This window comes from Marinobacter sp. DY40_1A1 (assembly GCF_016597815.1).
GTDB lineage: Bacteria > Pseudomonadota > Gammaproteobacteria > Pseudomonadales > Oleiphilaceae > Marinobacter > Marinobacter xiaoshiensis.
Window position 1 is genome coordinate 344,224 of record NZ_VCHA01000003.1, and the last position, 57,671, is coordinate 401,894.

Genomic DNA, 57,671 nt, shown 5'->3' on the forward strand with positions numbered 1-57,671 from the left:
GATCAAACAGCGCCAGTCCCCAGGGTAGTCCTTCCAGATCCAGTGACATGGAGGCAAGCAGGTCCTGCGCCTGAGTCTTCATATCCTTTTCAATGGTGCGCCTTTCCCGGTTGAAGGTGTCCAGCTCACGGGCAAGTCGCCGTGCTTCATCCGGGTTGTCAGCCAACAGGCAAGCTATGCCAACGCTCATATCATCCAGCCGGCCCGCAGCATTCAAACGCGGGCCAACTACAAATCCCAAATCGGTTGAACTGATGTTCCCGTGCTCACGGCCTGCTACTTCCAGCAAGGCAAGAATTCCCGGACGAGCTTCACCCTGACGGATTCGGCGCAAACCCTGCTCTACAAAGATACGGTTGTTATGATCCAACGGCACAACGTCGGCCACAGTGCCCAAGGCAACCAAATCCAACAAAGAACCCAGATTGGGTTCAGGCTGCGGCAAGCGGCCAGCATCCCGAAGTTTTTTGCGCAGAGCAGTGAGAACGTAGAACATCACGCCCACACCAGCAGCGTTTTTACTCAGAAAAGCACATCCAGGCTGGTTGGGGTTAACAATAGCGTCTGCATCCGGAAGCGTTTCACCTGCAAGGTGGTGATCCGTAACCACCACCTTGATGCCCAGTCTCCTGGCCGCACTTACCCCTTCAACAGCAGAGATTCCGTTATCGACCGTCACCAGAAGATCTGGCAGCTCGCCTTCTTCCCTTAGTCGCTCAATAATCCCCGGAGTCAGGCCGTAACCGTCGGAAAAGCGACTGGGCACCCGGAAATCTATGCTCTGTAGTCCAAGCATGGAAAGGCCAAGCATGGCGACAGCAGTGCTGGTGGCGCCGTCGGCATCAAAATCCCCGAGCACAAGTACTCGCTGGTTCTGCGCAATGGCATCTGCCAACAGTTCAACTGCTCGATCAATACCACGCAACTCAAAAGGTGAGGCCAGATGTTTAAGGGTATAGCTTAGCTGCGCATCGGAGGTTACACCCCGGGCAGAGTACAAACGGCGGAGTATGGGAGGGAGATCTTGCCCCCAGCCTGGAGTATTGTCCGGCTGGGGGCGACGCAGGATCTTTTTTGGTGTCATACCGTATCAGGCATTCTTCCAGTGTTTTGCTATGAAATCCTGCACGCCAGCGCGGTCATTATCAAGCACCGTGTAGCGCTCTTCCCGCTCAAACAGATCGGCCATATGGGCAGGCAGTTCAGGCTTAACCGTTAGACCGGATTCAGTAATGGCATCCGGGAACTTGGCCGGGTGGGCAGTACCAAGGGTAATCATTGGTATCTCAACATCCCGACGACAGGTTCTGGCTGCGCGTACGCCAATGGCGGTGTGTGGGTCCAGAAGGTATTCATTCTGTTCGTACACTTCACGAATGGTGGCGCACGTAGCCTTATCATCAACCGCGGCGCTATCGAACAGCTTGCGAGCCTGCTTCCAGCGGTAGTCTTCGATGCTGACAGGGCCTTTGGATGCGTTTTCCAGCAGCTCTTTCACTGCCAACCCATCGCGACCATGAAGATCAAACAGCAAGCGCTCAAAGTTGCTGGACACCATAATATCCATACTTGGCGACAGCGTGTGCTCAAGCTGGTGCTGTTCGTATTTATTGCCACTCATGAAGCGATGGAGAATGTCATTTCGGTTGGTAGCAATAACCAACTGCGAAATCGGCAGGCCCATTTTCTTCGCAAGATAACCGGCGAAGATATCGCCGAAGTTTCCGGTAGGCACAGAAAACGCCATGCTGCGATCCGGACCACCAAGGGCCAGGGATGCATGGAAGTAATAAACAATCTGAGCCATGATCCGGGCCCAGTTGATAGAGTTAACCGCGGCCAACCTGGCCTTGCCACCAAGGAAAGACTGGTCGCCGAAGCTCTCTTTCACCATGCGCTGACAGTCATCAAAATTGCCCTTGATGGCAATATTGTGAACGTTGTCACCCAGGACCGTTGTCATCTGACGGCGCTGCACTTCCGACACTCGCTGGTATGGGTGCAGGATAAAGATATCCACGTGCTCGCAGTGGCGGCAACCTTCAATAGCGGCAGACCCGGTATCGCCAGAGGTCGCGCCCATAATCACGGCGTGTTCCTGACGCTTTTCCAGTACGTAGTCCAGCAAGCGGCCCAGCAATTGAAGTGCGAAATCCTTGAATGCCAAGGTTGGCCCGCGGAACAACTCCATTACCCACTCGTTGGTATCAAGCTGCACCAGCGGGGCAACCGCCTTATGGGCAAACGCCGCGTAGGTTTCATCCAACATGTGTCGGAAATCGGCCTCAGGAATGGCCTCTTCCACAAACGGATACATAATGTTGAATGCGAGCTGGGTGTAGGGAAGCCCCCGCCAACTACGGATTTCTTCCAGACTAAAGTGCGGAAGTGATTCCGGCACGTACAGCCCGCCATCGGGAGCCAATCCTGTTAGCAGGACATCTTCAAAGCCCAGTGCGGGTGCTTCTCCCCGCGTACTGATGTATCTCACGTGAGTACCTGTTGGTTAGGGTGTTCTCAGTTAAAGTTTTCAGCGCGAATACGGACAACCGGGCCATCTGTATCAGCCAGGGCTTCCAGTTCTGCAATAGCGCGGTTTACCTGTCGCTCCTGCACCGTATGGGTCAGGATAATGACCGGTATGCGACCATCCTGTACCTCAGATTCTTTCTGCATGATCGACTCGATGTTAATGCCATGCTCACTCAGAATCGACGCAATCTTGGCCAAAACACCCGGGCGATCAAGAGCCGTTATGCGCAGGTAATAAGCAGACTGGATGTCTTCCATGGACAGCACATCAAGCTTTTCCAGGGCATCCGGAGCAAACCCGAGATGGGGCACGCGAAGCGAGCTTCCGCTCGCCACAATCCGGGCAACGTCCACAATATCTGCAATCACAGCGGAAGCCGTTGCTTCGTCGCCGGCACCTGGCCCGTAATACATGGTCTGACCAACAGCATCACCATCCACAAGAACAGCGTTCAGCACGCCATCTACCTGAGCAATCAGGTGACTTTGAGGAACCAGGGTCGGATGCACGCGAAGTTCAATGCCTTCATCACGGCGGCGGGCAATGCCCAGATGCTTGATGCGATAGCCTAGCTGCTCGGCGTGGGCGATATCGTAGGGCGTGATCGAAGAGATGCCTTCGGTGAAAGCTTTCTCGAACTGAAGCGGAACGCCAAAGCCAGCGGAAGCCAGAATGGTCAGTTTGTGAGCTGCATCAATGCCTTCCACATCGAACGTGGGGTCGGCTTCTGCGTAACCAAGATCCTGGGCCTCTTTGAGCACATCGGCAAACGCACGGCCAGCGCGCATTTCGGTAAGAATGTAGTTACCCGTGCCGTTGATGATGCCGGCAATCCAGTCGATACGGTTCCCCGCCAAACCTTCGCGAATAGCCTTCATTACAGGGATACCACCTGCTACACCCGCTTCGTAGGCAACAACAACACCCGCCTTTTCTGCTGCAGCAAAAATTTCGTTTCCGTGCACCGCAATCAGGGCCTTATTGGCTGTAACCACGTGCTTGCCATTAGCGATAGCCGTCAGCACAAGCTCCCGCGCAGTGTCGTACCCACCAATCAGTTCAACCACCACATCAACCGCGGGATCATTCACCACGTCAAAAATTTCGGTACTGAAGGCAACGCCACCAAGATCTATATCATCACGATTGCGCCGGCTGGCGACCCGGGTAATCCGGATGTTACAGCCTGCACGGCCCGCAATAAGTGCGGCGTTGCGAGTCAATACATTGAATGTACCGCCGCCAACGGTTCCCAATCCGCAGATTCCGACACTGACGTCTTTCAAGCTCTCACCTCTGATCCCGAAGGGGTCCTGATGTATTGTAATAGTGCAGCATAATGATTCCGCGACACTAAAAGGTCGCATAGTATACCGGTTCAGGGCCGGTTGAATAAGCCCTGAACCAAAAGCCTGTCACATAACCAGGCCCACCCGGAGGAAGCAGTGGCCTGTAAAGGATTTAAAGCAGCCCCAGCCCCTCGGCAAGGTTTCTGGCCGGCACAAAACCAGGCACGATATTACCGTCTTCCAGCACAATCGCCGGAGTGCCCGTTACGCCAACACGCTGCCCAAGCTCATACTGCTCCAACACTGGATTATCACAGGTTGCCGCAGGAACAGTATGACCAGCTTTAGCTGCATTCATTGCAGACTGCTGGTCTTCAGCGCACCAAACAGAAACGTATTTTACAAAAGATGGCGAACCGGGCTTGGAGCGCGGGTAAGCGTAATAATTCACCGTGATACCGTAGTCATTGAGTTTTGGAACCTCGTCATGGAGCTTGCGGCAATACGGGCAATCAATGTCGGTGAACACATCAATCACCGCCTTTTCATCACTGGCCTTGTAACTGATAAGGCCGTCCCTTCCAAAGTCGGTCATAGCCTTGTGCCGCGCATTTGCTTTAGTCTCTTTGGTGACGTTGGCAATGCCCATACTGGTAACTTTCAACAAATCACCGGTAAACAGGTACTGGCCATCCTGGGTGGCATACACGGTCTCACCACCCCCACTCTGAATCTCATAGAGCCCCTTCGCCTCAGATTCGCGAACCGACACTATTTCCAGCCCGGGTATGGCACTGGATAGGCGCTCACTAATTTTGTCTTCAACATCACCAGCAACGCTGAAGGCTGATCCCAGAACCCCGACCGCCATTAGCACCAACATAAACCACTGTTTTACATTCATTCTGGAAAACACACCTATTCAGCAGAGTAATTAAGGGGCTTGCGAAACTGTGTTCACAAACCATGAAATGGTTCTTTTAGCCAAAACCGTCCGACAGCAGCTTGTAAAGAAAGTTCAGAGCGCCACCTTACCTAAAAACCGCAATATCAGCCACGGGGGTGATGAGCCTTATGCAACGATTGTAAACGCTGGCGCGCGACATGGGTGTATATCTGGGTCGTGGAAAGGTCAGAGTGCCCCAACAGCATCTGAACCACACGCAAATCTGCACCATGATTAAGCAGATGTGTTGCAAAGGCATGACGGAGCGTGTGGGGCGACAAGTGCTTACGAATACCTGTTCGGGTGGCGTAGTGGCGAACCCTGTACCAGAAAGTTTGGCGCGTCATGGCCGCAGCGCGATTTCCCGGAAAAAGCGCATCACAGGCCCGCCCCTTCAGAAGCTCCGGGCGACCTTCTTTCATATACAGGACAAGCCAATCTATCGCCTCCTCACCCAGCGGAACCAGGCGCTCTTTGTCGCCCTTTCCGGTCACACGTATGACCCCCTGCCGCAGGTTTACCTGATCCACCCGCAGGCCGGTGAGCTCAGATACTCGCAGACCACAGCCATACAGTATCTCCAGCATGGCCTTATCACGCTGTTCAATGGGCAAACCCGGATCTGGCTCAGCCAAAAGCGCGTCCACTTCGTCTTCTGTCAACGAGTCCGGCAGGCGACGCGGCAAACGGGGGCTGTCGATGCGCAAGGTGGGGTCTTCAGAGATCAGCCGCTCGCGAAGAAGAAAGCGGTAAAACCGACGAATACCCGAGAGGCGACGAGCAGCGGTAGACGTTTTTAGACCCCGGGTGAATCCGTTGGCCATCCACGCAAGCAAATCCGTTCGCCGCACCTCAGTTAGCAATAACCGCCCCGGCTGCTCCTCCAGCCACGCGGCCAGACGCTGCAAATCGCTGCGGTAGGCTTCGCGGGTTTGCTCACCCAGCCCGTCTTCCAGCCAGACTGCATCAACAAACCGGGCAATTGCCGCTTCATTTTCTGGTCTCATACCCCAACCCCTAACAGCCTCGCCAGGTACAATGAGCATTCTGGCTTGCCAGAAACGAAAAAGGCAGCCCTCAGGCTGCCTTTTTCACTGCAAGGTTGCTCAGCAAAAAGCTGATCAGCCCAGCTTTTCCTTGATACGTGCTGCCTTGCCCGAAAGCTCGCGCAGGTAGTAAAGCTTGGCTTGACGTACTTCACCACGACGCTTCACATCAACACTGTCGATCAGCTTGGAGAAAGTCTGGAAAGTACGCTCAACGCCTACGCCGTAGGAAATCTTCCGTACGGTGAATGACGAGTTCATGCCACGGTTACGCTTACCGATAACAACGCCCTCAAACGCCTGCAGACGCTCACGGTTGCCTTCAGTTACACGAACCTGAACAACCACGGTATCACCCGGCGCAAACGCGGGTACTTCCTTGGTCATCTGCTCTGTTTCAAGTTGATTGATGATGTTGTTCTTGCCGCTCATCGTAATGCTCCTGATACCCAATCTTTTAATGCCCTGATTATTCAGAGGCACACGGTTCGTTTAAAATCTCACCCAGCAACTCACGCTCTTCATCCGTAAGCACCCGCTTTTCAAGCAGGTCGGGGCGTCGTTCCCGGGTTCGCCTCAGCGACTGTTTAAGTCGCCAACGCCGGATCTGATCATGGTGACCGCCCAACAAAATATCCGGCACCGCCTGACCTTCGTATACTTCGGGCCGGGTGTAGTGCGGACAATCCAGCAAACCGTCAGCAAAAGAATCCTGCTCTGCTGACTGCGCATGACCCAGCGCTCCGGGGATGAGGCGTGTAACCGCATCAATAACAGTCATCGCTGCCAGTTCACCACCAGAGAGTACAAAATCTCCCAGTGATATTTCCCGGTCGACTTCTGTCGCTAGCAGGCGCTCATCAACACCTTCATAACGCCCCGCTACCAGAATCAACCGCTCTTCTGCAGCAAGTGACTCAACAACCGCCTGGTTCAGTGTTTCACCCTGAGGTGAAAGATAAACCACACAGGCCTTGCCTGGCGCCGCTTTCCGCGCTGCGTGGATGGCATCCCTGAGCGGCTGAATTTTCATCAGCATCCCGGGGCCACCCCCGTAGGGACGGTCATCAACGGTGCGGTGACGATCCTGGGTAAAGTCGCGAGGATTCCAGCTCTCGAAGGTCAACAGACCATCGCGCACTGCCCTGCTCGTTATCCCGTATTCCGTTACCGCCTGGAACATCTCCGGAAACAGACTGACTGCGCCAATCCACACCCGTCAGAACTCCGGATCCCAGTCTGCGATCAGTTTGTGCTCTGCCAGATTCACTTCCCGAACAACTTGCTCAGGAAGGTATGGAATCAGGCGCTCACGTTGATCGATGGAGCCCGCAGTTGCATGCACCACCAGAACATCATTAGAGCCGGTTTCTATGAGGTGATCCACTCGCCCAAGGCATTCGCCCTCAACCGTGAACACATCAAGCCCCTGCAACTGACGCCAATAAAATTCCCCTTCAGGAAGTTCAGGCAGCTCAGAAGTGGGCACCCTGACCTCGGCACCACAGTATGTCCGGGCCTGATCACGATCATTAATACCTTTAAGCCTTACAACGATCGCCTTGCCTTGCCGGCGACCCTCTTCAAGCTTTGCCGGAATACGCTTACCGTCCAGATCGAGAACCCAGTTGGTATAGCCAAGTACTCCGTCAATGGGGTCGGTGAAGGAATAAACCTTTAACCACCCCTTAACCCCAAACACCGAGGTAATCCGACCGATCACAGTTTCCTGCGAATTCTGCGTCATACAACAACCTCGGTAGTCAGTAAAAGCTTACTCAGCAGCCTTGAGCAGCTGCGCAACGCGATCGCTGGTCTGTGCACCCTGGCCAACCCAGTAATTCACACGGTCGCGATCAATACGGAGACGCTCTTCCTGACCGCGTGCGATCGGGTTGAAAAAGCCTACGCGCTCAATGAAAGCGCCGTCACGTGCATTGCGGCTGTCAGTGACTGTCAGATGATAGAACGGGCGCTTCTTGGAGCCGCCGCGAGCCAAACGGATTGTTACCATTTAACCAATATCCTGTTCTGTTATACGAACTTTGTACGTTTCACGCCTGCCACTATAGTGACTGACGCGGAGACCCATACTCGAAAGGGGCGCTATTCTATGCTAAATGAGCGCCAAAGAAAACAGGCAAACTAACTGTTTGCAGGTTTTCCATGTAAGGCTTTTTACATACGGCCAAATGGAGGCATTCCACCGCCGCCACCGCCCGGCGGCATCATACCACCAAGACCGCGCATCATATTCGCCATTCCACCTTTTTTGCTAAACTTTTTCATCATTTTTTGCATCTGCTTATGCTGCTTGAGCAGACGATTCACATCTTGTATCTGCGTTCCGGAACCTGCGGCAATGCGGCGTTTACGGGAATTATTGATTACATCCGGGTAGCGACGCTCTTTTGGCGTCATCGAACAAATGATCGCCTCCAATTGCCCCATCGACTTATCGTTAACCTGCTGCTGCGCCGCCTGAGCCATCTGCCCCATTCCGGGAAGCTTATCCATCAAGCCACCGATACCGCCCATATTCTTCATTTGCTGAAGCTGGTCGCGGAAATCTTCCAGATCAAAGCTTTTGCCTTTTTTGATTTTTTTGGTGAGTTTCTGAGCCTTCTTCTGGTCCAGCTTGCGCTCGGCTTCCTCGATAAGGGACAGAACATCGCCCATACCCAATATCCGGGAAGCAACCCGATCCGGGTGGAACGGTTCCAGGGCATCCGACTTCTCGCCAACACCCAGAAACTTGATGGGCTTACCCGTAATATGCCTGACCGAAAGCGCAGCACCACCGCGGGCATCGCCGTCAGTTTTCGTTAAAATCACACCGGTCAGCGGCAAGGCATCGTTGAATGCCTTGGCAGTATTGGCAGCATCCTGCCCGGTCATGGCATCAACCACGAACAGGGTTTCTATCGGATTGACCGCCTTATGCAACCGACCAATCTCGCCCATCATCTGCTCATCGACATGCAAGCGACCGGCGGTATCGAGGATAACCACATCGATATGCTTCTTGCGGGCAGCAGCTACAGCACCTTCCGCGATGACAACAGGATCCTGATCAGCGGTACTGGGAAAAAACTCAACACCCACCTCGCCTGCCAAAGTCTCCAACTGCTTGATCGCAGCCGGCCGATAAACATCGGCACTCACGACCATTACTGATTTCTTGTGCCGCTCCTTGAGAAAACGCGACAACTTCGCAACCGTGGTGGTTTTACCCGCACCCTGAAGACCTGCCATCATGATTACGGCGGGAGGCTGAACGGCAAGATTGAGGGTTTCATTCCCCTCACCCATGACCCGTTCCAGCTCCTGCTGAACAACCTTGATAAAGACCTGGCCCGGGGAAAGGCTGCGCTGAACTTCCTGCCCGATAGCGCGCTGACGGACACCCTCTACAAAGTCTTTCACCACTGGCAGGGCGACGTCCGCCTCCAGCAGTGCCATGCGCACTTCCCGGAGAGTGTCCTTTATATTATCTTCGGTGAGCCGCGCCTGACCGGAAATCTTGCGCAGGCTACCGGAAAGTCGGTCTTGGAGATTCTCAAACATGTTGCTCTTCCGTTCCCCGGGTAAATTGAGTGCACAAACCTCAGAGCCAGCTTCGGCTCCTTGATTCCTGTTGCATAATCGCGACATTATAACCAGACTATCGTCCTGAAACGACCAACCCGGTCAAATCGACAGCTATATCTGTCGATCTCCAGCCAGCACAGTGGTTAATAAAGGAAGTTATGGGAACGCTGATTCTCGCGGTCACCTCTCTTTTTCTGTACAGCGTCGGCACCGCTTTGCAGGCGCTCCACTTCCGTGGTCGCGTGCACAGCAATATTGCGATAACCACCCTTATCGGCATGCTGGCGCTCACGTCTCACGGGCTTTTGATCTCGCAGACCATCTACCACGATGGAGGTGTCGATCTGGGTTTTTTCAAAAGCTCGGTTCTGATCTCCTGGTTAATCGTGTTTTTACTGCTGGGCCTGAACCTGAGAAAACCGGTTCAAAGCCTGTTCCTCGGCGTTTACCCGCTTGCAGCGCTGACCATCATAATGACACTGATTACTCATACGCCATCGCGACTGGTATCTGACGAAAGCTATGGAGTACTGTCTCACATCGCACTGTCTGTCACAGCCTACAGCCTGTTCTCTCTTGCGGCTATACAAGCAATCCTGCTTTATTTTCAGAACCGGCAGCTCAAACAAAATTATAACAGCCCGCTGATACGTAATTTGCCGCCGCTCCAAACCATGGAATCACTGCTCTTCGAAATGGTCTGGGCTGGCGTTGTCATGTTAACCCTGGCCATCATTACCGGCGCTGTATTCATAGAAAATCTTTTCGCCCAGAACCTGGCCCATAAAACCGTATTTTCCATACTGTCGCTGCTGGTCTTTATAGCCCTGCTTGTGGGCCGCTATACCAAGGGCTGGCGAGGCATGACGGCAAGCCGCTGGACACTGGCCGGCTGCGCCCTTCTCATGGTGGCCTTTTACGGCAGCAAATTCGCACTTGAACTGGTATTCCAGAGGGGCGGCTGATATCTGGCCCACAATCTCTTGACACCAGGCACAATCACAACCTATTTTCGCTACTTGTCAGCAACATAAGGACACCTCTGGTTTGGACGGTACATCGCTTACTGCGCTGTCGATTATTCTCGTCGGGCTGATCATGCTGTCGGCATTCTTTTCCAGCTCTGAAACCGGAATGATGTCTCTTAACCGGTATCGCCTCAAACATATGGCCAAGACCGGCCATAAAGGCGCCAAACGGGCACAGGGGCTGCTGAAACGCACCGATCAGCTCATCGGCATCATTCTGATCGGCAACAACTTCGTCAACATTCTGGCATCATCTATAGCCACTGTTATAGCAATAAGGCTTTGGGGCGACGCCGGTATCGCCATCGCCACGCTGCTGCTGACCATCGTCATCCTGATTTTTGCGGAGGTCACCCCCAAGACTCTGGCCGCCCTGTTCCCTGAAAAAATTGCTTTTCCAGCAAGCTATATTCTTGGGCCCCTGCTGAAAATCCTTTATCCGATTGTATGGGCGGTCAACCTGTTTACCGGCGCCATTCTCTGGGTCCTCCGGATTTCTCCAAATGACTCAGCCAGCGACCATCTGAGCCGCGAAGAGCTGAGGACTCTGGTAAACGAGGCAGGCGCCCTGATCCCGACCAAACACAAGGATATGCTGGTCAGTATCCTCGATCTCGAAAAGGTCACCGTTAACGACATCATGGTGCCCCGCAATGAGGTTTCCGGCATCGATCTGGACGACGACACTGACACCATTTTGCGCCAATTAAGAAATAGCCAGCACACTCGCCTGCCGGTATTCAAAGGTGACATCAATAACATTCAGGGCATCCTGCACCTGCGCAGCGCAACAAAACTGCTGCAGCAAGATGAGATAAGCAAACCCATGATCATGCAGCTATGCCAGGAGCCCTACTTCGTTCCCGAAAGCACACCACTGAACACGCAACTCATTAACTTCCAGAAGGGAAAACGCCGGTTTGGTATTGTCGTGGATGAGTATGGCGATGTACTTGGGCTCGCAACTCTTGAGGATATTCTGGAAGAGATCGTTGGCGAATTCACAACAGACTACGCTGCAGCCAGCCCCGACATCATCCCCCAGGAAGACGGTACGTTTATTGTTGATGGCACCGCATCCGTGCGCTCAATCAACAAATCCCTTGGTTGGAAACTGCCCACAGACGGCCCCAAGACCCTCAACGGCTTAATCACCGAAACCCTTGAGAATATACCGGACACCAACGTATGCCTGAGGGTCGATGGGCACCGGGTAGAGGTACTCCAAATCAAAGACAACGTTGTGAAAGCCGCAATTGTGCACCCCAAGAAGCGCAAAAAACGCGCACTCTCCATCGTTTAAGCCATCCTGTCCTCACTTCGCTATAGACGTTCCAGTTATAGCGAAGCCCTTTCTTGAAAGATCAAAATGTAACCAGCTCCTTGACGCATATCAATCTACCGCTAACACTCAATGGGAACACTGAAAAACAATAATGCTAAGGAGTTTATCCATGAGCTTGTCGCACACTTTTGGTCTTCTGACCCACCCTGATCAGCAATGGAAAGCCATTCGGAAAGATTCCGAGTCCACCACCCAACTCTACCTTGGACACGTACTGCTTCTCGCTCTTATCCCCGCCCTGGCCGGTTTCTTCGGAACCACCCAGGTAGGCTGGCAGATTGGTGACGGACAAGTCACACGCCTTTCCGTAAACAGCGCGTTAAGCCTGTCCGTGCTGTTCTATGCTGCCATGCTGGCAGGCATTTTCATTCTTGGTAAATTCATTGATTTCTTTGCAGCAACCTACGATGCGGTAGACAACGCGCCCAGGGGCGTAGCAATGGCGGCCTATACCGCCACACCCATGTTCCTTATCGGAGTTATCGCAGCCTACCCTAATATATGGGTAAACATGCTGGCAGGGCTCATTGCCATTGCGTATGCGGTGTATCTTCTTTATGAAGGCCTCCCCATCCTCATGAAAATCCCCGAGGAGCGAGGATTCATGTTTGCCACAGCGGTGCTGACAGTTGGGTTGATCATGTTTGTCGCACTTCTTGCTATCAGTGTCGTTATCTGGAGCGTTGGAATTGGCCCGGTCTATGTAAGCTAGGAGGCAACCCCAGCCACTACACCTTCACACCATTAAATCAATCAAGGGTGCTCCGCTGGGTCACCCTTTTTTGCGGATAAGAGCACTGGTTAGATTTTATTCATGTTATCCCGGCAGAAAATGCGGTAAATTTAGCCTATAACTAAAAAACAGAAAGTCTAACTCGGTCATGTACCCGGTTGAGCCGTAAACAGGAGTCGGCCATGAACAAGCAGTCCGGCATACATTACCTCCGTGAGCACAGGGAAGCGGGAAGCAGCGAGCCGGTTCCTGTGGAGGTCACCCGCATCCGCGACACAGTCGTCGCCGGGCTCGGAGATCTATTGCAGGGCGCGTTTGATGCCGTTGATGATTCGCTGTTCGAACTGGCAAACAATGCCCGCAGCAACAACGAGCAGAACCGCTATTTTGAAGCCATGCGGGAAATCCGTATCAAGCGCAAAGGCGTGGAGCGCCACTTCCAGAATACCGTTGCACAATTTTTTGCAAATCCCCCCCATACGGTTCAACTGCACGAAGACACCTTGGGGCGGCAAGCAAACGCAGACAACCTGGCACTCGTTGGCAACGATGATCTTGAGGAGCAAGTAGCTCTTAATGCCATGATCACCAAAGCAAAAGCGCATTTCCAGGGGCCGCTCATTCAGCTTCAAACTCGCTTTAGCCATGTCTATGATGGTGCCTCTGAGGAGTCACCGGTCAACCCTATGGCGCCGGAGCATCTTTGCAGCGCGTTCACCGAAGCGATTCAGGCTCTGGAAATTCAAATCCGGGAACGATTGATTCTGCTCAAGCAGTTTGATCGCTATGTTGTTTCCAATCTGGGCATGCTTCTGGATGAAGCCAACAGGATTCTCGTTCAAGCAGGAGTTATTCCCAACTTCCGCTATCACGGGAAAACCGGGCCGCAGCACAGCAGCGCTACGGAGAGCCAGGAATCTTCCGAAAGCTCCGCCGCTCATGAAAGCCAGTCAAGTGGTGACCAGGGCAGCAACGCCGTCTTCGAACAGATACATCAGCTGCTGGCTCGCCAGAGGGCCAATGCCGGCATACCATCGCGTCAATACAGCTCAGACATACGCGTTATCGGCGGCAACGAATTGGTCAGCCTGCTGGCTGCGCTGCCTTTAAATACCCAGCCAGACGCCCAACTTAACCTCAGCGAGGGCGATCCGCTTACTATCGATCTCCTCAGCGTCGTACAACAGATTCTGGCCCAGGCCCAAACAAACGACGGCAAGAAGCCTGCGCTGAAGGAGATGGATGAGGATCTGATCAACCTCGTATCCATGTTATTTGAGTTCATCCTTGACGATTACAACTTGTCAGCACCGGTTCAGGTTTTGATCAGTCGGCTGCAGATACCCATCCTTAAAGTTGTTATCAAAGACAAAAGCTTTTTCAGCAAGACTGCCCATCCCGCGCGCAAACTGCTTAATGCTCTTGCCCGCGCAGGTATTGGTTGGAGCAACAGCGACGAAAAAGCGCGAGATAAGCTGTATGAAAAAATTCACAGCATTGTGCAGCGAATCCTTAGTGAATTTGATGGTGATATAACTCTTTTCGAAACCCTGAATGAAGAGTTTGAAGAGTTTCTTGCCAGAGAAAACCGGAAATCGTCTCTTGTAGAGCAGCGCACTCGTGAATCTGAGCGTGGCCGCATCAAATCCCAGAAGGCCCAGGAAATGGTCGACCGGGTAATAAAAGAACGAATAGCGCGCTACCGCCTCCCCGAACCTGTCCATAATATCCTTATTAATGGCTGGAGCCGGTTTATGTTCCTTGCATACCTGCGGGACGATGTGGAGCATCGCTGGCAAGAAAGCGTCAAAGTCGTTGACGATCTGATCTGGTGTCTTCACCCGCATCAGGAAGACACTGAAAGGGACCAGTGGGTACGCGTTGTACCTGGCCTTCTCAAGTCGCTCAGAGCGGGCCTGGAAGAGGTTTCATATAACGCCACCAAGCTTGATGACACCATGAGCTTACTCAAACATGAGCTGGCAGAAGCGTTCCGCGCAAGTTCCAGTATGGAAGTCGCGGAAGAGCCACCCGCTCAGGAAGAGCCAAAGGATGAAGCCAAGAGCCAGGCTGAGCCCGAAGATGCAGTGATCGCCGAGTTCATGGCTCAGGTTGATAGCCTGGAAATTGGCCACTGGGTTGAGTTCAGGCTGGTTAATGGTGCAAGCTTCCGCTGCAAGCTGTCCGCAATCATTGAGGAAGCGGACTGTTTTGTCTTTGTAAATCGCATGGGGCTTAAAGTCATCGAAAAGACCCGCACCGACCTTGCCCATGAAATGCGACGAGGAAGAATGACACGGCTTGAGCAAGGGGCCCTCATCGACCGGGCACTGGATGCCGTTGTTGGTTCCCTACGTAGTAAAACTGCTTGACCTGGCCTGAGCCTGCAATCACCTTGCGGGCCCAGCGTCTGGCGCAGTGAACACTTGGCAGTAAAGGAGATACCTGAGTTAAATGCTGGAGCACGGCAGCAACAACAGCCTTCCGGCGAAGCATCGGATCGCCCTAGCCTTATCAACCGCCTTCCTGATTCATACGCTGCTATTATCCGGGTTTCCTGCCATTCTTCCGGATTTACCCATCCGGCACAGGCACCAACTAAACCTGGAGTTGGTAGCAGTAGATAGCAGCCAGGGAATACCCGCTTCTGCAAATCCGCAACGGCCAAACGATACGCCCGAACCCCGCAACCCGCCCTTTGAGGTACCGCCCCAAAACACCCCCGGGCTGACAACGCCAGAAGTTACAACAACCAACTCTCAACAAAAAATTTCTGTCGGCAGCAAGGTACAAGCTACAACGCCAAACAATAAAGCCGACGCCACGCAAACAACGGCAACCCCATCTACCTCGGGAGCACAATCCAATTCCGGGGTCCGCACTCAGGTTGCGGACAAGCAAACGACAGAAGATGTCACAAAAATAACTCTGTCGCCCAGCGAACAGGATCCTTACTTGATAAAGCTGGCAACGCACTTGGCAACGAAGCTTGAAACACTGAGGATACCCGCTATCAGGCAGCTGACTGATACAAGCACCATGGAACTGGAGCTTCAGCTACTGAGCAATGGGGCATTAACACGGGCCAGGGTGGTCAAATCGACAGGTATTCAACAAATAGATCTTGCAGCCTACCAGGCCGCGCTGTCAGCGAGTCCTTACCCGGAGCCGCCACCTGATCAGAAAAGCAAAAGCCGCTTCGAAGTAAAACTGGTGTTTTCTCCGTCGCGGCTTTAATTGGCGGACCTGCACTCCAGGCAGGTAAAGATCAGGCCTCGGCCTGTTTGGCAGCCTCTTTTACCAAAGCGGCCAGTTCGCCGTTTTCTGACATTTCCATAATGATGTCACAGCCGCCAACCAGCTCGCCGTTTACATACAGCTGGGGGTATGTAGGCCAGCTGGAGTAGACTTTCAGGCCTTCGCGCAGCTCCTGATTGTCAAGAATATTCACAAATGCAAAACGCTCGCCACACGCCATCAGGGCCTGCGATGTTTTAGCAGAAAAGCCACACTGCGGAGCCTGGGGAGACCCTTTCATGTAAAGAATGATCGGATTCTCTGCGAGCTGATTTTTAATGGTTTCGTTAATATCCATGAACATTCACCTCTGGTTGAAAACAGAACAGTCTGCCGCGCCGGTTTGCGCTATTGCTCCTGCCTTGACTGGCGCCTATTGTACACGTCGGGCAGGCTACTCAACAAACCGTGTGATTTGATACAGAGCAAGCCTGACACCCGCAGCGTTGTCATCAAACGCGTGAAGGGCTAGACTTGTTCCCCCCGTTTTTTTCACCAGTATTTATACTCATCCAGGGCTTCATCTAGGTAAGGGCCACCCCATGGCAGTAAGGCATTTTCTGACACTGAATGACATGTCCACAACCGAACTGGAAAACCTGGTGGATCATGGCACCAGACTCCGGAACGAATGGCGCCAGGGCAAGGTCAGGGACTCACTCAAAAACCGTGTTTTGGCGATGATTTTTGAAAAATCTTCAACCCGCACACGGGTTTCGTTTGAGGCAGGCATGACCCAACTGGGTGGATCAGCGATGTTTCTATCGCCGCGAGATACTCAACTCGGTCGCGGCGAGCCCATAGAAGACTCTGCGATTGTTATCTCCAGCATGGTTGACGCGGTGATGATCCGCACATTCGCCCATGAAACGGTTGAAAAGTTTGCCCGGGCATCGCGGGCGCCGGTCATCAACGCACTTACTGATGACTTCCACCCCTGCCAACTGCTGGCTGACATGCAAACCTATCGCGAGCATCGCGGTAGCATCCGGGGCGCTACTGTGGCCTGGATCGGGGATGGCAACAACATGTGCCACTCTTACATCAATGCCGCCACGCAGTTCGACTTTCACCTGAACGTGGCTACCCCCGAGGGTTACGAGCCGGATCCGGAACTGGTGAAGGCCCACAGTTCTCGCATCACGCTGATGCGTGAGCCAGAGGAGGCTGCACGTAACGCGAACCTTCTGGTCACCGATGTGTGGGCATCCATGGGCCAGGAAGACGAGCAGAAAGCCCGTGAGAAGGCTTTCAGAAAATACCAGATCAACAAGGCACTAATGGATATAGCCGCGAAAGACGCGCTCCTGATGCACTGTCTGCCGGCTCATCGCGGCGAGGAAATTGCAGCCGATATGATTGAGCACCCGGGCTCCGTTATCTGGGACGAAGCCGAAAACCGGCTCCACGCTCAGAAAGCCCTGCTGGAATTCCTGATCCTGAACCGTCTGGACTAAGATTTATGAGCGCGCCGAAAACGACTGCTGACACCTGGTTGCTTGAAGTAGACAATCTGACCTGTGGTTATGGGGGAGATGCTGTTGTAAAAGATGTCAGCTTCGCGCTAAGCCATGGCGATATCGGCTGCCTGCTCGGGCCTAGCGGTTGCGGGAAAAGCACAATTTTACGAGCGCTGGCCGGTTTTCTTCCTCTAACCAGCGGCGAGATACGGTTACAATCCCAACCTATCAGCCTTCCTGGTCGCACGCTCGCGCCTGAGAAACGCCGTATTGGCATGGTTTTTCAGGATTACGCCCTGTTTCCCCACTTGAGCATTGCCGACAACGTAGGTTTCGGTTTGCGCGGGCTGGATAAAGCCGAGAAGCGGAACAGAGTAATGGAGCTACTGCACGTGGTTCACCTGCAGGACCTGGCAGACAACTATCCTCACGAGCTGTCAGGCGGCCAGCAACAGCGGGTGGCTCTGGCTCGGGCCCTCGCGCCTGAGCCAACACTGATTCTGCTCGATGAGCCTTTCTCCAACCTGGACACAGATCTACGCCGCAGGCTAAGCCTCGACGTTCGTGAGATTCTGAAAACCCTTGGGATCAGCGCCATTCTGGTAACTCACGACCAGCAAGAAGCCTTCGCCATGTGCGATCAGGTCGCTGTGCTGCAAAGCGGAAAAATCCAGCAGTGGGATGTCCCGTACAACCTCTACCACGAGCCAGTGAATCGCTTTGTAGCGAGTTTTGTGGGACAAGGCGGGTTCATACCGGGAAAAGCCGTGGGACCAGACATAATAGAGTCCGAGCTTGGCATCATTCACGGAAACCGGGCCTACAAATGGCCTTCCGGCACTTTGGTGGATGTGCTTATACGACCCGATGACATAGTCTACGATGCAGAATCCAATCTGCGCCCGAAAGTTGTAGAAAAAACTTTCGCAGGCACCTCCACGCTTTATCGCTTCCGCTGCTCCGAAGATACTGAATTTGAGGCGCTGTTCCGCAGCCATCTGGATTTCCACCTGGGCGAAACTGTACCTGTGCGGGTAGAAGCCGACCACCTGATAGCATTTGAGCGTGGAATCTGACCTACTGGGCCGCAGAGGAAAGCACTGAACTCGTCAAAAAAAATGCAAAAAAAAGGGCCGGAAAACCGACCCTCAAATGACGAATGAAACAAGGAAAGTTCGTAAGAACCACAACCTCAAAAGTCATCCCTTACGCTTTAAATTATTGCTGCAGCCGGCTGAGCATTCAGTAGTACTTGTGTAGTCGCTTTGTAACATCTGGTGAGAGCCCCGGGGCGGGCTCTCGAACCTCTTCACTCGCTCTGCTCCAATGGCTTTCTTCGGGGCCAAACCAGGCTGAAGCGCGCGCCGCCCAGACTGTCACTCCGGCTCACGAAAGCCTGCCCGTTGTGCCAGTAGAGAATACGTCGCACGATAGAGAGGCCAAGCCCGTACCCACCAGAGGTGCGAGTGCGGCTGTCATCAAGCCGTGAGAAGGCTGTGAAGACCTTTTCCCACTCATCTTCTGGAATGCCCGGGCCGTCGTCTTCTACATCAACCCGACAATGCTCCTCATCAATATGGCAGCGAACGAGCACCTTCCCCGCCGCGTAGCGCCCTGCGTTACCCACGAGATTCTGGACAGCCCGATGGATATAACGCGGCTCAACATCGGCCATCGCCAGGAGCTCTGTTCCTTCATCAATCTCGCCTTCGATACTGAGAGCCGGGCGTAAAATTCTCTGTTCGGCGACAACCTGCCTGACAATATCGGTTACCGAGGCCTCTTCAAGGGTAAAAACAGGCCCACCCTGTTCCAGGCGCGCGTAGGTGAGAATCTCATCAATTAACTCATCCAACTCCTGAATATCACCATCAATACCATCCAACTGCCTTTGCCGGGCCTCCTCGCTTTGGCAGTCTTCGATCATCTGCACACCAAAACGGATACGGGCAACGGGAGTTCTCAATTCGTGGGAGACTGCGTGGATCATTTCACGCTGAACATTCACAAGGCGCTGAATGTGTTCTGCCATACCGTTGAACGCTGCAGCTAAACGGGAGACAACGGTGCCTTCCCCAGTCTCTACACGGGCACCCATTTCACCCCGTGCAATGCGCACAGCCACAGATTCCACTTTACGCAGATTGCTATCCAGATTCCGGAGTACAAACAATAGCGCCAGAGCTAAGACGCTTCCGGAAATCACCACCATCAACAAAATGACAGGCCATGCCCACGGATTGAAAGGCTTGGCAAAACTAACCTGAATCAGCTCACCATCAGACAGCTGAACAAGCACTCGCCCCAGCCCATTGCTGTCATAAAATGCCGAGCCCTGGCTGGCTACCCGTTCAAGAACCTCTTCATCTGGTAGTGCAGCAGACCCCTGAATCCTCAGAACCCCAAGATTCAAGCCGTCTGCCAGCTGCCTGACGGCTGCCTCGCGCTCCTCCGGGCCAACCGCATCAAGATGAACCCGCAGAATTTGAGCAGACGCGACAGCAATATCACGATAGGGCTGGGAGGCTCTGAATTGCAGCGGTTCACCATGAAGCCCGTTCACCAGAAAGCGATAACCCAAACTGCTTTCGATCGCCACCACCTGTCCATAACCCAGGCGCTCGCGAACGATGGGATAGCCCGACAGCTCTTCAGCGCTGGCCACCCGAAAGTCGTACCGGGAAGCCAGCCAGTGGTACTGCTGCTCGGGAGCAGGCGAGGACGCCAGCCAGCGCATTAACGGATCAGAAAAGCGTTCATGCCAGAATTGTGAGCGCACAGAATTCATGCCGACAAACAAAACAATACAGAGCAGTATCACCAGCGCTGTGAGGCCGGCAAGGCGGGAATATAGTTTCAGGAAAAACTTCAGGGGCATGTCAACAAACCCTGGCAGGGAAACGCCGGCCGGAATACCCGTGCCGACGCCAAAGACTGAATCGTCAGACTTCCTTCACAAACAGGTAGCCTTTGCTTCGAACGGTCTTGATTCTGCGGGGGTGAACAGGGTCATCGCCGATTTTCGGGCGAATCCGGGAGACCCGAACGTCAATTGACCTGTCCTGACCGTCGTATTCTATGCCCCGCAAGGCAGTGAAGATTTCTTCCCGGCTCAACACGCGGCCGGCGTTGCTCGCCAGTAGCCACAACAGATCGAACTCAGCGCTGGTCAGGTCAATACTTTCGTCGCTAAGCCAGGCTTCACGCATGGAGCGATCTACAACCAGGTTGTTGAACTGCAGGCGCGTTGGCTCTTCAGCGCTTGCCTCATCTGCGGTGTTTTGCGCACTTTCCGTAACACGGCGCAGCAAGGCTCGGATTCTTGCAAGAAGCACACGAGGTTTGACGGGTTTGCTGATGTAGTCATCTGCACCCATCTCAAGCCCCAGCACCTGATCAAGGTCGTCAGTCCGTGCGGTAAGCATGATGATAGGGCCGGAATAAAATGGCCGTACACGGCGACAGATGGACAGCCCATCTTCCCCGGGCAACATCAGATCCAACACAACAAGATCCGGCTGCTCATTTCTGATTCGCTCTACGGCAGGGCTACCATGAGTTTCGAGGGACACGGACAAACCGTTACTCTCAAGGTATTCACGGGTTAACTCAGCCAGTCGCTCATCATCTTCGACAATAAGAATTCGCCAACTTTCGTTCGTCTGTTCCACAGGCGTCCATCTCTTATTTTATTTTCCGGGTCCATTATTTCGTCTGCATCTGACGATACAGACAACCTGATGTAACAGCAATTATACATGCTATTCAGAAATATACATGGAACGATCATGCGGTTACACCTGGTTACACCCATTGAGCTCTACCAAATTCGGCATGCAACCACTTAATTCACTCAAACAGCGGCCGGCCCTGAGCGATTTCATCATCAGTCGCTTCGCGGCGCCCAATGATTTCCAGATCAAAATACAGGGTGAAACCCGCAAGCGGATGATTTGCATCAATCCGCACAAGATTACCGTCAAACCCCATAACCTGAACAATCTGGGCATTTTCACCGGTATTGGTTTGAAACTTCATGCCAACCTGCAGCTTTTCTACCCCCTCAAACATTGACCGGGGCACCTTCCGAACCAGGTCATCACGGTGTTCGCCGTATGCCATTGAAGGGGGAACCGTAACCTCCAGACAGTCGCCGACATTGCGCTCTTTTACCGCTTTCTGGATACCCTCAATGACATCCGGGCTGCCATATAGAAAGTGTAAGGGCTCACCACCCTCCGAGGTGTCAACCAGCTCGCCAATCTTGTTCTTGAGCACATAGTGAACCGTAAAAACATCAGGTTTTTCTTGAGGAGATTCCATCAGGCTTTCGACTTTCCTGTATCCGTTGGGTTTTCTGTGAGCTGCAAGCCGTGGATCACCAGGCGCTGATCCAGTTTTTCACGCAGGCCCGAAGGCTGGTGCAGGCCCATGCGTTGCAGTAATTCTGCATAACGCCCCTCTTCATCTTTGGCCCGAACAGCTTGCATGAGGGTTGCCAGTTTACCACGACGGGTCGAAGTTTCGGCCTTGAGTTTTTTGAGGGCTTTACCAAGCACCAACTCCTGATCAGTAAAGTCCCGGCCAAAGGGAAACGGAGGGAACCAATCTTTACCGCCAGCCTCAGCAAATGTTCTGGCAATGGCATCTGGCGTGTTGTTCAACCAACTGGCCGGCAAACGGAACTTCGCATCCACCTTGCCTGCTTTTTGCGCCTGCTCCAGAAGGCCCTGCTGAAAACGGGAATCTGCAATGCGGATCAGGCGCAGATAAACCTGCTCATCCGGCTGGCCACGCAGATCTGCCATACCATACTCCGTAATCACCACATCCCGCAGATGACGGGGAATCGTACAATGACCATAACTGAACACAATATTGGACACCGCCCTGCCCCTGGCGTTTCGGCTGCTGCGCAAGGCAATAATCGACCGGGCACCAGGCAGCTCGTGCGCCATAGAGACAAAATTGTACTGGCCACCCACACCGCTGATCACCCGACCATCCTCAAGCCCGTCGGAAACCGCTGCACCGCCCAGGGTATACATCATTGCCGTGTTGATAAACCGACTGTGGATGCGCTGAGCTGCCTTGAGACGCTGATTACCGAAACGGTGATCATAAAGATGATTGATATAGCTGACACTGGTCATGCATATGCGATCGCGATCCTCATCGGAGAGCTCTCGCAGTGACTGGTAGAACTGCTGGGGGCCCACATAGAACCCTCCATGCATGGCAACTCCGCCAGTAAGCCTTTCACCAAGCGCCAGAGACGCCATTGCCTCTCTCGCCTCGGGATCATCCAGATCGGCGTTGAGTGAATGGTCTCCTATCCGCAACCGGCCACCTTTAAATTCAACCGCGTCACGGAGAATGCCGTAACGCTTCAGCCAGGTTACATCCCGGGCCCGCATGGGTGAATCAATCAGCCCTTCCCGCCTCAGTACGTCGAGGGTATCGAGGGAAACCCGCTCTTCAATGTTGCCGTTGTTGATCAGTATTTGCAGGTCTGCATGATCATATACTTCACGCCGCAAAACCCCTGCTTCCATAAGGTACAGAAAGCCATCGACCATCATCTCGCTGCAACCATAGAGCCCTTTATCAAAGGGGCCGGTTCCACCTTCCTTTTCCGCCAGCGGAAACCGCTCCGCAACATTAAAATTGTCGTAAACAGCCCGCCAGGCGGCGTTATTCTTGTGACGCAATATGGTGCTGTGCACAAGCGCCGCCCCGAGAGAACCAATACCCACCTGCAGCGTGCCGCCATCTTTAAGCAGTGTGCTGGCGTAAAAGCCGATCATGTGGTCTGCGGGACTAATGGCCATCTGAGGCGCAGAGAACAGCGGGTACTCGGAAGCCTGATGCTCAAACACCATGTCAAACTCATCTTCCGCAATAGCCGCGTCGCGACCAAACCAGGGCATCTGACGATTAATTTCACCCACAATAGCCACCGGGGTTCCAGCCGTTTCCCGTTCCCTCAGCAGAGGCAGTAGGTCGAGGCTCAGGTCAGGGTTGCAACTCAGGCTTACCATGCCCGGCGCCCCATGCAGCTCGCCTGGGGCCACCATTTGCGCCACCACATTAACCCCGAGGTCCATAAGGTCACGAACGGCATGGGTATAGTTGGTCGACACGTAATGGCGCTGCTGACTGCGATTATTTAGGTAACTTCCCGCTTTGAAGAAAAACTCCGACACCTGAACATTGGGGGGCAGATTGTTCTTGTTAACATCCTGCGCATACTGAAGAACCGGAATGCCGCCATAGAGGCGCTCTGCAAACGGTCCCATAAAGCGCTTTTCCAGCGACGAGCTGCCGGAAGGTGCCAGCAACGAAAGGGCAGTAAAAATATGCAGATTTATTTCAGGATCGTCTTTCGCTCTCTGATAGAGCGCATTTACGAAGCGGACAGGCTTTCCAAGACCCAGCGGTAACCCCAAGGTAATATTCTTGCCCACCCGGCGGATTACGTCATCCACGCAACGCTCCGTGTTATTTGAGCGCTGTTTGCTGCTTACCGCCATAAAGAGATCCTCATTGATCATTCAACATATAACTACTATCTGGGAATCATCACATGAGACATGCAGGCAGACAATGCACCAGATCATTAATCTGGCGTTAAACCAATGTATTGCGAGAAAAAGATATTACAAAGAAGGGTCGGATCAGGGGTGCGTGCAAGAGATATTAAGCAAAGGAGGTGATCAGGAATTGCAGACTACAGATTCAGAAATTCCATTTCAGATTCAGGCAGGCACCTTCATTAAGCAGCGCGATACCATGGTCAGCCTGAGCCGGCTGGGAGGCGTAGTGCTTGCCGTTATCGTTCGTGCGCACCAAAGAAAGGCTTAACAAACGAGAGCCTATTTCGGCAACAGCAACCGCATCGGCATCGTCTTCATCAAAATCGCGGGACATCCGCTGGGGCAACTCGTAGACATATTCTACTGTCATGCTTTCGCTAGTCGCCTCAAACGCGCGCTCCGACGCCTCAGCGCGAACCACAAACGCGGCAACGTTGAGAACAAGCAATGTGACAAATATGCGGATAATCATGATACTTACAGCGACCTTTTAAAAGGATTAGAAGTTTACTCACCCCATTGACTAAAGTCTAACCCCTCAGCGGCAAAAAGATGTGAAATCGCGCGCAGTCACGCCTCTTTTTTGTCACGCTTCTGCACACATTTTGTCAATATATGATCACCTATATTTCAGAATGTAACGACTTCCACGCTCAAAGCTGCCAATTCCTTTTGGCGTCAGAAACTTAGGGGAAACTGGAAATCTTTGACTCTTGCTAAGGGCAAGGGTAGGTAAATTCATGATGAATCGTTTCGAGAGCTTCCAACGTATCCTGGCTCAGGTTCACATTGCATGAGCCGAGGTTTTCCCGGAGCTGCTCCATGCTGGTCGCACCGATGATGTTACTGGTCACAAAACTGCGACTGTTTACATAGGCAAGTGCCATCTGGGCCGGAGACAAACCTATATGTCTCGCGAGTTCTGCATAGGCTCGAGTCGCATCTACCCCTCTTTCACTGGTATAGCGGCTGAACCGCTCATACAGGGTGAGTCGAGCCTTTTCCGGCCACTTACCACCCATATACTTACCAGACAGCATACCGAAGGCCAGCGGCGAATAGGCCAGCAAGCCCGTTTGTTCCCGATGGGCTATTTCGGCCAGTCCCACCTCAAAAGAGCGGTTCAGCAGATTGTAAGGGTTCTGGATACTGGCAATTCGCGGCAAACCTTTCTCTCCAGCCAGGCGGAGATATTCCATGGCACCCCATGGTGTTTCGTTGGAAATTCCGATGTGTCGGACCTTTCCCGCCTTGACTAACTCGTCGAGCGCTTCGAGGGTCTCTTCAATTGGCGTGGACTTTTCCTTCGGGTCAGGCTGATAGCCGAGTTTGCCGAAAAAATTGGTGCTGCGATCCGGCCAGTGCACCTGGTACAGATCAATATAGTCTGTCTGCAGGCGCTTCAAGCTTGCCTCACAGGCCTCAACAATGTGATCTCGGGTAAGGCGGGGGCCATTTCGCAGGTAACTGAGCCCATTACCGGGCCCGGCCACTTTAGAGGCGATCACCAGATCGTCCCGGCGACCACGCTGCGCCAGCCAGTTGCCCAGATAAGTCTCCGTCAGGCCCTGGGTCTCTGCCCGAGGCGGCACCGGGTACATCTCTGCGGCATCAATAAAATTCACACCTTCAGAGGTGGCATAGTCCAGCTGCTCAAAAGCTTCCTGCTCCGTGTTCTGCTCACCCCAGGTCATGGTGCCAAGGCATATAAGGCTGACATCAATGTCCGTACGGCCTAGCTTTCGGGTTTGCATTGCGTCTCCGATTCAGGTTGTTGGGTGCGTCAAAAGAATGTCACAAGAGTGTCGCGGGCTTGTCGCCTGCAATCTCCATGGTTGAGACATAGTAATAAAAACCAGGGGGAACGTCATGATGAAAACCGCTCAGGCACGCCGGGGTGCACGCAAACTTAAAGGCTCGCCCCCTGTGTCAGAAAGCAGCAAGGCATTCCGCTTATTTGAACTCGCAGGTCAGCGTGAATACGCCCTCTGCCAGCACATAAACAAAATTGCTGAGTTTTGGCCAGAAATGCGCTATTGCCAACTGGGAAGCCGGCTAGGTGATGGGTGGTTTTGGTACGCACTGATCTTGGCCACCCCCTTACTGGAGCGTGTTACTGGCCCGGGCCTGGCACTACTGCCCAGGCTAAACTCAATCAAACAATCTCAGCTGGGTGACCGGTGCATCATCATTGCGAAATCGCACTCCAAGCCCCAGCAGGCGAACCGGCCGCTCGCGATTTGAAACCAGCTCTGTAAGTAGTGGCAGGTAGTCCTCAAACTCTGGCTCTTTAATATTCTCCCGCACGCGCTCCAGGGTGTGGGTAGAAAAATCGCTATAGCGTATTTTTATAAACAGCTTATGTATCGGCTTGTCCCGGCCCTTACGGGCAAGGCGGAGATTAAGGTCAGCAGTCAGTGACGCCAGCACAGTTTCACAAGCCGTCACATCTGGCAAATCCTGAGAAAACGTACGTTCCACGCTCACAGATTTGGCAATTCTGGAAACCACCACTGGCCGCTCATCCCGGCCATGGGCCATTTCATGCAAACGATAGCCCTGCTTACCAAAACGCTCGATCAATACATCAACGCCCAACGCCTGCAAATCGCCACATGTTTTAACGCCCAGCGCATGCAGTTTAGCCGCCGTTACCTGCCCCACGCCAAACAGTTTCTCAACCTTAAGTTCGCGGACAAACCCGTCTACCTCATCAGGCTTGACCACAAACAACCCATCAGGCTTTTGCCAATCACTGGCAATTTTGGCAAGAAATTTATTGGGAGCGACCCCGGCAGAAATAGTGATGCCCACTTCCTTTTCCACCCGTTCCCGCAGATAGCGGGCCATCAGTGTGGCGCTGCCCTTGTGATCGGTAACATCAGACACATCCAGAAAAGCCTCATCCAGAGATAAAGGCTCAACCATATCGGTCAGCTCCCGCAGAATACCCATCACCTTCTGTGACGCCGCTCGATAACGGGCCATATCAGGAGGCACAGTAACCAGCCCCGGGCATAGCCGGCGGGCTTCACCACCCGGCATGGCCGAGCGCACACCGAAAGCCCGGGCTTTATAATTACAGGTAGTTACTACACCACGACCGCCTTCGCCGCCTACCGCCAGCGGCACTTCACGCAGTGTTGGGTCATCACGCATTTCAACTGCAGCATAAAAGCAGTCACAATCCACGTGGATGATCTTGCGTTGAGGCATAATCATTGGGCTCGCGTCAATTTTCTGTACATTTATACAGCCTTGTATCTTAAAGTAAGATGCTGAGAATGTCAGGAACCCCAAGCCAACCATCAAATCGCATATTGAGGCACCATGTCGAACTCTATTCCAGACTCCAAGCGTACTGAAATTGAAGCTGCAGCTTTTCGCCGCCTGGTTAAACACCTGGGAGACAATCCCGAGGTTCAGAACATTGATCTCATGAATCTGGCCGGGTTCTGCCGCAACTGTCTTTCCAAATGGTATCGGGCAGAAGCCAGTGAACGCGGTTTTGAGATATCAGACCCGGCTGCCAGGGAAGAGATTTACGGCATGCCGTACGAAGAGTGGAAAGCCCTGCATCAAACAGGTCCCAAACAGGATCACAAGTAATGAATGTAAATGAGGCTGTACGCATTCATCTGGCTTCAATAGGTGGCGGGCATGCCGATTTTGATGACACCCTGGCCCTGATAGAGCGGCACTTCGACTACAGCCCGGCAGGCTTTCATAACGGCCCTTTATTTAACGCCGCAGGTGACAACTCAGGTTCATGCAGAGTATTTGGCCTGGGCCTATACTGCACCCTCAATGAAGCAGACACGCTAAAACTGTTTGCTCAACATTATCAGCAGGTGCTAGACGACCCCGCTGGAGAAAGCCACAGCAACATTCGCCAATTCATGGGCACCGGCTGGTCTGGCATTCGCTTTGAAGATGCTCCCCTGCGCCTGCGCCGCCCTGCCGAGCCATCCATCAAGGAAGACACCCGTTCATGAGCAACACCACCACATCAGGGGTACAGCAGGTATTCCAGCTGAAAAGCGCCAGCGTTTCCATGACTGCACTGGAGCTGTATTACTTCGACAACGACGAATTTGAAGAGATGCTGAGGAACAAAATCAGCCAGGCTCCCGGGTTCTTTCGGGATATCCCTCTTATCATCAGTCTGGAGAAATACGAAGGCCTCGACAGCGAGCTGGATTTCTTCAAGATAATTGGTGCCTGCCGCCGCAACAGCATTCATGTTATCGGCGTTCGTGGCGGGAATGACGATCAACGCCGCCTGGCGCGCGGAGCCTCTCTGGCCCTGATGCCCGGAGGCGGGCAAAGAGACAGGGATCACCAAGCCACAGCCCAAGCAGCTGATTCTCCTGCAGCGCCCGCGCCGCAGACAATAAAAGAAGCCGCTCCCACAAAAATCATCAACCAGCCAGTGCGTTCCGGCCAACAGGTTCACGCTCCCGATGGCGATCTGGTTATTCTGGCGCCGGTTCAGGCCGGCGCAGAAGTGCTGGCTGCGGGTAGCATTCATGTCTACGGCCCACTGCGCGGCCGGGCGCTCGCAGGCATTCATGGCTCGGAGTCCGCAAGAATTTTCTGCCAATCCCTTGAGGCAGAGCTTGTGTCCATCGCCGGACACTATAAAATCTCCGAAGATCTTCAGGACAACGGCTGGAAAAACGCTGTGCAAATTCAGCTCAGGGACGACTTGCTGGTGGTAGCACCACTGGACAAGGCCTGATACTGGAATCGAACAGAATAATTTGACCGGGCTATACAACCGGCTGACACGACGAATCCACGAGATACAGGAAACAAACCTTGGCTAGAATTATTGTCGTAACTTCAGGAAAGGGCGGCGTTGGTAAGACCACCACCAGCGCCTCCATAAGCACCGGTCTTGCCAAACGCGGCCACAAAACCGTGGTGGTGGATTTTGATGTGGGCCTGCGCAACCTCGATCTGATCATGAACTGCGAACGCCGCGTGGTGTATGACTTTGTAAACGTTATACAAGGCGATGCAACGCTCAATCAGGCGCTAATCCGTGACAAACGGGTTGATACCCTCTACATACTCCCGACCTCACAAACCCGGGAAAAAGAAGCGCTCACCAAAGAGGGTGTTGAAAAGGTCATTAACGAACTTGCCGAAACCTTCGACTACATTATCTGCGACTCCCCGGCCGGCATTGAGCACGGGGCTCAGATGGCGCTGTACTATGCGGATGAGGCCATTGTTGTTACCAACCCGGAAGTATCATCAGTTCGGGACTCCGACCGCATTCTTGGCATTCTGCAAAGCAAATCCCGCCGTGCGGAAATGGGTGAAGAGCCGGTTAAGGAGCACCTGCTCCTGACTCGTTACAACCCGGAGCGGGTCGAACGGGGCGAAATGCTATCCGTGGCAGATGTTGAGGAAATTCTCGCCATCCCTTTGCTGGGTGTTATCCCGGAAAGCCAGGTTGTTCTCAACTCCTCCAACCAGGGGTTGCCGGTTATCCTCGAAACTGAGAGCGATGCTGGCCAAGCATATGATGACGCCGTTGCACGCCTTCTGGGTGAGGAGCGCGAACACCGCTTCATGACCAGCCAGAAAAAAGGTTTCTTTTCACGGATGTTCAAGGGGGGCTAACGGATGAGTTTCCTCGACTATTTCAGAGGCAAGAAATCAAGCTCCGCCAATGTGGCAAAAGAGCGTTTGCAGATTATTGTGGCTCACGAGCGTGGGCAGCGCGATCAGCCCGACTACCTGCCGCAAATGCAGCAGGAAATACTGGCGGTTATTCGCAAATATGTCCAGATCAGCGATGACATGGTTCAGGTAGAAGTAGACCGGCATGGTAGCTGCTCCGTTCTGGAGCTGAATGTCACCCTGCCTGAACGCTGAGCCCCTCAGCGCCCGGTGATACAAATGAGCGTTGGCCCGCGCCCTGCAGGCCAACGCTCGCTGCCCTTACCACCGAGCAAAATGGTCCTCCATGAACCCTTGCAAACCCTGAACCTCAACCCTGCTGCCACCCTCATCAATAAGGCTTCCATTGAAGGTGCCTACATACTGCCGGAAGTTGGAGGCCAGTAGCCCTGCATTCAGCTTTTCCTTTCGAGCCGTGGCCGGCACAAAATGCAGATCTACCCGGCCATCTACCGTGTTTACATGCCAATCATTCCCGGGACTGTAGCGATCGAAGCTAAACCGGGCTGCCCCAAGAGTCTGGCACTGCCCATCCAGCCACAGAGCGTTCTCTGTCATACCGGTTTCATTAACGCCCGCTGCCAGGTTAAGCCCGATTGAGCGACCATCGGGCAGTTGTCCAGACAGGCTCGCCCAATTCCAGGCCGTTTCACGGCGCATAAAGCCGCAACTCCAGTCAACAGCACCACGAGTGCTGTCATCACACCGCCAGATTTGATGCCCCCAGCGAATCTCGCCGTCAACCGGCAAACCCGCCGATTTCCGGGTGAACACCCAACCATTGTAGCCAGCAGGGCACACTAGCCGCAGAGGATCATTATCCTCTTTCAGCGTCAACTCCACGCGAATGCCACCAGGAGCCGACACGGAGATTGCCCTGCCGCCGGCGAAAGGCAGAATGCGCATGGAAACCTTCCCTTTTCTGAACGAGGCCTGGCCACGCTCAGGGAAAGGTTCAATTCGAGTTCCCACTGCCAGAGGGTTCATAAAGCTGTGCTCAAGCATCTGCCCGGATGCAAAATCATAGAGATAGAAAAAGCCGCTTCCCATCAGCTTCAAATCCACCAGAGCCATACCAAACACCCACCCGGGACCGGTGACACTCACAAACTGGAACTGGTTAAACCGCCAGCGCCGGGCGAACCCGGAGCGAGGTTTATCCATTACCGTGCGCAGGTCGTAATCCAGATAGTTTATTTCTTCGACTGGCTGGCTCAGTATGCCGGGTGCAAAGCGCCCCTTGGCATCAATCAGTTTCTTTGTTGTCATAATTGTCGTCAGATCAGGCCAATTTATCGAACTGCTTCACCGGGCAGTAACCTGGTTCACAATCCCCTGCTTCGGGCCCATACTGCCCGCCACCTCGTGATAGACTCTGCCCAATTTTTTCAAGGAAGTGTAGCTTATGAACAAGACCGAAGCCCACGGCTTTAAAGACTGGGCCTCAGTCATCAGCGGTGCAATCTTTGCCCTGCTGGTTTCTGCAATGGCGACCACTACTGTTAGCGCGGCGCTACCGGGAGAAGACAGCGACGTATGGAGCTTGCGCAAGGAATCCGGCGACATCCGCATCTACACCATGCGCCAGAGCGATTCCAGCTTTCAGGCATTCAAAGCCGAAGCCCTGATTGATGCCCCGATCGAATCCATTATGGCCGTGATGCAGAACCCCGCATCCTGCATGGAGTGGTTGCTTAACTGCACGGAATCCTATGCTGTGGGCAAAGGTAACTTTCATGAGCGTTACGTCTACTCAGTAAACGACCTGCCTTGGCCGGTAACCGATCGTGACTATGTCCTTAGCGTTCACACACAGGGGAGCAAAGCTTCTGGTGAGATCGTTATGCAAATGAGCGCTGTGCCAGAGATGCGTGCAGAGGTTAGTAATCGCGTAAGGGTTGATCTATCCAACACCCGGTACCGGTTGATTCCCGAGAACGGTAAAACCCGAATGATCTGGCTGCAACATACTGATCCAAAGGGCGCCCTGCCTGGTTGGCTGGTTAACACCCTCCTCGTTGATATACCGGTAAGTTCCCTGGAAGAGCTAGAGCGGGTAGCAAGCAAAGAGCGCTATCAGGGCTTTAGCCTGATCTATGACGAAAGCGGCCAACTGGTTGATGTAAGGCAAACCAGCGGCAACTGAAAAGGTGACGGGCTGGGCGCGAAACGCTAAGCTCTGGTGAAAGGACTTCACAAAGCAGAGATCACTCAATGACAGTGCTCGCACACGAAATAATGACGCCTAGCATCAAGGCGGTGCCACAATCCTGGACAATGGATCGCCTGGCCAGATTCCTGACCGACAATGAAATCACGGGCAGCCCTGTTACGGATGAATCCGGTGAAATTATTGGCATCGCCACCTTAAAGGACATTGCGGAGTTTCGCTGGAACGCCAAGCGGTCTGAGTCCAGTGATGAACTCACCGCTGAAGAACATCAGGAAGCCCGCCGCCTGCGCATGGTGCTTTTTGAGGAGATGGGCAAAGTGCCGGTAGAAGTGCGGGATATCATGACCCCCATTGTATTATCGGTTGATGAAACAACACCGGTGCGCGACATAGCCAATATTATGATGAAAGAGCATCTACACCGGATTTTTGTCACCAAAGATGCCAGGATAACCGGCATCGTAACCACTTATGATATGCTGAAAATCGTCTCGAATGAGGAGCTTACGCAACGCTGTGCCAGTAACAGCTGAACCACCACAGAGGTAGCGCCCCCTATGCCCAGAACACCGGAAAGTGCACCGCAAGCCCGAAGAACCATGTACGTCCTCGACACCAACGTCCTGATCCACGATCCCAACGCCCTCCTCAATTTTGAAGAACACGATGTCATCATCCCGATGACCGTTCTTGAAGAACTCGACGGCCTTAAATCCGGCAAACAAAGTGTCGCTGCCGACTGTCGCCAGGCAATCCGCACCATTGACCGCCTGCTTGGGGATGCCAGCCCGAAAGAGATAGAAAAAGGTGTGCCCATTGTAAGAGCCAAAATGGCTAAACCCCTGGGCACCCTCTCCATACTGATGAGCACCGAGCATGCCAGTGGCCACTCATTACCCGAGCACCTGAACGACAACAAGATTATCAACACCCTTGCCGCGCTTCAGCAACGGCACAAGTCCCGGGATATCATTCTCGTCAGCAAAGACATCAACATGCGGTTGAAGGCCCGTGGCTTTGGTGTTGAAGCCCAGGACTACCAGAATGACCAGTTGGTTGATGACATCGACCTGCTCCCAAAGGGCTACATGGAGTTTCCGAACTCATTCTGGGACACCATTGCCAAAGTAGAAACCTTGCAGCGAGACGGGCTAACCGAACACATCCTCAAGCGGGAAGGTGAGCTGGCCAAGCTGAACATCAACGAGTTCGTTCTTGATGAGCAGGGGTTTATAGGCCGGGTGGTCAACATTACCGACACCCAGGTGGTGATCCGGGATCTGCACCAGCACGACTTGATGAACGAAGAAGTCTGGGGCCTGGTGCCGCGGGATATTTATCAGGCCATGGCGCTGCACCTGCTGCTCGATCCTGATATCCACCTGGTGAACCTCACCGGTTCAGCCGGCTCCGGTAAAACCATTCTTGCGCTGGCCGCCTGCATCGAAATGACGGTGGCCAGCAAGCTTTATAAACGGATTATTGCCACCCGCTCAACACAAGGCCTGGATGAAGACATTGGCTTCCTGCCCGGTACCGAAGCGGAAAAAATGGAGCCCTGGCTGGGCGCCATTGTGGACAACCTGGAAGCGCTGCACGAAGACGATGAGAACATGACCGCCAGTGTGGACTACATTCTCAGCAAGGTTCCTCTGCACTTCAAATCCATGAACTACATTCGTGGCCGCAGTTTCCAGCACAGCCTGATCATTATTGATGAGTCCCAGAACCTGACTCCGCATCAGATCAAGACCATCATTACCCGTGCAGGTAATGGCTCCAAAGTGATCTGCCTGGGCAACCTGGCACAGATTGACACACCATACCTGAGCGCTTTGAGCTCCGGCCTGACCTACATGACCGAACGCTTCAAAACCTTCAGCCACGGTGGGCACATTCACTTGCAAGGAGTGCCACGCTCACTGCTGGCAGAATTTGCAGAAGCCAACCTGTAAGCGCCTCCCTACCTACACCTTTAGTCCAAGATCTGTGCCGGAATGGCCTCGTTTCGGCACAGATTAGATACACTGCCCCTCACGCCATCCAGGATGTACTCAAACTGCATCCATCCGCGATGGTCTATACTTCGAAACACACCGCTACTCAAACAAATTAGGCAGGTAGGCATCGATGAGCTCTATTATATTGATGGTACTCGGGCTTGGGGGCATGGCACTGGGATTTTTCGTTTACTCGAAATTTCTCGCACACGTTGTTTTCAAACTGAGCGACAGCTTTAAAACCCCGGCTGAAGAATTTGAAGACGGCATCGACTTTGTCCCCACCAATAAATTTGTTCTCTGGGGCCACCACTTCACATCCGTAGCAGGCGCTGCACCCATTGTCGGGCCAGCAATTGCCGTTATCTGGGGCTGGCTGCCCGCCTTTTTGTGGGTCACCCTGGGCACCATCTTCTTCGCAGGCGTTCACGATTTTGGCGCCATCTGGGCCAGTGTACGAAACAAGGCCAAGTCAGTAGGCACCCTCACTGGCGAAGTGGTTGGCGGCCGTGCCAGAGCCATCTTCTCCATTGTGATTTTCCTGGTTCTGCTGATGGTGAACGCGGTATTTGGCGTTGTTATCGCCAAACTGCTGATCAACAACCCTGGCGCAGTCGTTCCTGTTTGGGGCGCCATAGCCGTGGCTCTGGTGATTGGCCAGGCCATCTACCGGGCAAAAATGAGCCTGCCACTGGTTTCAATTGTTGGCGTGATTGCGCTGTATTTCCTGATTTACATTGGCCCTTCCATGCCGGTGTCACTCCCCGAATCCGTTGCCGGGCTGTCACCCAGTGCAGCCTGGATCATTATCCTGTTTGTGTATGCAGCCATCGCATCGCTGTTGCCTGTGTGGGTACTGCTCCAGCCCCGGGATTACATTAACGGCCTGCAGTTGTTCGTAGGGCTGGCTGCACTCTACGCCGCCGTACTGATCGCAAACCCCACTGTGGTCGCGCCCATGATCAACGTTGATGTACCGGCAGGCACACCCTCAATGATTCCGCTACTGTTCGTAACCATTGCCTGTGGCGCTATTTCCGGCTTTCACGGCCTGGTTGCCTCCGGCACCACATCCAAACAACTGGCCAAGGAATCCGACGCCCGTTTTGTGGGCTACTTTGGTGCAACCGGTGAAGGCGCACTTGCGTTGGCCGCCATTATTGCCGCCACAGCCGGCTTTGCTTCCCTCGCGGACTGGCAGGCCATGTATCACTCCTTTGGCCAAGGCGGCGTGCTGGCATTTGTAAACGGCGGCGCAACCATCCTGAGCGCCGGTACCGGCCTCGACATGGCTGTTGCTGCCACCATGCTGACCGTTATGGCTGCCCTCTTTGCAGGCACCACCATGGATACCGGCCTGCGCTTGCAGCGCTATATTTTCCAGGAGTGGGGTGAGATCTATAACATCAAGTGGATGGCCAAGCCATTACCGGCCACACTGCTGTCTGTGGGTACTTGCCTGGCTTTGGCTTTCGGCGCTGGTGGCGCGGATGGCTCCGGCGGACTACTCATATGGCCGCTATTTGGCACCACCAACCAGCTTCTGGCAGGCCTGACCCTTCTGGTTGTCACCGTTATGCTGGTGCGCAAAGGTTCGCCCACGTTCTACACCCTGGCACCGTTGGTGTTTGTACTCGCCATGTCGCTCTTTGCCTTGCTGATTCAGCTCAAAGGCTTCTACGACAAGGCAGACTGGTTCCTGTTCACCATGGACCTGGTGGTTCTTGTGGCTGCCATTTTTGTCACCCTGGAGTGCATTGCCGCCCTGAAGCGGGCCAAGGCAGAAATGCGCCTGTCATCGGCAGGCGACTGAGCACTGCGTGAATAGCTGGCCAGGCCTGGCCCGGCCAGTTTCATATCCCGGGAGTCGTTGATGAAAAAGACACTGTCCCGTTTGAAATACCTTTACCAAAAAGCCAGTCAAGCTGGCGCCGAGTACTACAACGCACCCTACAGAGCGGCCATTGCCCGCGCCCGGCGGGACGAAGACGACCTCTTCATGCTACTGGTGTTCAGTGAAATGATGGGCATCCCCAATCCCGCAGGCTGGTACTGCATGGAGCTGCAACCACTCATGCTCGAGCGGTTCCACGACTGGCATACCCGTATGGGCATGGAGCGCTCACCGCTCGACAACTTCCGCTGCTGTTGAGGAAATAATGCCGCAAGCTCACAACCTGAATATTCTGGAACTTATTACCAGCCGCAAACTTATCATGGTGGGTGGCAAAGGCGGGGTAGGCAAAACCACCACGGCCTCCGCTATTGCAGTTGCTGCGGCTAATCAGGGGCGTCGGGTATTATTGATCTCCACAGACCCGGCCCACAGCCTTGCAGATGCTTTTGACCGGGCCATTGGAGGCCAGGTAACGCGCATGGCGCCCAACCTGGATGCCCTGGAACTGGACCCGGATACAGAAGCTGAAGCTTACATGGACAGGGTTATGCAGCAGATGCGGCGGTTTGCCGGCCCGGACCAGATCAATGAACTGCAGCGACAACTGAGGCTGGGCGCACAATCCCCGGGCGCCCAGGAAGCGGCCATACTGGAGCGCATGGCCACGCTGATAGAAGACAGCGAAAACAACTACGATCTGTTGATCTTCGACACAGCACCCACGGGCCATACCTTGCGGCTGCTGACCCTGCCGGAAATCATGGCTGCCTGGACCGACGGACTACTGAAGCACAACAAACGATCTGAAAAACTGGGCAAGGCGCTGGCGCACCTCACACCAGGGCGCAGTGTCGACAACCCGCTGAAAAGCCCGGAGGAAAACCCGGTTGAAGGCATGGACCAGCGAGGCCAGGAATTAACCGAAACCTTGCTACGCCGCCAGCGGCTGTTTCAACGCACTCGCCGCCGCCTTAACGATACCAACCACACAGCATTCGTGTTCGTGATGACCCCGGAGAAGCTACCTATTCTTGAAACTGGCAGAGCCATAGAGGCACTAGCCAGTGCCAACATCCCGGTTGCCGGGGTGATCGTGAACCGCATCATGCCGGATACCGCAAACAGTCCCTTTTGGCAGGCCCGTGTTGAACGCCAAAGCCGCCATCTGCAGGAAATCGACGATTTGCTGAAGAATCTGCCACAGAAGCGCCTGCCATTAATGGAAGACGATGTTAGTGGGCTTGAGGCGCTCACTCGCTTTGCCAGTCTTATGACCCCGGTTGTCGGCTCCTCATTACTTACACCCGGTAACGACTGACCTGTTCAGACATATCAGTGGCCAGAGCCTTTAGCCGCTGAGCAGCCATGCCTGCCCGATGCGTCCCCTGAGCGGTCTGCTCTGAGATTGCAACAATCTCATGAACATTCTGGTTAATGGTCTCGGAAACACTGGTCTGTTCTTCAGCGGCGCTGGCAATTTGGGTGTTCATATCATTAATAGTACTGACTGCCTGATTAATCTTTTGCAGAGCACCATTCACCTTACGCGTCTCTGCAACCGTGGCCTCGCTTCGCTCACTGATCGAGCCGATCAGCTTCACTGCGTTGCCTGCACCGGATTGCAGCCGTTCAATGGTTTCCTGGATTTCCTGCGTACTCTTTTGAGTCCTGCTCGCTAGCGTCCGCACTTCATCTGCCACAACCGCGAATCCTCGACCCGCTTCCCCGGCCCGGGCAGCCTCGATAGCCGCATTCAGGGCAAGCAGGTTAGTCTGATCAGCGATCTCCCGGATCACCTCCAGAACCGAGTCGATCTGGCGGGAGTCTGAGCCGAGCTTCTCAATAACACTCACGCCCTGTTCAACCTGTTCAGACAAGCCGCCGATCACCTCAATGGTCTCATGCACCAAACCCTGCGCATCAGATACCTGAACATTGGCGCGATCTGCTGCATCAGAGGCCTCACTGGCATTATTCGCCACTTCCTGAGCTGCCGCGGTCATCTCATTCATGGCCGTTGCCACTTGGTCACTCTCGGATTTTTGGCGCTCCACACCTTGCTCAGCCTCATCCATTATTTCGCTCAACTCTGTAGAGGCCTCATTCAGGGTGCGGGTAGAAGTGAGAACCTGCTCAACCAAACCATGCACCTGGTCTGCAAAGCTATTGAATGCCGTCGCCAACTGCCCCAACTCATCCTTGCTGCCTGCATCCAATCTGCGGGTCAGATCTCCATCACCGCTGGCGATGTCGTTCATTGCAGATACTGCAGTTTTCAGCGGCCGGATAATACTGCGCACAACAATCAATGCCAGCAAAACGATAACCGCCAGCGCAATCACGGAGGTTGTTATTGAGCCGACAACCGCGTTGCTCAATGCATTAGCAACATTGCTGTCCATTGCAGCCACCTGCGCCTCCAGACCATCTATCCAAAACCCCGTGCCAATCATGATATTCCACTCAGGTATCATTTCGGCGTAACCCAGTTTTGGGGCTACCTGCCCGGTGCTCTCGTTTTCCCACTCGTAGGGGACATAGCCCCCTCCGTTACGAGCCACCTGAACGAGCTCACGAATCAGAAATTTTCCGGTGGGGTCTTTAAAGCCCCATAGGTTCTTGCCTTCCAGGGCTGGCTTTACGCCATGCATGACACTTACACCGCTGGTGTCGTAGGCAAACATGTAGCCCGGGCTACCGGAGTCATCAAACCTGAGCTGGCGCAGAATATTCCAGGCTTGCTCCTTAATTTCAGGGTCATTGGCAGAGCCGGGCTGCTTATAAAGGTGAGCTATCGAGGTGCGGGCAAGCTCAATATAGTTCTTAAGCTCTTGGCGCTTGCTTGCCTCCATATCCGCGGAAAAGCCCGCAACCGCTTCATCGCCTATGCCTTGGGCCTGTTTAAGATTGTAAGTCGTCAGGAATGCTGTGAGCACAATCACTGGTACAAGCGCCAATAAAAGCACCCGTGTCTGAATGGTCAGATTTTTCATAACTAATAAGTCTTGTGTCTGCTGGGAGGAATGGGCGGAAGACTCAACCCGTTATTAAAGGTGGCAGAATGCTACAGAATAACCATCAAAATTATCATTGAGGGTACTGCGTAGTTTGTATCCCCCATGTAAATATTCGTGCGCCTGCGTATCAGCCGCCGGGCTCAATCTTTAAACTGCGCCTTGTCCAGACCGTGCTTCTTCATTTTGTCGTAGAGGGTTTTGCGGGCTACTCCCAACTGCACCATGGTGTCTTTAATGCTCCCCTGACAAGCATTCAAGGCACTGGTCAGCACTGAATGCTCAAAGCTGTCCATCATTTCTGTCAGGGTACGTCGCCCGCTCACATCCGCCTTGGCCGCTGGTTCACTATCATCAAGTGCCGCCGGACCCAGCAGCACATACCGCTCGGCAAGGTTACGCAATTCACGGACATTTCCCGGCCAGCTGTGATGCATAAGCCGCGCAGCCTGGCTCGCATCCAGAGGAATACTCTCCCGGTCGTAACGGGCTGCGGCAATCAGAACAAAGTGATGAAACAGCATGGGAATATCTTCTTTGCGCTCCCGCAAGGGCGGAATATCCACCTTCACCACGTTCAACCGATAGTATAGGTCGGCACGAAAACTCCCTTCATCACTGAGCGCCTTCAGGTCCGCTTTGGTGGCGGCAATAATGCGCACATCCACCTCCTGCACCTGATTGCTGCCCAAGCGCTCCACCTTCTGTTCTTCAAGTACACGCAGCAGCTTGATCTGCAGTGGCATGGGCATACTTTCCACTTCATCAAGAAACAGAGTGCCCCGATGTGCGTGTTCGATCTTACCTATGCGGCGTTTGTCTGCGCCGGTAAAGGCGCCTGCCTCATGCCCGAACAATTCGCTTTCAATGAGGTTTTCCGGCACGGCTCCGCAGTTGATCGCGACAAAGTTATGAGCGCCCCGCGGGCTGTTCTCGTGAATATAGCGAGCCAGGGCATCCTTACCGGAACCTGTCTCGCCAAACAGCAGGGTGTTGGCAGAAATATCGAGAATCGGCGTGATAGTATCCATCACTTTTTGCATGCTTGGCGTGTCACCAAGGATTCTGGGGCCTGGCCGGGCCAGATGGCGCAACTGGGCCTTGAGCCGACGGTTTTCCAGCGCAAGATTGCGTTTCTCCAGAGCGTGCCGAAGAAGCTCAATCAGTTCATCGTGATTGAAGGGCTTTTCTATAAAATCGTAGGCGCCTTGCTGCATGGCGGAAACTGCCGTGCTGATGTCACCCTGACCGGTCAGAATAATCACCGGAATGGCTTTATCCAGTGCCTGGACGGCGCTTAGCATCTCCAGCCCATCCATTCCCGGCATGTTGTAATCGCACAACACTACACCACTGTAATCCGGCGTAACGGCCTCAAGCCCTGCCTCGGCACTTTCAAAACATTGCACAGGCAAGTCTTCCAGAGTCAGCGTTTGGGCAATTGATTTCCGTATGTGCGGATCATCATCAACAAAAATTACCGAGGGTTCTGTCATTCCGTTGCCTCCCGTTTTTGCAGTGTAAATTCAAACTCCGCTCCCGGCGCGTCGCTACGATTGCGCCCCGTAAGCCGGCCACCCAAAGCATCCGCAATCTGCCTTGATATGGACAATCCCAGCCCAAGCCCCTGTTTAACAGACTTGGTAGTAAAGAAGGGTTCAAAAATCTGTTCGGTATTTGCTGGCAGCCCGGTTCCGTTATCCCGCACAAGGCAGCGCCAGCACTCTCCCTGCTCCTCAACATCAATTGTAATAACTGGCTGCCCCTGGCTTTCAACAGCCTGAACCGCATTGGCGAGCAAGTTAACCATAACCTGCTCAATCCGGATCAGGTCGCCGTGACATAGCACAGGCTGCTCAGGGCGGTTCCACCGGATATCAATACCCACACTGCTTTTCTGCGCCACGATAATCTTCAGGGAGGCATCCACAGACAAGCGAAAATCCACAATGGTTGGTGGCCCTTCAGATTTGCGGGCAAATACCTTGAACTGGCGGGTCAACTCGGCCATTTTGTCGCACAGAAGCACAATTTCACTAAGGTTCTCATCCACCATATCGGCGGCACCTTTTTCCAGAAACCGTCGGCTGTTTCTGGCGTAAGTCTGGATTGCAGTAAGTGGCTGGCTCATTTCGTGATTAAGCCCAGCCGACATCTGGCCCAACACCGCCAGCTTGGCGGCCTGAATCAGCTCCTGCTGGGTTTCCCGTAATTCACTCTGGGTGCGCTCACGCTCTCGAATTTCGTCCATGAGTTTGCGATTGGATTGCTCCAGGTCGGCCGTTCGCTCGGCAACGCTAAGCTCCAACTGCTCCCCTCTCAGCGCCAATTCCGCCTCACGACGATAGCGCTCACGTAAATACAGCCATGCCAGCAGAACACCAAAATAGATAGCTATGCCACCCAGCACGAACCCGAGACGGGTCCATACTACCGAACGCGTACTGACCATTACCCGCAACGTCCAGTCCAGCCTCGGCAGCGGTGTTGTAACGCTCAGGTATTCATGGGCACGGCCATCTTCCCGAATGCGCAAGGTCTCGGATGCCCCCGACAAGCCGAAAGGCTTACCCAGATACTGCAGAGATACAGGCCTGAGATCCCGATCCGGGTAGCGTTGGCGAGATGCCTCACCAGGTGCTTGTTCAGCACTGCCAGTAAAGTCGCGATACAACCACTCCGGCTTACTGGCCAGGAAACTGACACCGGCTTCATCCAGCACCACCATTTCGGCCTCACGCACAGAAGCCGGCCTGTGCCATTGGGATTCCAGCTCATGTACCAAAACTTTCACGACCACCACACCCAGTAACTGGCCTTGCTCAGCACGCACCGGATGAGAAAAATACAGCCCCCGAACCCGAGAGGTGGAACCCAGTGCGAAATAGATGGCAGACCTGCCGGATGTTATAGCTTCATAGAAATAGGGGCGAAAACTGAAATTGCGACCAACAAAACTGCCGGCCTGCTGGTAGTTGTTGGCAGCAATTGTCAGCCCGGCTGTGTCCATCAAGTACACATCCGAGCTGCCAACGATGGTCGCCATACGCTGCATTTCTTCATTGGCCTGATGAACAACGGCAGGATTGCCTGGTGCGCTCAGGGCTGCCGCAAGCAAAGGATGCTCGGCCATCAACTCCGGAATAGGCAGGTAGCGGTTAAGCTCATTACCCACAAGTTGACGGTAGCGGAACGACTCTTCCAGGCTATCCCGCTCAACCTGCTGGTAACCAGCCCAACCGCCCAACATCCAGGACACAGCAAGGGTGATCAAAAATACAACAAACGCGCCTATCCGGTAGGACATATTCCGGCTCCCGCCACACCGTTAGAGGACGCCAGAGTATCGCCCGCCCCCCTGAGGAACAAGGGCCGGGCGATGAGTCAAACTCAGGCAGCAGCGAGACGACCTTTGCGCTGGCGCTGCATCAAAAACGCCGCCGCCGCAAGGGCAACGCCCACCAGATCGGACACCAATCCCCCTTCAATCATCATCAGGGCGGCACCGATCAGCAATATACGGACGATCCAGGATGCAGTGACATTGCCGAACCAGCCCAGCACACCTCCAGAAAGCAGATACACACCAAAGAGTGCTGTAACCAGTGCCCGTGCAATATCGAACCAGCCTGCCTCCATCAACAGCGCGCCGTTGTAGAAGAACATGAAGGGCACGATAAATGCTGCAATACCAATTCTGAAAGAAGCCACAGAGGTTTCCATTGCATTGGCACCAGAGATACCTGCCGCAGCATAAGACGCCAATGCAACCGGCGGAGTAATGGCCGAAACCACCGCAAAGTAGAACACGAAGAAGTGCGCCGTCAGCGGCTCAATACCCAGCTGTACAAGGCCTGGCGCAACCACTGAGGCAGCGACTGCATAAGCCGCTGTTGTAGGCATTCCCATGCCCAGAAGAATGGAAATAAACATGGCAAAAATCAGCGCCAGCAACTGGCTTGCCTCCGCCACATCGAGCAGCAATACCGAAAAGCGTGCACCGACACCGGTCAGGGAAATAACACCCACAATAACGCCCGCTGCGGCACACACCACAATGATCTGTATGGCCATGTAGGAAGCGGTTTCCAGTGCGTGCAATATCTGCCGAATGCCCATTTTGTTAGGCGAGAACCAACTGACTACGGCCGCAGAAACCATCGCCAGAGTACCGGCACGAATGACAGAGTAGCCCATAAACAGGGCCACTATGAGAATAATAATGGGCAAGAACAGGTAGCACTGCTTCACCATGGTGCGCAGCTTTGGCAGCTCATCTTCCCGCATACCACGCATACCGGTTTTAGCGGCTTCAAAATCCACCATAAAGTACACAGAGGCGAAGTAGAGTATTGCGGGAATAATGGCGGCAATGGCGATTTCGGTATAAGGGATACCGGTAATCTCGGCCATGATGAAGGCACCTGCCCCCATAATCGGTGGCATGATCTGGCCACCGGTAGATGCAGCGGCTTCCACAGCGCCTGCCGATTTTTTGCTGTAACCCACCTTCTTCATCAACGGAATCGTCAGTGATCCTGTGGATACCACGTTACCTGCACTGGTACCGTTGATCATACCCATAAGGCCAGAGGCAAAAATAGACACCTTGGCAGGACCACCCCGCGAGCGCCCGGCGGCTGCAAACGCAAAGTTTACAAAGTAATCACCCACTTTGGACGACTGCAAAAACGCGGCAAAAATAATGAACAGAATAATGTAGGTAGACGACACAGCGGTGGTGGGCCCAAGAATACCGGCATCGGTATATACCTGGCTAAAGAAACGCTGAACAGACAGCCCTGGATAGCCCAAAAAGCCCGGCAGGTATGGCCCGGCAAACACATATACAAGAAACACCAGCCCGATAATCACCAGGGCCAGGCCGGCAACCCGGCGAGTCAGCTCCATAATCAACGCCGTGCCTGCCACAGCGGCAAAGGATATGCCCACCGGAGCAAAGGAGGTGCCCGTAGACATGCGCATGGAGCTGTTATAAGCCACAAGAAAGTATGCTGCGACAGCAATTGAACACACACACAGCACCAGATCCGGCAAACTAAAGCGCGAACGTTCACGCTGATGGAACCAACTCAGCACAATACCTACGCCCGTTACCGCCAATAAAGGCCAGCCAAAATGCCAGGTTTCCAGGTCAACGGGAATTCGCATGGCGCCGTTCTGAACCATCTGCCAGAACGAATAAGTCTGGTATAGCACGTAAAATGCAGGGACTAGCGCTACCGCGCTGATCCACGTTGTCCAACGGTGGCGCGCAGAGCCCTCTTCGGCTGAAACAAAACGGGCACCGGCGAACAAAACAAACCCGATAACAAGCGCACCGGCAATATGCACAATCCGGAACGACCAGGTTTCCAAAGGCGCAATATTCAGCGAATAGAGATGGAAAGAGGAATAGGCAATCGCGAGCAATGTCACAAACTTCAGCATGCCGCCTTCAAACAGCCTGCGATTTGCCTCTACAGGCTCCTTGTCCACATCATGGGCAAGCACGTGGTCTTCGCCCACCTCTATGTCAGAAAAGTCTTTGGGGTGTCGTTCAAGTGTCATCGGGTGTCCTGCCTGAAGGCAAATCGGAGCCGGCAATCTGCCGGCTATTATTCAGGGGCCTTGCGGCCCCCTTTCATTCAGCCATTCAAAACAACAGCGTTATTTGATCTTGCTGGCTTCGATGGTGTAACCGTTCTCGTTGAACCAACGAGCTGCACCGGAATGCCAAGGCAATACGTTGTTCTTGTTGTAGTTCTCGGGAATCGAATTACGAGCTGCCTTGTGGATAGAAACCATCCGCTCATTCTGCTCCATGGTCAGCTTGGTAATTTCATACACAAAGCTTTCCGGAACATCGCAATTCACCATGGCAAAGTTCCACATGGAAACCACACGCGAGGGCTCATTCAGAGACTGATAAGTGCTTGCCGGAATAATGAATTCAGATACCGGGAAGTTGTCCGTCACCTTCTTGGCTTCTGCATCGGTCATTCCAATAATGTTTACATTGGTTTGAACCTCCAACTGACTAACAGCCGGAATAGGAATACCTGCAGCAAAGGCAACAACATCAATCAGACCATCCTGAAGCTGGCCACCAAGATCCGACCAACTGCCATTACGGCGTTTGAAGTTCACCCCCAGGGTTTCCATCATGCGCGGGAAATAAGTATCGGAGGTTGAGCCAGCGGGGCCGAAACCGATGGTGGCACCGTCGGGGATATCAGAAATAGACTTGATTCCGGAACTGCTCAGCGCCGTTACCGAAAAAGGCGTCTCGTACATGGGGAACATGGCGCATACGTTGTCCATCTTCATACCGGGCGCCAGCGGGCTGTTGCCATCCATGGATTCACGAGCCGGGCCCATCGTAGTAAGGCCGAACTTGAGATCACCAGTGTGCACCAGAGCCATGTTCTGCATAGGCCCGCCAGTGATTTCGGCGCCACCGGAAACGCCCAGACTTTCTGCAACAAAGTTAGCCCAGCCAGAACCATAGGCGAAATAGGTGCCGCCCTGACTTGCCGTACCCACAGTAAAGTTATCCGGCCAACCGGCCCGATCCTGGGCAACAACGGGACTGGCAACAACAAGAGTAGAGGCGAATGCCGCCGCGATAATGGCTTGGTTCTTCATAGAGACTGTTCCCTGATTCGTTTTGTTTGTTGGGTGCTCGACGGAGCCCACTAAGGGCTGCGATAAGCTCATCTGATGCAAACAACAAGCCAAAAAATAAATTCACTTAAAAACAACAGCCTACCAACAAGCACCACTTCGCTCGCAGAAAATTGGGTACATTCCCACCCATCCCCAGCCAACATTGGGTGAATTTCCGCCAGCAAAACAGAACTCGCCTGCCCTGCGCAGCTATTGCAAGAACGCCATTACCGTTTCCCTTCTCAAGGCGCCTGAAGCCAAAAACATTCATTCGCCTTCTAAACACTTCTTCTGCGCGAAACCCCTGATATTCAGGACTTAAATCGCACAAATCTCACCACCACTCCTTTTTACGCCGGTTTGATCTTTAGTATTCAAACCATTAACCTTCGTTCATTGAACAGCCATTCAATATATTGAACACACATTCAAAAAACACAGGTCACGAGCACATGGCAAGAGTTGGAGTCGAGTCTATTAGGCGGCAGCAGCTGATCGACGCAACATTAGAAGTCATTGAAATCCATGGCTTTCAGGGCGCAACGATAGGAAAAATCGCAGCTGCCTCTGAACTGTCGGTTGGCATTGTGAGTCACTACTTTGGCGGCAAACAGGGCCTGCTTGAGGCGACTATGCGGTATTTGCTCTCGTGCTTGCAGGAAGATGCTTCAAAGCTAATGGCCGGCCAGCCCAACACCCCGCGTGAATGCTTAATGGCAATTGTGGATGCAAACTTCTCCGGTGTTCAGACACACGCTCAGTCGGCTAAAACCTGGCTGGCATTCTGGACCCAGGCCATGCACAGCCCGGAGTTGATGAGGCTACAACGGGTCAACGAGCGCCGCCTGCTATCCAACCTGATCTTCCACCTGCGCAAACTGATGCCCGGCGAGAGCGCACAGGCCACAGCGCAAACCCTGGCAGCAATGATCGACGGCTTCTGGCTACGCGCTGCCATGAGTGAAGGACGGATTGAGCCAGACCAAGCCGTTGCCCTGTGCAAAACCTATATCGACCAAGCCATCAAAGCGAATAACGGAGCCAGCGAATGACATTGCCCGTGTACCGATCTTTTATTAACGGCCAGCCACTGGCAAACCAGAGCGGCGAACGCTTCGACGTGGTAAACCCTGCTACCGGCAAGGTGATTTATCAGGTTGAACAGACCGACGAATCCGTTATGCAAGCTGCGGTAGAGAGTGCCCGGGAAGGCTTCAAAACCTGGTCTGCAATGAGCGGGCTGGAGCGCGGCCGCATTCTCAACCGGGCAGCCAATATTCTGCGCGAGCGGAACGATGAACTGGCAAAAATTGAAGTGCTGGACACCGGAAAACCCTGGCAGGAAGCCAGTGTGGTAGACGTAGTAACCGGCGCAGATTCCGTGGAGTATTTTGCTGGGCAGGCCTCCAGCATTACCGGTGAAAGCCAGCACCTGGGGCCAGACTTTTTCTATACCCGTCGCGAACCGCTGGGCGTCTGCGCTGGCATTGGCGCGTGGAACTACCCACTGCAGATTGCCTGCTGGAAATCCGGCCCTGCCCTGGCATGCGGCAACAGCATGATTTTCAAGCCATCAGAAGAAACCCCACTGGGCGCCATCAAACTTGCCGAGATTTACATCGAGGCTGGCGTGCCTGCTGGTGTATTCAACGTAGTGCAAGGCGATTACCGGGCGGGGCAGATGCTGACAGCCGAACCGGCCATCGCAAAAATCTCGTTTACAGGTGAAGCAAAAACCGGCCGCACAGTAATGGCCGATTCAGCCTCCTCACTCAAATCCGTAACCATGGAACTGGGCGGCAAATCCCCACTGATGGTTTTTGAAGACACCAATCTGGAACAAGCGGTGTCCGCGGCCATGCTGGGCAACTTCTACACCCAGGGCGAAGTGTGCACCAACGGGACTCGCGTGTTTGTTCAGCGTTCCATCTACAACGCCTTTCTTGAGGAGCTGGTAAGAAGAACCAAGAACAACATCATCTGCGGCGACCCGGAACACCCCGACACCAACTTCGGCTCCCTGATCAGCGCCAAGCACCGCGACCTGGTCATGAAGTACATCGACAGCGCCAAGGCTGAAGGTGCGCGCTTGCTAACAGGCGGCACAACCTTGCAGCCAGCTGGCTTTGAAGGCGGCTATTTTGTAGCGCCAACAATCTTTGCCGACTGCACTGACGACATGACCATAGTTCGGGAAGAAATCTTCGGGCCGGTGATGTCCGTACTGCCATTTGATACCGAAGAAGAAGTCATTCAACGCGCAAATGCCACCGACTATGGCCTCGCAGCTGCGGTGTTCACTTCAGACATCACCCGCGCACATCGCGTTATTCATCAGATTGAGGCTGGCATTTGCTGGATCAACAGCTTTGGCGCCTCACCGGCCGAGATGCCCGTAGGCGGCTACAAGCTCTCAGGACTGGGCCGTGAGAATGGTCGCGAAACCCTCGCCCACTACACCCAAACCAAATCCGTTTACGTCGGCATGGCACCCCTTGAGTCGCCATTTTGACACCACTTTTCAAACCAGAGCCTCTGCGGATGACCTATCCGCCTTCGCATCAAGGAGACAGTTTTGCAGTTTGATAATGAATTTGACTATGTAATTGTCGGCACCGGTTCCGCCGGCTGTGTATTGGCGAACCGCCTGAGTGAAAGTGGAGAAGACCAGGTTCTGGTACTGGAAGCCGGGCGCCGTGATACCGGTTGGAAAATCCATATGCCCGCAGCGCTCATGTACAACCTCATGGGCGATAAGTACAACTGGTACTACCATACAGAGCCTCAGGAGTATCTGAACAACCGAAAACTCTACTGGCCCCGGGGCAAAGTGTGGGGCGGCGGTTCTACTCTCAACGCCATGGTGTACATCCGCGGACACGCCTACGACTACGACCGCTGGCACGATGAAGGCGCCAAAGGCTGGCGTTATCAGGATGTCCTGCCTTATTTCCGCAAAGCCGAAAGCCGGGAAAAAGGCGCCGACGACTATCGAGGCGGGGATGGCCCACTTAACGTGCACACTGGTGACGAGCCCAACCCCCTGTTTGGCGCCTTCCTGGAAGCAACCCGGCAAACCGGCTACCCCTACACTGAAGATATGAACGGCCACCAGCAGGAAGGCTTTGGCGAGATGGATATGACCATCAAAAAGGGCAAACGCTGGAGCGCAGCCCAAGCCTACCTGCGGCCCGCATTGAACCGTCCCAACCTGACTGCCGAAACGGGTGCCATGACCACCCGCATTCTGTTTGAAGGCAAAACCGCCGTGGGTGTGGAGTACATCCAGAAAAGCAAAACCGTTCGGGTGAAGGCCCGCAAGGAAGTCATCGTAAGCGGCGGTGCTATCAACTCGCCACAACTCCTGATGCTCTCTGGCATAGGTGCAGCTTCGGAACTCAAAGAACACAATATCCCGGTGGTGGCCGACCGCCCGGGTGTCGGCAAAAACCTGCAGGATCACCTGGAAATCTACGTTCAGCACGAATCCACCCAACCGGTCACCCTGTACAAGTACACCACCCAGCCGGGCAAAACCCTGGCGGGCATGAAGTGGTTTATCAACAACGACTGGGGCGCCTGCCGAACCGCACACCTGGAAGCCGGCGGTTTTATTCGCTCCGAGCCCGGCGTTCGGCACCCGGATATCCAATACCACTTCCTGCCCTCCCAGGTAATTGACCACGGCCGGAAAGACGCCGAATGCCACGGCTACCAGGCCCACGTTGGCCCCATGCGCCCCACAAGTCGCGGATTTTTGAAGTTGAAGTCGGCGAACCCGAACGACCACCCGATCATCGATCCCAAGCTGCTAAGCACCGAGCGCGACCGCTGGGAAATGCGTCAAAGCATCAAACTGACCCGGGAAATCTTCGCCCAATCGGCGTTTGACCCCTTCCGGGGCGAAGAACTGCGACCGGGCGCCAACGCCACCACCGATGAGGACATTGATGCCTTCGTTCGCAAGTACGCCGACAGCGCTTACCACCCATCCTGCACCTGCAAAATGGGCGCAGCCGATGACCCCATGGCCGTGGTGGACGAAGAGGCTCGGGTTTACGGCGTAAACAACCTGCGAGTGGTGGATGCTTCCATCATGCCGAGCATGGTGAGCGGCAACCTGAATGCCCCCACCATCATGCTGGCCGAGAAGTGCGCCGACCATATTCGTGGCCGCAAACCACTGCCCCCCTCATCCGCACCGGTATGGGAGCACCCGGACTGGAAAAACACACAACGCTAATAATGCTGTGACCTAAAACAAAGAAAGGAGAGAACCAATGAAGAAGCTCATGATGGCTTGTGCAGGCCTTGCAATCAGTGGCGCTGCAACCGCCGCTCCGAACGCCGAATGCGAAACCGTACGTTTTGCGGATGTAGGCTGGACCGACATAACCGCCACCACCGCACTGGCATCCGAAGTACTTAAAGGCATGGGGTACAGCCCAACGGCAAAAGTCCTGTCTGTGCCGGTGACCTATCGTTCACTCAAAAACAAGGACATCGACGTTTTCCTGGGTAACTGGATGCCCACCATGGAAGGCGATGTGCGCCCATACCTCGAAAGCGGCGACGTAGAAACCGTAATCACCAACCTGGAAGGTGCCAAATACACCCTGGCAGTGCCTCAATACGTTTACGATTCCGGTGTTACCAGCTTTGCCGACATCGCCAAGCATGCAGACGAATTTGATGGCCGCATTTATGGCATCGAGCCAGGCAACGATGGCAACCGCCTGATCCAGCAGATGGTAGACCAAAATGCCTTCGGCCTCGGGGATTTCCGCGTAGTTGAATCCAGTGAGGCGGGCATGCTGTCCCAGGTAAGCCGTGCAACCCGTCGTAATAACTGGGTGGTATTCCTGGCATGGGAACCGCACCCGATGAACGCCAACCATGATCTGGCGTACCTGAACGGTGGCGACGATTTCTTCGGCCCCAACTACGGTGGCGCAACCGTGCACACCAACGTTCGCAAGAACTACACCAGCGAATGCCCGAACGTTGGCAAGCTGCTGAACAATCTCACCTTCTCCCTGACCATGGAAAACGAAGTGATGGGTGCCATTCTGAACGATGGCGAAGAACCAAACGATGCCGCAAAGGCATGGCTGGCCCGCAACCCGGAGGTACTCAATGCCTGGCTTGAAGGCGTTACCACCCTGGACGGCAAAGAAGCACTGCCCGCCGTGAAAGCATCCCTTAAATAGCCAGTAAAGCCCGGGGCAACCCCGGGCACCTGATCTGATTTGCACTACCTGATTCACTCATTTTCCGTGCCGGCTTTGGCCCGCACCCAAAAAGACATAAAACCATGAACTGGATAACTGAGCATCAACTACCCTTCGGCGACTTCATGGAAGCCATTGTTGATTTTCTGGTGATCAATTTCAGCGGCTTTTTCGACGCCGTTTCCGAAACCCTCAGAAGCATGATTCATGGCCTGACCGACGCGCTTCTATGGGTTCCACCTTTTGCCCTCATTGCACTGTTTACGGCAGCTGCCGCCATTCGCCATCGCCGCTGGGGGCTCACGGCCTTTACTGCCATCAGCTTCCTGCTGATTTTGAACATCGGCTACTGGGAAGACACCATGGCCACATTGTCACTGGTGCTTTACGCAACCGTGCTGTGCATTCTGATTGGCATTCCCCTGGGCATATATGCTGCCCACAGCACCTGGCTATACCGGTTTCTGCAGCCGGTGCTGGACCTTATGCAAACCATTCCACCCTTTGTGTACCTGATCCCGACCCTCACACTCTTTGGCCTGGGCGTAGTACCCGGTGTTATCTCCACCGTGATTTTTGCCATTGCCGCGCCCGTAAGGCTTACCTATCTGGGCATTTCCCAGGTGCCAACCGAGCTGGTTGAGGCCGGAAAATCCTTTGGCTGTACCAACCGTCAACTGCTGTTCAAGGTGGAATTACCCGCCGCCATGAGTTCCATTGGCGCCGGTATAACCCAGTGCATCATGTTATCGCTCTCTATGGTTGTTATTGCCGCGCTAGTCGGCGCTGATGGCTTGGGCGTGCCGGTTGTTCGCGCCCTCAACACTGTCGACATAGGCAAAGGCTTTGAAGCCGGCCTCGCCATTGTATTACTGGCCATCTGGATGGACCGTTTTTTCCGCCAGAAAGGCGCTGCGGAGACCTCAGCATGATTGAAATCGATAACGTTAACGTTGTGTTTGGCAAGCAGCCCGAAAGAGCCTTGCCACTGATTGAACAAGGCCTCGAACGAGCCGACATTCGCGATCAGACCGGTTTGGTAGTAGGCGTACAGAATGCCAGCCTGAATGTAAAAAAAGGCGAAATTTGTGTGCTTATGGGGCTCTCCGGTTCAGGAAAGTCGAGCCTGCTGCGCTGTATAAATGGCCTTAACGATGTCACCAGTGGGGCCATTCGCATAAAGCACGATAATGAAATGGTGGACTTCACCCAGGCCAGCGAAAAGGTGCAGCGAGACATACGCACGCGCCATATTTCCATGGTATTCCAGAGCTTCGCCCTGATGCCCTGGCTGACCGTGGAAGACAACGTGGCTTTCGGCCTTGAGTTGCAAGGCCTTGGCAAAACCGAGCGCCGCAAGAAGGTAGCCCGCCAACTGGAACTGGTTGGCCTGTCAGGCTGGGCCAACCGCCGGCCGAATGAACTATCCGGCGGCATGCGCCAGCGGGTGGGACTGGCACGGGCACTGGCCACAGAATCTGAAATACTGCTGATGGACGAGCCGTTTTCTGCCCTTGATCCGCTGATCCGCCACCAGCTTCAGGACGAACTGCTGACCCTGCAGGAAGAGCTGCAAAAAACCATCGTATTCGTGAGTCACGACCTGGATGAAGCCCTTAAGCTGGGCTCTCACATCGCCATCATGAAAGACGGCCAGATCGTACAGCACGGCAAGCCGGAATCCATTGTGCTGGAACCTGCAAACGATTACGTAAAAAGCTTCGTTGCCAGCACCAACCCACTGAACGTTCTGGCGGCACGCTCCCTGGCACTGCCTATTGGCCAGATACAGGAAGACTCCAGAGGCAACCGCTGCCTCAACAAGCGCTACGACACCTGGCTACACACTCCGGATGTGGCGGAAAAAGCCGTAGTAACCAGTGGCGGCCAAACCTTTCAGACCCAAGCCTGGCAAGAAGGCCAAGCCATCGAAAGCCTGGCCAAACAACCAACCCGTATAGCCCCGAATACACCTCTGCGGGATGCCGTAGAGATTCGATATTTCACCGGCCACAGCCTGCTGGTGGAAGAAAGCGGCCAGATTACCGGCGCCATTGGCGACCGGGAGCTTTACCACGCCATGCTGGGGAAGCATCTGGACGACAGCTAGGCGAGCTTTTCGCCCACCAATAATCATAAAATCACTAATCTCCTAAAAAGGACGTCTATGAATATCCGAAACATCACGGCTGGCGCGGGGCTGCTTGCCTCGTCCCTCCTGCTGGCCGCCTGTGCACCCATGCAAACAGACTCTCAGGCCGCATCGGCTGAACCTGAAACAGCCAAAAACGTCATCATGATTATTGGCGATGGCATGGGCCCGCAACAGATTGGTTTGCTGCTAGCTTACGCCAAGCAAGCACCCAACTCGGTGGTCGCCGACGGCATCACTGCCTTCGATCGCATTGCCGAAAATGGCCCTATGGGCATTTCCATGACCCACGCCAATGACAACCTGGTTGTGGACTCCGCAGCCTCTGCCACCCAACTAGCCACCGGCAAACTCGCTGGCGCCGAAATGATTGGCGCAGACAAAGACGGCAACACAGCGGAAAGCATTCTGGAAAAAGCGAAAAAACTGGGCAAATCTACCGGCCTGGTTTCCGACACCCGCATCACCCACGCGACCCCCGCGGGCTTTGCTGCCCACCAGAGCCACCGCAGCCTTGAAAATGAAATTGCCGTCGATTTGCTGAATAACAACGTAGACGTAATGTTATCTGGCGGCCTGCGTTACTGGATTCCGGCATCCGCCAATGACGAGCAGTCAGCAGCGCGTTTAGAGCTGGAAGCATTGACTGAAGGCTCTGTGCGCATCAAATCCAAGCGCAAGGACAACCGCAACCTGATTGCCGAAGCGCAGCAAAAAAACTACGCCCTGGCATTCAACCTTGATCAGATGAACCAAGCAGATGGCAAAATGCTTGGCTTATTTGCCTACTCATCACTGCCTAACGCCATTGTTGAGAATCGGACCAAAAGTGACCCCAACCGCACCATTCCCACATTGAAAGAAATGTCGGAAAAAGCCATCGCCACCCTGTCCAAAAACGACGAAGGCTTCTTCCTGATGATTGAAGCCGGCCAGATTGACTGGGCAGGGCATTACAACGACACAGGCACCATGCTTCACGAAATGCTGCGCATGAACGAAACGCTGAACTACGTTCTGGACTGGGCAGAGGGCCGGGATGACACATTGGTTGTTGTCACCGCAGACCATGAAACCGGCGGTTTTGGCTTCAGCTATTCCGCCAACGACCTCCCCCATGGCCGCGACCTGCCGGGCGACGTTTTTAAAGAACAACAGTTCAAACCTGGCTTCAACTTTGGTGATGTATCCACCCTGGACAAACTGTATGAGCAGAAATCCTCCTACGGCGACATATTCTACAGCCAGTTCGACGGTTTGAACGAGCGCGAGCAAACACCGGCCAGCCTTGCACGTATTGTGAACGCTGAAACCAGCTTCAACATAACCGAAGAGCAGGCGGCCCGGGTACTGGCCACTGAAGACAACCCCTTCTACACCGAAGGCCACTCATACCTGAGCAGCAAAACCGTTCCGAAAATGGATGTGAACGGCGCCTTCTTCGTTTACCAGACAGACGACAACCGCCAGAACCTTCTGGCCCGTGAAGTTGCTGAGCAGCAGAACGTGGTCTGGTCTACCGGCACTCACACCAACACCCCGGTACTGGTATTCACACAGGGCCCCGCTAAAGCGGCTGCACCCTTTGGCAAGATTCTGCACCACACAGATGTTGGCCAGTATGCCATAGAGGCGATGGACAACTGATTGTGAGGAGTTGAATATGCCGGCCCACGCACATGCGGGGCCGGTAATGCTTCCAAGAGCCCCCGCCAATATAACTATTTTACCAGCCGCAAAACCTACCATTCCTGCTCACCAATACCCCCTCCCCGAAGCGAACACAAAGAGGCTTGCTATTGAGGTTAAGCTTTGGAGTACCGTTTAACGCCAGGTTAATTTATGCTTCCCTGTAGAGAAGGAACTGGGTCTCTGCATATTTTCAGGGCGCGTCTGTGCTGGCAGCAGGCTAAAAATATAAAAAAAGGTGCTTTGCGGAGAAATCATGGACGCATCATCGGAAAGGACAAATCTTGCCAGTAACATCACAGGGTTGAAGCAGCACTCCCGTAACGCACTATTTTTTATTTTTTCCTTTTGGTTATTGAACCAGGTGGCCTACCTCTTTGAAGTATCCGAAGGCATAAGCATTTTTTACCCACCTTCCGGGTTTGCCATGCTATTGATTTATCTTTTTGGCGCAAAATATCTTCCTGTTTACCTTGTCGCAATTATATTGGGCGGCCTTCCCCAACGCGATGTCTTTAATTACAGCCTTGAAATGCTTAACCCGGATTTAAGACAATTTTTCATCTACGGCACTGCCGGAATAGCACTGGGTCACTTAAACCCTGAAAAACAAACACTTAGCGCTAAATTTTATTATACTTTGATATTAATATTCATCATAACGGCACTTCTATCCTCTGCTGTATTTGTTATGAGTTCAAACAGCATGGAAAGCACCCTTAGCGCACAGTGGCGCGAACAGGTCCCACTGTTTTTTGTCGGAAACTTGACTGGCGCGCTGACCGCACTCCCATTATTTATATTTTTTCTCTATTTCAAATCCCACGGGTGTAAAACAACAAAACTCACCCTTTATCGTGATATCCTGAAACCAGATAAACTAATAGCCTTTCTGATCATAATAACCCTGTCTTTTCTGGTTGTATCTCTGGGCAAATTCAGTGAGAACTACTCAAGCTATTACTACCTGATACTGATCCCTATTATCTGGACCGCTGTAAAGTGGGGGCTGGGTATTGGCTTGATGTATGCATTTATCGGGAACCTTTTCACGCTTTCATTTTATGTTCTTTTTGGATATTCATATCATGGAATGCTAGAGGTCCAGCTGATCTTCGCCATGTCAATAATCTCTACTGTACTGATTGGGCTGGTGCATGAACAAAAGGATATTTTTTATGAGAAATCCATTTACGATGAGCTGACAGGGCTCGCAAACATGAGGCTATTCAAGAGTCTGAGCGCCTCTATGATCGCCAATGCAGAAAGGAATAACGAAACAGTCGCACTTTTGTTTGTCGACATTGATGGTTTTAAAACCATTAACGATACATTCGGTCACAAAGCAGGCGATCAAGCACTTGAGAGAATTGGCAAGCTATTGAAGAACAGCCTTCGGGATGCGGATTTCGTTGCGCGCTATGGGGGTGACGAGTTCATCATCCAGCTAAATGGTGGAATATCTGAAAAAGACGCGGAAGTGGTTGCCTCCAGCATCATCAAAACCATCTCAAAACCATTCCACTTCGATAATGGCTCAGCAACTATAGGTGCAAGCATTGGCATTTCTGTCTACCCCAAAGATGGAACAGATGTGGACACCTTGATCAGCAAGGCAGATAAAGCGATGTACGCTGCCAAAAAAAGCGGTAAAAATTGCTTCAGACTGTTCCGCCAACAACCTCGTCACTATGCCGGGAGGCATTTATGATCACGATTTCTCAGCTCACAGAGCTTCTCGGCTGGGCTTCAATCTTGAACCTGGGAATGCTGGTGTTCGCCAGTGTCCTCCTCATTTTGGCCAGACCCTTTATCACATCAATCCACAGCAAGATGTTTGGCATTCCGGAAAGCGAGCTCACTGCCAGTTATTTCAACTACCTAGCAAACTACAAAACATTCTCATTCGTGTTCATTATTGCGCCTTATCTGGCTCTCAAGATTATGGGCCAGTAAAGCGGGTAGCACCTGCATCAATTCGTAACCAAAAGCTGTCAATGCCTGTGTATCCTGCAGCTCTTGGCTCAGCGTTCAGCCAAGAGCCTGAGCGTAAAACAAAACCGGAGCAAGATACTGGAAGATGGAGATAATCGACGAGGTGTTGCGAATAGGGCCAGGCTTGGCGACAACAATTGGCATTCTGGTGCTGTTCGTGGGCAAGCGGGTGAATGAAAAATTCGCTTTCCTGCGTGAGTTAAGCATCCCCAAACCCGTCACGGGTGGATTGTTGTTCTCGATACTAGTCGCCACCGTGTACGCAACAACTGGCACGGCGATCGAGTTTGATCTTGCAGCCAGGGACGCCCTTCTTGTTTATTTTTTCACGACCATCGGTATCAACTCCAGCGTCCACGATTTGCTGTCTGGCGGTAAGCCGCTCGTTATTCTTTTGCTTATCACAATTGTGTACATGGTCATCCAGAATCTGACTGGCTTGTCCATTGCAGCGCTCTTTGACTTGCCGGGTGCAGTTGGCTTGCTGGGCGGCACGGTATCGCTGATAGGCGGTCACGGCACCTCAATTGCCTGGGCCCCAAGGATTGCGGAAGACTACGGTGTAGTGAATGCCATGGAAATCGGTATTGCCTGTGCAACCTTCGGACTGATTCTGGCGAGCCTGATGGGGGGCCCAATTGCCAGGTTCCTGATCGCCCGGTACAAGCTCACGCCCGACAAGGCTGATGCGCTCACTGTGGGGATGCCTGAAGAGAAAGGTGGGGGAATGATCGATTCCATGGGCTTTCTAGACGCCATCTTCGCTATCCACCTGAGCATATTTTTCGGGTTAATTCTGAACGGCTTGCTGGAAGCACAGGGGCTCGAATTGCCCCTGTTTGTTTCATGCCTGTTCTCCGGGCTGCTCATTACCAATCTGATCCCTGCCAATTTCCCCCGCTTCAGCGGAATGCGCTGGCCCAGTCGCACACCCTCCATGGCATTGATCGCCGAGATGGCACTGGGAACATTCCTGGCTATGTCGCTCATGAGCATGCAGCTATGGACATTGGTCGATCTGGCGGGGCCCATTTTTACTATTCTCGCGATTCAATTCGCAATTGCAGTGGCCATCAACATATTTGTTGTCTTCCCATTAATGGGCCGCACCTACGACGCCGCTGTGGTGTGCGCCGGTTTCGGGGGCATTTCTCTGGGCTCGACACCTACCGCCATGGCCAACATGTCTGCGGTGACACAGAGGTACGGCGCCTCTCACCTGGCCTTTGTTATCGTGCCTCTGGTGTGTGCGTTTTTTATTGACCTGGCCAATGCATTGATGATCCCCTTCTT

General features: G+C 53.6%; 52 protein-coding genes (2 of these 52 only partly in view). 28 read left to right on the forward strand and 24 right to left on the reverse strand.

The features are described from left to right. The 10 genes from recJ to ffh form a co-directional block, all read right to left on the reverse strand. On the reverse strand, positions 1-1,084 hold the 5' portion of the coding sequence (gene recJ / locus FFI61_RS10020) for a single-stranded-DNA-specific exonuclease RecJ (protein ID WP_200370143.1). It extends 650 nt beyond the left edge of the window; 1,084 of the gene's 1,734 nt are visible here — the first part of the coding sequence; the start codon lies at positions 1,082-1,084; the stop codon falls past the left edge of the window. Between the two features lie 6 nt (positions 1,085-1,090). Continuing rightward, on the reverse strand, positions 1,091-2,491 hold the full coding sequence (thrC, locus tag FFI61_RS10025; protein ID WP_200201915.1) for a threonine synthase: 1,401 nt from the start codon (positions 2,489-2,491) through the stop codon (positions 1,091-1,093). Between the two features lie 26 nt (positions 2,492-2,517). Then, entirely contained in the window at positions 2,518-3,819 is a 1,302-nt protein-coding gene (locus FFI61_RS10030) for a homoserine dehydrogenase (protein ID WP_200201916.1), read from the reverse strand. Between the two features lie 175 nt (positions 3,820-3,994). Continuing rightward, positions 3,995-4,726, reverse strand: coding sequence for a DsbC family protein (locus FFI61_RS10035; RefSeq protein ID WP_200370144.1), 732 nt, complete (start codon positions 4,724-4,726; stop codon positions 3,995-3,997). A gap of 146 nt (positions 4,727-4,872) precedes the next feature. Next, entirely contained in the window at positions 4,873-5,775 is a 903-nt protein-coding gene (xerD, locus tag FFI61_RS10040; protein WP_200201918.1) for a site-specific tyrosine recombinase XerD, read from the reverse strand. A gap of 114 nt (positions 5,776-5,889) precedes the next feature. Then, entirely contained in the window at positions 5,890-6,246 is a 357-nt protein-coding gene (gene rplS, locus FFI61_RS10045) for a 50S ribosomal protein L19 (protein ID WP_200370145.1), read from the reverse strand. 37 nt (positions 6,247-6,283) lie between these two features. Continuing rightward, positions 6,284-7,030: a tRNA (guanosine(37)-N1)-methyltransferase TrmD gene (trmD, locus tag FFI61_RS10050; RefSeq protein WP_200370146.1), complete on the reverse strand. Its 747-nt coding sequence runs from the start codon at positions 7,028-7,030 to the stop codon at positions 6,284-6,286. Positions 7,031-7,033: 3 nt separating this feature from the next. Further along, complete coding sequence (gene rimM, locus FFI61_RS10055) at positions 7,034-7,561, reverse strand: ribosome maturation factor RimM (RefSeq protein ID WP_200370147.1); 528 nt, start codon at positions 7,559-7,561, stop codon at positions 7,034-7,036. Positions 7,562-7,588: 27 nt separating this feature from the next. After that, entirely contained in the window at positions 7,589-7,828 is a 240-nt protein-coding gene (rpsP, locus tag FFI61_RS10060) for a 30S ribosomal protein S16 (protein WP_200201922.1), read from the reverse strand. Positions 7,829-7,992: 164 nt separating this feature from the next. Further along, on the reverse strand, positions 7,993-9,381 hold the full coding sequence (gene ffh / locus FFI61_RS10065; protein WP_200370148.1) for a signal recognition particle protein: 1,389 nt from the start codon (positions 9,379-9,381) through the stop codon (positions 7,993-7,995). A 182-nt stretch (positions 9,382-9,563) separates the two neighbouring features. Between ffh and FFI61_RS10070 the strand changes: the two genes are divergently transcribed. The 5 genes from FFI61_RS10070 (at position 9,564) to FFI61_RS10090 (ending at position 15,748) form a co-directional block, all read left to right on the forward strand. Then, positions 9,564-10,370 (forward strand): inner membrane protein YpjD, encoded by an 807-nt coding sequence (locus FFI61_RS10070; protein ID WP_200201924.1) that lies wholly within the window; start codon positions 9,564-9,566, stop codon positions 10,368-10,370. 82 nt (positions 10,371-10,452) lie between these two features. Further along, positions 10,453-11,736, forward strand: a complete 1,284-nt coding sequence (locus FFI61_RS10075; RefSeq protein ID WP_200201925.1) for an HlyC/CorC family transporter — start codon at positions 10,453-10,455, stop codon at positions 11,734-11,736. Positions 11,737-11,887: 151 nt separating this feature from the next. Beyond that, positions 11,888-12,490, forward strand: coding sequence for a Yip1 family protein (locus FFI61_RS10080; RefSeq protein ID WP_200201926.1), 603 nt, complete (start codon positions 11,888-11,890; stop codon positions 12,488-12,490). A 203-nt stretch (positions 12,491-12,693) separates the two neighbouring features. Continuing rightward, positions 12,694-14,883, forward strand: coding sequence for a DUF1631 domain-containing protein (locus FFI61_RS10085; protein ID WP_200370149.1), 2,190 nt, complete (start codon positions 12,694-12,696; stop codon positions 14,881-14,883). An 82-nt stretch (positions 14,884-14,965) separates the two neighbouring features. Next, positions 14,966-15,748, forward strand: coding sequence for an energy transducer TonB (locus FFI61_RS10090; RefSeq protein WP_200201928.1), 783 nt, complete (start codon positions 14,966-14,968; stop codon positions 15,746-15,748). A 31-nt stretch (positions 15,749-15,779) separates the two neighbouring features. Here the strand turns inward: FFI61_RS10090 and grxD are convergent, their stop codons facing one another. After that, positions 15,780-16,106 carry a Grx4 family monothiol glutaredoxin gene (grxD, locus tag FFI61_RS10095; protein ID WP_200201929.1) on the reverse strand — a complete coding sequence of 109 codons (327 nt, stop codon included), beginning with the start codon at positions 16,104-16,106 and terminating at the stop codon, positions 15,780-15,782. A gap of 244 nt (positions 16,107-16,350) precedes the next feature. On the opposite strand from grxD, the gene argF reads away from it, so the two are divergent. After that, positions 16,351-17,265, forward strand: a complete 915-nt coding sequence (gene argF / locus FFI61_RS10100) for an ornithine carbamoyltransferase (RefSeq protein WP_200201930.1) — start codon at positions 16,351-16,353, stop codon at positions 17,263-17,265. Positions 17,266-17,270: 5 nt separating this feature from the next. Next, positions 17,271-18,344 (forward strand): ABC transporter ATP-binding protein, encoded by a 1,074-nt coding sequence (locus FFI61_RS10105; RefSeq protein WP_200201931.1) that lies wholly within the window; start codon positions 17,271-17,273, stop codon positions 18,342-18,344. 233 nt (positions 18,345-18,577) lie between these two features. On the opposite strand, the gene FFI61_RS10110 is transcribed toward FFI61_RS10105, so the two are convergent. The 7 genes from FFI61_RS10110 to dinB form a co-directional block, all read right to left on the reverse strand. Further along, positions 18,578-20,146, reverse strand: coding sequence for an ATP-binding protein (locus FFI61_RS10110; protein WP_200370150.1), 1,569 nt, complete (start codon positions 20,144-20,146; stop codon positions 18,578-18,580). A gap of 64 nt (positions 20,147-20,210) precedes the next feature. Further along, on the reverse strand, positions 20,211-20,939 hold the full coding sequence (locus FFI61_RS10115) for a response regulator (RefSeq protein ID WP_200201933.1): 729 nt from the start codon (positions 20,937-20,939) through the stop codon (positions 20,211-20,213). Positions 20,940-21,117: 178 nt separating this feature from the next. Then, a complete protein-coding gene (locus tag FFI61_RS10120; protein WP_200201934.1) occupies positions 21,118-21,591 on the reverse strand; it encodes an FKBP-type peptidyl-prolyl cis-trans isomerase in 474 nt (157 codons plus the stop codon). Then, positions 21,591-23,801 (reverse strand): acetyl-CoA hydrolase/transferase C-terminal domain-containing protein, encoded by a 2,211-nt coding sequence (locus tag FFI61_RS10125; RefSeq protein WP_200201935.1) that lies wholly within the window; start codon positions 23,799-23,801, stop codon positions 21,591-21,593. Before FFI61_RS10125 ends, FFI61_RS10120 begins: the two co-directional genes overlap by 1 nt. A 205-nt stretch (positions 23,802-24,006) precedes the next feature. Next, positions 24,007-24,336, reverse strand: coding sequence for a hypothetical protein (locus tag FFI61_RS10130; RefSeq protein ID WP_200201936.1), 330 nt, complete (start codon positions 24,334-24,336; stop codon positions 24,007-24,009). Positions 24,337-24,580: 244 nt separating this feature from the next. Continuing rightward, positions 24,581-25,618, reverse strand: a complete 1,038-nt coding sequence (locus FFI61_RS10135; protein ID WP_200370153.1) for an NADP(H)-dependent aldo-keto reductase — start codon at positions 25,616-25,618, stop codon at positions 24,581-24,583. 397 nt (positions 25,619-26,015) lie between these two features. Beyond that, a complete protein-coding gene (dinB, locus tag FFI61_RS10140; RefSeq protein WP_200201938.1) occupies positions 26,016-27,080 on the reverse strand; it encodes a DNA polymerase IV in 1,065 nt (354 codons plus the stop codon). 114 nt (positions 27,081-27,194) lie between these two features. Here dinB and FFI61_RS10145 point away from each other — a divergent pair, with 114 nt between their 5' ends. The 5 genes from FFI61_RS10145 to minE all read left to right on the forward strand — a co-directional run bounded on the left by FFI61_RS10145 (position 27,195) and on the right by minE (position 29,753). Beyond that, complete coding sequence (locus FFI61_RS10145) at positions 27,195-27,473, forward strand: DUF1244 domain-containing protein (RefSeq protein ID WP_200201939.1); 279 nt, start codon at positions 27,195-27,197, stop codon at positions 27,471-27,473. Further along, positions 27,473-27,859: a HopJ type III effector protein gene (locus tag FFI61_RS10150; protein WP_200201940.1), complete on the forward strand. Its 387-nt coding sequence runs from the start codon at positions 27,473-27,475 to the stop codon at positions 27,857-27,859. The genes FFI61_RS10145 and FFI61_RS10150 overlap by 1 nt, the downstream gene beginning before the upstream one ends. Further along, positions 27,856-28,605 (forward strand): septum site-determining protein MinC, encoded by a 750-nt coding sequence (minC, locus tag FFI61_RS10155; RefSeq protein ID WP_200201941.1) that lies wholly within the window; start codon positions 27,856-27,858, stop codon positions 28,603-28,605. The genes FFI61_RS10150 and minC overlap by 4 nt, the downstream gene beginning before the upstream one ends. Positions 28,606-28,685: 80 nt before the next feature. Beyond that, positions 28,686-29,498 carry a septum site-determining protein MinD gene (gene minD / locus FFI61_RS10160; RefSeq protein WP_200201942.1) on the forward strand — a complete coding sequence of 271 codons (813 nt, stop codon included), beginning with the start codon at positions 28,686-28,688 and terminating at the stop codon, positions 29,496-29,498. A gap of 3 nt (positions 29,499-29,501) precedes the next feature. Then, entirely contained in the window at positions 29,502-29,753 is a 252-nt protein-coding gene (minE, locus tag FFI61_RS10165) for a cell division topological specificity factor MinE (protein ID WP_200201943.1), read from the forward strand. 66 nt (positions 29,754-29,819) lie between these two features. On the opposite strand, the gene FFI61_RS10170 is transcribed toward minE, so the two are convergent. After that, positions 29,820-30,827 (reverse strand): DUF2804 domain-containing protein, encoded by a 1,008-nt coding sequence (locus FFI61_RS10170; protein WP_200370156.1) that lies wholly within the window; start codon positions 30,825-30,827, stop codon positions 29,820-29,822. Positions 30,828-30,963: 136 nt separating this feature from the next. Between FFI61_RS10170 and FFI61_RS10175 the strand changes: the two genes are divergently transcribed. The 6 genes from FFI61_RS10175 (at position 30,964) to FFI61_RS10200 (ending at position 36,946) form a co-directional block, all read left to right on the forward strand. After that, positions 30,964-31,704 carry an START domain-containing protein gene (locus FFI61_RS10175; protein ID WP_200370157.1) on the forward strand — a complete coding sequence of 247 codons (741 nt, stop codon included), beginning with the start codon at positions 30,964-30,966 and terminating at the stop codon, positions 31,702-31,704. 68 nt (positions 31,705-31,772) lie between these two features. Beyond that, positions 31,773-32,264, forward strand: a complete 492-nt coding sequence (locus tag FFI61_RS10180) for an HPP family protein (RefSeq protein ID WP_200201946.1) — start codon at positions 31,773-31,775, stop codon at positions 32,262-32,264. Positions 32,265-32,330: 66 nt separating this feature from the next. Continuing rightward, positions 32,331-33,686, forward strand: a complete 1,356-nt coding sequence (locus tag FFI61_RS10185) for a PhoH family protein (protein ID WP_200202115.1) — start codon at positions 32,331-32,333, stop codon at positions 33,684-33,686. A gap of 175 nt (positions 33,687-33,861) precedes the next feature. Beyond that, on the forward strand, positions 33,862-35,544 hold the full coding sequence (locus tag FFI61_RS10190; RefSeq protein ID WP_200370159.1) for a carbon starvation protein A: 1,683 nt from the start codon (positions 33,862-33,864) through the stop codon (positions 35,542-35,544). Between the two features lie 60 nt (positions 35,545-35,604). Continuing rightward, complete coding sequence (locus FFI61_RS10195; RefSeq protein ID WP_200201948.1) at positions 35,605-35,883, forward strand: cory-CC-star protein; 279 nt, start codon at positions 35,605-35,607, stop codon at positions 35,881-35,883. A 7-nt stretch (positions 35,884-35,890) separates the two neighbouring features. Next, positions 35,891-36,946: an ArsA family ATPase gene (locus tag FFI61_RS10200; RefSeq protein WP_200201949.1), complete on the forward strand. Its 1,056-nt coding sequence runs from the start codon at positions 35,891-35,893 to the stop codon at positions 36,944-36,946. Here the strand turns inward: FFI61_RS10200 and FFI61_RS10205 are convergent. The 5 genes from FFI61_RS10205 to FFI61_RS10225 form a co-directional block, all read right to left on the reverse strand. Next, on the reverse strand, positions 36,927-38,621 hold the full coding sequence (locus FFI61_RS10205; protein WP_200370167.1) for a methyl-accepting chemotaxis protein: 1,695 nt from the start codon (positions 38,619-38,621) through the stop codon (positions 36,927-36,929). The genes FFI61_RS10200 and FFI61_RS10205 overlap by 20 nt on opposite strands. Positions 38,622-38,785: 164 nt before the next feature. Continuing rightward, the gene (locus tag FFI61_RS10210) at positions 38,786-40,138 is read right to left on the reverse strand and encodes a sigma-54-dependent transcriptional regulator (protein ID WP_200201953.1); all 1,353 of its coding nucleotides are present in this window, start codon (positions 40,136-40,138) and stop codon (positions 38,786-38,788) included. Beyond that, on the reverse strand, positions 40,135-41,949 hold the full coding sequence (locus tag FFI61_RS10215; protein WP_200370169.1) for an ATP-binding protein: 1,815 nt from the start codon (positions 41,947-41,949) through the stop codon (positions 40,135-40,137). The genes FFI61_RS10210 and FFI61_RS10215 overlap by 4 nt, the downstream gene beginning before the upstream one ends. An 83-nt stretch (positions 41,950-42,032) precedes the next feature. Next, positions 42,033-44,213, reverse strand: coding sequence for a TRAP transporter permease (locus FFI61_RS10220; RefSeq protein WP_200201960.1), 2,181 nt, complete (start codon positions 44,211-44,213; stop codon positions 42,033-42,035). A gap of 99 nt (positions 44,214-44,312) precedes the next feature. After that, the gene (locus FFI61_RS10225) at positions 44,313-45,290 is read right to left on the reverse strand and encodes a TAXI family TRAP transporter solute-binding subunit (RefSeq protein WP_200370171.1); all 978 of its coding nucleotides are present in this window, start codon (positions 45,288-45,290) and stop codon (positions 44,313-44,315) included. Between the two features lie 473 nt (positions 45,291-45,763). On the opposite strand from FFI61_RS10225, the gene betI reads away from it, so the two are divergent. From betI to gltS, 10 genes are all read left to right on the forward strand, one after another. Further along, a complete protein-coding gene (betI, locus tag FFI61_RS10230; RefSeq protein WP_200370173.1) occupies positions 45,764-46,363 on the forward strand; it encodes a transcriptional regulator BetI in 600 nt (199 codons plus the stop codon). Next, complete coding sequence (gene betB / locus FFI61_RS10235; protein WP_200370175.1) at positions 46,360-47,823, forward strand: betaine-aldehyde dehydrogenase; 1,464 nt, start codon at positions 46,360-46,362, stop codon at positions 47,821-47,823. Before betI ends, betB begins: the two co-directional genes overlap by 4 nt. A gap of 63 nt (positions 47,824-47,886) precedes the next feature. Then, entirely contained in the window at positions 47,887-49,554 is a 1,668-nt protein-coding gene (betA, locus tag FFI61_RS10240; RefSeq protein WP_200370177.1) for a choline dehydrogenase, read from the forward strand. 37 nt (positions 49,555-49,591) lie between these two features. Continuing rightward, positions 49,592-50,521, forward strand: coding sequence for a choline ABC transporter substrate-binding protein (locus tag FFI61_RS10245; RefSeq protein WP_200370180.1), 930 nt, complete (start codon positions 49,592-49,594; stop codon positions 50,519-50,521). 104 nt (positions 50,522-50,625) lie between these two features. Next, the gene (gene choW, locus FFI61_RS10250) at positions 50,626-51,474 is read left to right on the forward strand and encodes a choline ABC transporter permease subunit (protein ID WP_200370182.1); all 849 of its coding nucleotides are present in this window, start codon (positions 50,626-50,628) and stop codon (positions 51,472-51,474) included. Continuing rightward, the gene (gene choV / locus FFI61_RS10255; protein WP_200370183.1) at positions 51,471-52,652 is read left to right on the forward strand and encodes a choline ABC transporter ATP-binding protein; all 1,182 of its coding nucleotides are present in this window, start codon (positions 51,471-51,473) and stop codon (positions 52,650-52,652) included. Before choW ends, choV begins: the two co-directional genes overlap by 4 nt. A gap of 57 nt (positions 52,653-52,709) precedes the next feature. Continuing rightward, entirely contained in the window at positions 52,710-54,341 is a 1,632-nt protein-coding gene (locus tag FFI61_RS10260) for an alkaline phosphatase (RefSeq protein ID WP_200370184.1), read from the forward strand. A 298-nt stretch (positions 54,342-54,639) separates the two neighbouring features. Further along, positions 54,640-56,094, forward strand: a complete 1,455-nt coding sequence (locus FFI61_RS10265) for a diguanylate cyclase domain-containing protein (RefSeq protein WP_200370185.1) — start codon at positions 54,640-54,642, stop codon at positions 56,092-56,094. After that, positions 56,091-56,339, forward strand: coding sequence for a DUF6868 family protein (locus tag FFI61_RS10270; RefSeq protein ID WP_200370186.1), 249 nt, complete (start codon positions 56,091-56,093; stop codon positions 56,337-56,339). The genes FFI61_RS10265 and FFI61_RS10270 overlap by 4 nt, the downstream gene beginning before the upstream one ends. Positions 56,340-56,463: 124 nt before the next feature. After that, a protein-coding gene (gltS, locus tag FFI61_RS10275) for a sodium/glutamate symporter (protein ID WP_200370187.1) crosses the window boundary here: on the forward strand, positions 56,464-57,671 show its 5' portion. Its footprint extends 16 nt past the window's final position; the window shows 1,208 of its 1,224 coding nt (coding positions 1-1,208); it begins with the start codon at positions 56,464-56,466; its stop codon lies off the right edge, out of view.

Excerpts from the sequence above, each read along its gene's own strand:
- FFI61_RS10035 (WP_200370144.1), bottom strand. The coding sequence starts at position 4,726 with ATGAATGTAAAACAGTGGTTTATGTTGGTGCTAATGGCGGTCGGGGTT.
- xerD (WP_200201918.1), bottom strand. The coding sequence starts at position 5,775 with ATGAGACCAGAAAATGAAGCGGCAATTGCCCGGTTTGTTGATGCAGTC.
- rplS (WP_200370145.1), bottom strand. The coding sequence starts at position 6,246 with ATGAGCGGCAAGAACAACATCATCAATCAACTTGAAACAGAGCAGATG.
- rimM (WP_200370147.1), bottom strand. The coding sequence starts at position 7,561 with ATGACGCAGAATTCGCAGGAAACTGTGATCGGTCGGATTACCTCGGTG.
- rpsP (WP_200201922.1), bottom strand. The coding sequence starts at position 7,828 with ATGGTAACAATCCGTTTGGCTCGCGGCGGCTCCAAGAAGCGCCCGTTC.
- ffh (WP_200370148.1), bottom strand. The coding sequence starts at position 9,381 with ATGTTTGAGAATCTCCAAGACCGACTTTCCGGTAGCCTGCGCAAGATT.
- FFI61_RS10070 (WP_200201924.1), top strand. The coding sequence starts at position 9,564 with ATGGGAACGCTGATTCTCGCGGTCACCTCTCTTTTTCTGTACAGCGTC.
- FFI61_RS10080 (WP_200201926.1), top strand. The coding sequence starts at position 11,888 with ATGAGCTTGTCGCACACTTTTGGTCTTCTGACCCACCCTGATCAGCAA.
- FFI61_RS10085 (WP_200370149.1), top strand. The coding sequence starts at position 12,694 with ATGAACAAGCAGTCCGGCATACATTACCTCCGTGAGCACAGGGAAGCG.
- FFI61_RS10090 (WP_200201928.1), top strand. The coding sequence starts at position 14,966 with ATGCTGGAGCACGGCAGCAACAACAGCCTTCCGGCGAAGCATCGGATC.
- grxD (WP_200201929.1), bottom strand. The coding sequence starts at position 16,106 with ATGGATATTAACGAAACCATTAAAAATCAGCTCGCAGAGAATCCGATC.
- argF (WP_200201930.1), top strand. The coding sequence starts at position 16,351 with ATGGCAGTAAGGCATTTTCTGACACTGAATGACATGTCCACAACCGAA.
- FFI61_RS10105 (WP_200201931.1), top strand. The coding sequence starts at position 17,271 with ATGAGCGCGCCGAAAACGACTGCTGACACCTGGTTGCTTGAAGTAGAC.
- FFI61_RS10110 (WP_200370150.1), bottom strand. The coding sequence starts at position 20,146 with ATGCCCCTGAAGTTTTTCCTGAAACTATATTCCCGCCTTGCCGGCCTC.
- FFI61_RS10120 (WP_200201934.1), bottom strand. The coding sequence starts at position 21,591 with ATGGAATCTCCTCAAGAAAAACCTGATGTTTTTACGGTTCACTATGTG.
- FFI61_RS10125 (WP_200201935.1), bottom strand. The coding sequence starts at position 23,801 with ATGGCGGTAAGCAGCAAACAGCGCTCAAATAACACGGAGCGTTGCGTG.
- FFI61_RS10130 (WP_200201936.1), bottom strand. The coding sequence starts at position 24,336 with ATGATTATCCGCATATTTGTCACATTGCTTGTTCTCAACGTTGCCGCG.
- FFI61_RS10135 (WP_200370153.1), bottom strand. The coding sequence starts at position 25,618 with ATGCAAACCCGAAAGCTAGGCCGTACGGACATTGATGTCAGCCTTATA.
- dinB (WP_200201938.1), bottom strand. The coding sequence starts at position 27,080 with ATGCCTCAACGCAAGATCATCCACGTGGATTGTGACTGCTTTTATGCT.
- FFI61_RS10145 (WP_200201939.1), top strand. The coding sequence starts at position 27,195 with ATGTCGAACTCTATTCCAGACTCCAAGCGTACTGAAATTGAAGCTGCA.
- FFI61_RS10150 (WP_200201940.1), top strand. The coding sequence starts at position 27,473 with ATGAATGTAAATGAGGCTGTACGCATTCATCTGGCTTCAATAGGTGGC.
- minC (WP_200201941.1), top strand. The coding sequence starts at position 27,856 with ATGAGCAACACCACCACATCAGGGGTACAGCAGGTATTCCAGCTGAAA.
- minE (WP_200201943.1), top strand. The coding sequence starts at position 29,502 with ATGAGTTTCCTCGACTATTTCAGAGGCAAGAAATCAAGCTCCGCCAAT.
- FFI61_RS10170 (WP_200370156.1), bottom strand. The coding sequence starts at position 30,827 with ATGACAACAAAGAAACTGATTGATGCCAAGGGGCGCTTTGCACCCGGC.
- FFI61_RS10175 (WP_200370157.1), top strand. The coding sequence starts at position 30,964 with ATGAACAAGACCGAAGCCCACGGCTTTAAAGACTGGGCCTCAGTCATC.
- FFI61_RS10180 (WP_200201946.1), top strand. The coding sequence starts at position 31,773 with ATGACAGTGCTCGCACACGAAATAATGACGCCTAGCATCAAGGCGGTG.
- FFI61_RS10185 (WP_200202115.1), top strand. The coding sequence starts at position 32,331 with ATGTACGTCCTCGACACCAACGTCCTGATCCACGATCCCAACGCCCTC.
- FFI61_RS10190 (WP_200370159.1), top strand. The coding sequence starts at position 33,862 with ATGAGCTCTATTATATTGATGGTACTCGGGCTTGGGGGCATGGCACTG.
- FFI61_RS10195 (WP_200201948.1), top strand. The coding sequence starts at position 35,605 with ATGAAAAAGACACTGTCCCGTTTGAAATACCTTTACCAAAAAGCCAGT.
- FFI61_RS10200 (WP_200201949.1), top strand. The coding sequence starts at position 35,891 with ATGCCGCAAGCTCACAACCTGAATATTCTGGAACTTATTACCAGCCGC.
- FFI61_RS10205 (WP_200370167.1), bottom strand. The coding sequence starts at position 38,621 with ATGAAAAATCTGACCATTCAGACACGGGTGCTTTTATTGGCGCTTGTA.
- FFI61_RS10210 (WP_200201953.1), bottom strand. The coding sequence starts at position 40,138 with ATGACAGAACCCTCGGTAATTTTTGTTGATGATGATCCGCACATACGG.
- FFI61_RS10215 (WP_200370169.1), bottom strand. The coding sequence starts at position 41,949 with ATGTCCTACCGGATAGGCGCGTTTGTTGTATTTTTGATCACCCTTGCT.
- FFI61_RS10220 (WP_200201960.1), bottom strand. The coding sequence starts at position 44,213 with ATGACACTTGAACGACACCCCAAAGACTTTTCTGACATAGAGGTGGGC.
- FFI61_RS10225 (WP_200370171.1), bottom strand. The coding sequence starts at position 45,290 with ATGAAGAACCAAGCCATTATCGCGGCGGCATTCGCCTCTACTCTTGTT.
- betI (WP_200370173.1), top strand. The coding sequence starts at position 45,764 with ATGGCAAGAGTTGGAGTCGAGTCTATTAGGCGGCAGCAGCTGATCGAC.
- betB (WP_200370175.1), top strand. The coding sequence starts at position 46,360 with ATGACATTGCCCGTGTACCGATCTTTTATTAACGGCCAGCCACTGGCA.
- FFI61_RS10245 (WP_200370180.1), top strand. The coding sequence starts at position 49,592 with ATGAAGAAGCTCATGATGGCTTGTGCAGGCCTTGCAATCAGTGGCGCT.
- choW (WP_200370182.1), top strand. The coding sequence starts at position 50,626 with ATGAACTGGATAACTGAGCATCAACTACCCTTCGGCGACTTCATGGAA.
- choV (WP_200370183.1), top strand. The coding sequence starts at position 51,471 with ATGATTGAAATCGATAACGTTAACGTTGTGTTTGGCAAGCAGCCCGAA.
- FFI61_RS10260 (WP_200370184.1), top strand. The coding sequence starts at position 52,710 with ATGAATATCCGAAACATCACGGCTGGCGCGGGGCTGCTTGCCTCGTCC.
- FFI61_RS10265 (WP_200370185.1), top strand. The coding sequence starts at position 54,640 with ATGGACGCATCATCGGAAAGGACAAATCTTGCCAGTAACATCACAGGG.
- FFI61_RS10270 (WP_200370186.1), top strand. The coding sequence starts at position 56,091 with ATGATCACGATTTCTCAGCTCACAGAGCTTCTCGGCTGGGCTTCAATC.